Genomic DNA, 57,671 nt, shown 5'->3' on the forward strand with positions numbered 1-57,671 from the left:
CGGAAACGCGATGAAGCACGCGGTCGCGTACGGCACCGTGAACAGCACGAAATAGATCATCAGCAGCAGAGAACGAATGAAGCGCATCGGCGTGGTCTGTGAGGGTTAAGGACGCGCTCGACGCGCATCACTCGTGATCGTCGGAAAGAAAATCGAGCGCGAACGCGCGCAGGTCATCATGCACCTGGGTGCCTTCGGGCAGGCCGCCAGCTTCGAGGGTCTTGCGGCCCTTGCCGGTCAATACCAGATGCGTCGGAAAGCCGAGTGCCGCGCCCGCTTGCAGATCACGCATCGCGTCGCCGACCACCGGCGTATGCTCCGGATCGACTTCGAAACGCTCGGTGATCATCTTCAGCATGCCGGGCTTCGGCTTGCGGCATTCGCATTGATCCTGCGCCGTATGCGGGCAGAAGAACACCGCGTCGATACGTCCGCCGACCGCCGCCGCCATGCGATGCATTTTCAGATGCATTGCATTGAGCGCGTTCATGTCGAAGAGACCGCGGCCGATGCCCGACTGGTTCGTCGCGATCGCCACGCGATAACCCGCCTGGTTCAGCCGCGCGATCGCTTCGAGCGCGCCCGGCAGGGCAACCCATTCGTCCGGCGACTTGATGAACGCGTCGGAATCGACGTTGATCACGCCGTCGCGGTCGAGGATCACCACTTTTTTGGTCGGCATGGGGCGGCGCTCAGGTGGCGAGTCGGGAAATGTCGGCGACGCAATTCATCTGCTGATGCAGCGCGCCGAGCAAGGCCAGACGGTTGGCGCGCAACGCCGGATCTTCGGCGTTGACCATCACGTCGTTGAAAAACGTGTCGACCGGTTCGCGCAACGCGGCGAGCGCGGTCAGTGCGCCCGTGTAGTCGCGTGCAGCGAGTTGCGTTTGCACACGCGGCGCGACTTGTTCCAATTGCGCGTGCAGGGCCTTTTCCGCCGCTTCGGTCAGCAGCGTGACCTGCACGCCGCCGGTTGTCGCGCTTTCCGACTTCTTCAAGATGTTCGAGATGCGCTTGTTGGCCGCCGCGAGCGAGGCCGCTTCCGGCAGCGCCGCGAATTCGCGCACCGCATCCAGACGCGCGACGATGTCGTCGAGGCGCGACGGGTTCAGGGCCAGCACCGCGTCGATCTCGCCTGGCGCGTAGCCACGCTCGCGCAGCAAACCGCGCAGGCGGTCCATGCTGAAGTCGTAGATCGCTTGCGTGGAATCGGCGACGCCCGGCACGGCGGCGAAGGTCGCGTAAGCCGCGCGCAGCAGTTCGATCAGGTCGACCGGCAATTGCTTCTCGACCAGGATCCGCAGCACGCCAAGCGCATGACGGCGCAGCGCGAACGGGTCTTTCTCGCCGGTTGGTTGCAGGCCGATGCCCCAGATGCCGACCAGCGTTTCGAGCTTGTCGGCGAGTGCGACGACGGTGCCGGTTGCCGTGGTGGGCAGTGCATCGCCGGAGAAACGCGGCTGATAGTGTTCCGAGCACGCGAGCGCGACCTCTTCCGGCTCGCCGTCGTGGCGCGCGTAGTACGTGCCCATCGTGCCTTGCAGCTCGGGGAATTCGCCGACCATGTCGGTGATCAGATCGGCTTTCGCCAGACGTGCGGCGCGCCTGGCCAGCGCTACGTCCCCAGCCGACAGCGCGTGAATCCCGCCGGCCGCCTGATGACCCTGTTGACCCACTTCGATCAGCGACGCGATCGCGCCGGCCAGTGCTTCCAGCCGTTCGACGCGTTGCAGCGCCGAACCCAGCTTGTTGTGATACACGACGTTCGCGAGCAGCGGCACACGGTCGGCGAGCGGTTTCTTCTTGTCCTGCTCGAAGAAGAATTTCGCATCCGCCAGACGCGGACGCACCACGCGCTCGTTACCTTCGACGATATCGCCCGGCGTTCTGGTTTCGATATTCGACACGATCAGGAAGCGCGAACGCAGCTTGCCGTTCGCATCCGTCAACGCGAAGTATTTCTGGTTAGTCTGCATGGTCAGGATCAGGCATTCCTGCGGCACTTGCAGGAATTCGTCCTCGAAACGGCAGGCGTAGACCACCGGCCATTCGACCAGCGACGTCACTTCGTCCAGCAGCGATTCCGGCATCACCACCTGATCGGCTTCGGCTTGTGCGAGCAGATGCGTGCGGATGGTTTCCTTGCGGTCGGCGAAATTCGCGACCACGCGGCCCTTGTGCATCAGCGTGTCCGCATACGCATCCGCGTGCTGGATCTGCACGAAGCCTTCGGACAGGAAGCGGTGGCCGAGCGTGGTGTCGTCGGCATCGACGCCCAGCGCGCTGACCGGCACGACCTGTTCGCCGTGCAACGTGGTCAGGCGATGCACCGGACGCACGAACTGCACATTGGTGCCGTCCGGGCGCTGATACGTCATGACCTTCGGGATCGGCAGCCTGGCGAGCGTTTCGTCGAGCGCGGCTTGCAGGCCTTCGGCGAGCGTGGCGCCCGGTGCGGCGTAGCGCAGGAAGAACGCTTCCGCCTTACCGTCTTGCGCGCGTTCCAGATCGCTCACCGAGAAGTCGGGGAAGCCGAGCGCGGCCAGTTTCTTGGCGAGCGGCGCGGTGGGTTGACCGTCTTTGTCCAGCGCAACGGAAACCGGCAGCACTTTTTCGCGCACGTGTTTTTCCGGCGCGACCGAACGCACGTTCCTGATCGTGACGGCGAGGCGGCGCGGCGTCGCATAACGTTCGAACGACAGTTCGCCTTCGACCAGATCGCGCGCCGCGAGGCGCTGCGCAATGCCTTCGGCGAAAGCGTCGCCGAGGCGCGCGAGCGCTTTCGGCGGCAGTTCTTCGGTTAGCAGCTCGACGAGGAGGGTAGCTTGATGGGGTTGAGTCATTTCTTGATGTTCTCGTCAGTCCGGGTCGATCTTGCGTTCGATTTTGAGCGGCGGCACCCACGCGGGCATTGCGGCATCCTGCTCGTCGGTCGTGAGGCCGGGTACGCCGTGCACCGGATTGCCGAGCATCGGGAAGCCGAGCTTTTCGCGCGAGTCGTAGTAAGCCTGTGCGACGAGGCGCGACAGCGCACGAATCCGGCCGATATACGCCGCACGTTCCGTGACGGAGATTGCCCCGCGTGCGTCGAGCAGGTTGAACGTGTGGCCGGCCTTCAGCACCAGTTCGTAAGCGGGCAGCGCGATCTGTGCTTCGATCATGCGCCTGGCTTCCGCTTCGTAGCTGTTGAAGAACGTGAACAGCAGATCGACGTTCGCGTGCTCGAAGTTGTAGGTCGACTGTTCGACTTCGTTCTGGTGGTACACGTCGCCATATGTCAGGCGACGGATTTCCGGGCCGTTCGGACCTTGCTCTTCCCACTCGGTCCAGACCAGGTCGTAGACGTTCTCGACCTTCTGCAGATACATCGCGAGACGTTCGAGACCGTAGGTGATTTCGCCCAGCACCGGCTTGCAGTCCAGGCCGCCGACCTGCTGGAAGTAGGTGAACTGGGTCACTTCCATACCGTTCAGCCACACTTCCCAGCCAAGGCCCCAGGCGCCGAGCGTGGGGTTTTCCCAGTCGTCTTCGACAAAGCGCACGTCGTTCTGCTTCAGGTCGAAGCCGAGGGCTTCCAGCGAGCCGAGGTACAGGTCGAGGATGTTTTCCGGCGCCGGCTTCAGCACGACCTGGTACTGGTAGTAATGCTGCAGGCGGTTCGGGTTCTCGCCATAGCGCCCGTCTTTGGGACGGCGCGACGGCTGCACATACGCGGCGCGCCACGGTTCCGGACCGATGGCGCGCAGGAAGGTGTGGACGTGGGACGTGCCCGCGCCGACTTCCATGTCGATCGGCTGGAGCAACGCGCAACCCTGTTTGTCCCAGTAGGACTGCAGTGTCAGGATGATTTGCTGAAACGTGAGCATGAAGTGCCTTTCGGGCATGGGGCCGCGCCGTAAGCGCCGAAGCGCGCGGGCTGGCCGTGGAGCGAAGTGCTAAACCGGAGATTTTAACGGAAAGGGAGGGGGGTGTCCGTTTTGCGGGGGTGGAGGAGGAGTGAAGGGTCCCCGAACGACAAAAGGCCGCTGCGGGCGGCCGATGGTAGTTTGTCTTCTCGGGAAGCGCCGTGGCGGCTAACTACTCAAACTCATCAACGCATGCGTTGCCGAATCCGCATCCGTCACCTCCACAAACCCATCGATCTCCATCTCCAACTCCCCCGGCAGCGCGAGCATATTGCACGACAGCAACCTGCCGTAGATATTCTCCGTGCGTCCAAAGAAATTCCCCGGATTGAACAGCGGCGGCAAATGCCACCACATCCGATACTCCTTCGACCACAACCACTCGATCAACGCCTGCGACCGATCCAGCCGGTCGTTCTCCACGTAAATCACCGGCCGCGAGCGCGCGATGGTTTCCTCCGCGCCTTGCAGCGCGCTCAACTCGAACCCTTCCACGTCGAGCTTCAACAGCCCGACGGTATGCGAGCGCAGCACATCATCGAGCCGCACGCACGGTACCGCAAGCGTATTCGCCGCGGGCTCGGTTTGCATCGACACGCCGCCGAAGTTACCCGGCGCGTCATAGTCGGGCCGCGCAAAATGCAGCGTGCCCGCACCCGCTCCGCACGCATACGGCCACGCCAGCACATTACGCAACGCATTGGCCGCGAGATTCGCGCACAGGTTCTGAAAGATCACCGGCTGTGGCTCGAACGCGACCAGCACCTGGCGGCGCGCCTGCGCCTCACGTGCCAACGGGACGGTATGCACGCCGATATTCGCGCCGACTTCGACGACAATGCCCGGCCGCACCAGCAACTGTCGCAACACAGCAGATTCGAGTTCGCTGCATTCGCCGTATTCGATCAGCGCGCGGCCGAGATAGAAGTCGTTTGGATTGGCGAGCATCCAGCCATGACGTGTCTGAACGAGTTGAGTGTGCTCGCCGAGCGGCAGCAGAACAGAAGAGGGCGTGGCCATGAACTTTGAGCGGGAACAAGATCACGCAAATGTACGGTCCGCCGCTGCCCTTGTATATAAGACGGAGTCTTAAGGATTCTTATCTTTCTGCAAGAACTCGTCGTTAAAACCTAAGACTCCGCGACGACTTCATGATTTCCTAGCCAACGAACCAAACTTTTTCGATCTTCGTAGCACCCACTTGATAGATTGCAATCGCGTGGCGAACTGAATCGTCGTCTAGAAAGCCCGAAACACGCTCGCTGTCGATCACAATGTTGCCGTGAACAGCACGACTTACAAGCTCGGCCTTGAGCAATGGACTCGATTGGAACAGGCGGTGATACCGGGGGCGAAATGCCGGACCGGAGCGATCCGTCAGCTCTGCCCCTGACGGGAACGCGTAGACCCTCACCTCATCGACATAGAAACTCAAAAACGCCTCCAGATCGCGTCGATTGTACGCAGCCAGTTGTCCCGCGACGATTTCTTCAACTACCATTCGAGCACCTCTTCCATAACGTTTCAAAGATCCATTGGCTTTTTATCACCGCGCCTCCCGCGGGCGCCTTGATGAAGCCGAAGCGACCGTGTCAGGCTGATCGCTCCATAGGGCCGCGGCTATCAGCAATATCAATCCGACAAGCAGGCGAACCACGCCGAGTGATGCTGTTTTGGCCGCATCGGTCAGCGCAATTCCAGCTATCTGTTCACCGATGCCGAACACGACGCCCAAGTAAAGCAACATGCTGGCGCGTACTTGTCCTACCGCGTGCGACGGGGCACGCCGCAGGATCTGCGCGTTGGTGTAATGAAGCCAGAACGCATTGACGAGAGTCAGTACGACGTAGATCAACGCGTGGACCGTGACGTGCGAGAGGTCAACCAGTGAGCCCAACAAACCGCATGCGATAAGTGCTACGGAAAATAGGACCGCCGATGGCCTTGCGACGCTGGCACTGCGCAAAAGCGGAGCGGTGAGCCAGAAAGCCAACCCGTAATAAAACCACGATGCCGCGAAGCCCATTTGCACAGGAACGACGTCTTGCCTCTCGGCGATCGCGTAACCATAGACCATCATTCCAGAAAGGCCGATTAGAAAGCAGATCTGCACAAGGGACCATGGGCGCAACGCCGGCAGCCAAAAGCTTCTGACAGCGCTCAGGATAGCGCCACCCATATTTCGCCATCGAAACGCCATCGAACCGGATTGGTCCTCTTTTGTGCATGCGCTGCTAGAGAGGAACACCACCAGGCCGCCAGCGGTCAACGCGTCGATGATCAGGGCAGTGACCATGGAATGCGAAGTCCAAACCGGAATGAGCACGCAGATGATCGACGCGAAAACCATTGCGCCTTGGGGCGACGAGACCATGTGTGTAACAGCGCCGCGCGAACCCGAGCCGCTGAGGTCCGCGAGCAGTCTGTAAGCCAGTACCGTGGTAGCGCCCACGATGATGAATCGCAGGCCGGTCCAGACCAGAACGAACGCGGGGGCGACACTGGGAGAAGAAAGCATTTTCGCGAGAAGTACGAGCGCAAGCCCCAACTGCGCCGCCTCCAGAAGAGCAAATTTCTGGATGACCCGCCCTCTGTCGGCCCATGTCCCTGCCAGCAGCGATCCGGCGACCATGGCGATCTGCCGCTCCATTCCCAGCAACCCTACAAGGCGGCTGGACTGGGCAACCTGATCGAAATACGGCACCAGCAACAGCCACATGATCGTCGAGCCCAGCGAGGCAGCCAAAATCGATACGAACATTGAGCGCACGATCAACCCCTTGCTGCAGCGGCAGACAGCTGGTCGAGCAGGCGCAACGTGGCCCGAACCGGGTCGTCCCCAAGCAACACGTGCAACGGGATATTGACGCCGCATCGTGCGCGCAGGGCACTGACGATCCGCAGCGCCTCGAGCGAGTCCGGCTGGAAGTCCAGCAAGGCCGATCCGTCTGGCGCCGCGCCCGCCTTTTCCCGATATATTTCCACGAACACGTTCCAAACGGCCGTCAGATCCACCGCTGCCTTGGTGCGCGGAAGTCTGTAGGGGACCGCGCTGTCGCGATCATAGTTGTCCGGCATACGGTCTTCGACCTTGGGTAAGTCCGCGAGCAGGACTTCCAGCGGGCGGACTGCGCTACACGATTCGGCTGCATCGCCTTGCTGGTCCGTGTTCGCCAGGTCGCGCAACACGTTCCGATATATGTCGGCGATTGTCTCCAATGCATCCTGGCTCAGTACATGCGCGGCCGCGTTGAAGGACAAACGGAGTTGATCGGTAAATGGATCGACTTCGAAGGTTGTGAGCAGCGCGAAGTCCGCGTGTTCGAACCAACGGATGTCGCTGATCAATGCCGCACCGGCGGGGCCTAACCGGTCGCGATATGAACTGAATTCGACAAAGTTGAATCCCGTTTCGACTAGCCGCCGTCCGCCCTGGTCCCGTTGTATCGATGCATATGAATATCGACGGTGAGGAAGCTGCTCGTGGTCGAAGTGCTGAACATCCGCAATCAGTTCGTTCCAGTCGGAATTCACCGACATGCGCACCGACCCGCGCACCGGCACGCGCATCGGCAGGATGTTCAGAAACAACCCGATCATGCGGTCCGCGTCGACATGCTCGGGTCGACCATGTGCGAAGACCCCTGTGGTGACATCCTTCTGCTGCGTGATTAGAGCCAGCACTCGCAGATGCGCGGCCAGACACAATTGGCGAACCGTTACGTTGCGTTGAGTCGCGGATCGCGACAGGCGAGCGTGCAGTCCTTCATCGAGACACAACGAAAGCTCCGACCAGCGGTGATAGGGGTCCTTCTCAGGAACCCGTGGTAGCTTGGTGTAGGGCGCGCCTTGCAGCCTGTGCATCCAGTAGCTTCGCGCCTGCTCATCGTGCTGCGCATCAAGTTCGAGACGAACGTAATCCCGATAGGCCAACGTGCTCTGTTCCGCCGATACCGGCGGCAGGCCAAGGGTGGCACGACGATAGTTATCGAGCAGTCCGGCCATCAGGCGTGAGAAGCTCCAGCCGTCGATGATGGCGTGATGGAAGCTCACCGAGAAGTTGAATCTCTCCTCGCTCAGGCGGTGCACGAAAAAGCGCATGAGAGGTGCCGCGTTCCACTGAAATGCACTCGCCTTCTCAGCTTCAAACCATTGGTCGATCAGCACCTCCTGATAGGCTTCGTTGAGGTGGGACATGTCGTGCACCGCAAGCGCAAGCGTTGCATTCTCGTGTACGAGTTGGAGTGGGCGCGAATAACCCGTCAGAGCGAACGACGTTCGCAGCACGTCGTGCTGGCGGACCATCTGCTCAAGCAAGCCCGCTAGCGCGAGTTGATCGAACGGTAGTTCGATCCTGTAGCTGATCAAGTCGTGAAAAGTGGCCTGCGCAGGGTCTAGCTTGGTATGAAACACCATGCCGAGCTGGAGTTGTGTAGCCGGATAAGCATCGACAACGCCGGCAGGAATGCGTTGCCGGTCCGCGGTGGAGAGCAGCCCGAAGCGCTCGATACCCTGAAGGGACCCGTCCGCCTGCCGCGCTGCGCCGCTCCCAAGCGCGACGTTGTGCTCGAAAAGCTTGCGGATGGTCTGCAGTTGGAACAGATCGGCGAGTGCCACGTCGAACCCGTGCCGACGCAGTGCACCGACCAGACGAATTCCCTGGATGGAGTCGCCGCCCAGCGCGTAGTACGTATCGTCAATGCCGACCTCCTGCGTGCCGAGAACCTGTTGCCACGTCCGAGCCATTTCTGCTTCGGCCGCTGTGCGAGGTGTGGCATGACTACGCGGTGAGCCGGCAGCTTCGGTTTCGGGATTGGGTAGCGCATTAAGGTCCGTCTTGCCATTGATGGTCAGAGGCCAGCTTTCCATCGGCAGAAAGAACGACGGCACCATGTAGCTGGGAAGCATGGCCTGCACATGTTCGCGTAGCGCTTGCACCGCCACGGAATGCGCTTGTTTGACCACGTAGTAGCTTGCCAGGGCCATATCGCCGTTACTGCGTTTGAATGCAATCACCAGCGCGGAAGCGACCGCGGGGTGGTTCACCAAGGCGGCCTCGATGTCGCCGGTTTCAATCCGATAGCCATGGATCTTCACCTGAGCGTCCGCGCGCCCGATATATTCGATATCGCCGCCTGGAAGCCGTCGAGCCATGTCTCCCGACCTGTAAAGGCGCGCGCGCCGCCCACTTCCGCTCAAGTCGCGTTCGACGAAACGTTGCCGGGACTGATCGGGGGCGTTGACGTAACCACGTGCGACGCCTGCGCCAGCGACCACCAGCTCACCCACGGTGCCGATAGGCAGCGGTTGAAGATGTTCGTCCAGAACGTAAAGCGCCAGGTCAGGAATCGGCGTGCCAATCAGGCTGCGTGAAGACAGAACGTCCTCACGACGCACGGGCCGGTACGTCACGTGGACCGTGGTCTCCGTGATGCCGTACATGTTCACCAGGCACGGCTTCTCGTCGCCGAAGTGGCCGATCCAGTCAGCAAGCGCGGCGAAATCCAGCGCCTCGCCCCCGAAGATTACATAGCGCAGCGGGAGTTGGGCAGTGTTTGGACCGCAACGTCGGATCAATTCTCGCTGGTTATTGCGGAAGGCCGATGGCGTCTGGTTGAGGACCGTGACCTCTTTGGTCAACATCAGATCGACGAAGTCTTCCACGGAGCGGCTTGCCCAATAAGGCACTACGACAAGCTCGCCACCGTGGAGCAATGCGCCCCACATTTCCCAGACGGAAAAGTCGAAAGCGAAGGAGTGGAATAAGGTCCAACGGTCATACTCATTGAATTTGAACCACTGATCCGTCGCGCCGAACAAGCGCAATACGTTGCTGTGATTGACCAGCACGCCCTTGGGCCGCCCAGTCGAGCCCGAGGTGAAGATCACATAGGCGCTGCTTTGTGCGCCAAGCTCCGTGGCGGGGCGCGCATCGGCGCCGATCCCGGCGATTGCCTCCAGTGCCGCTCGCGTGCCGAGAATGCAGGGACGCTGCGGCAGCTCGGAAAGCACGGACTCGGTGCCGATCAACAACCGTGCGCCGGAGTCCGCAACGATTGTGGCGATCCGCTGACTCGGATTGGCCGGGTCGATTGGAACATAGGCTGCGCCTGCCTTGATGACAGCCACAATGGAAAGCACCATTTCCAGATCGCGCTCCAATGCAATTGCGACCAGATCGCCAGGCCGCACGCCACATTGGGCGATGTGGGTGGCCAAAGCATTGGCGCGCCGGTCGAGTTCACGATAGGTCCATTCACGCTCGCCGCACGAAACGGCAATCCGATCGCTATGGGCGACGGCCATCGCTTCGAAACGGCCCCTGATATTGTCGTGACCCCCGAGTCCCGGGGCGGTTTCCTGAGCCGGGCCGGCCAGGGCGGCGTCCCGCTCTTTCGCTGACAGCAGCATGTCATCGATCCATTTGCCGTCGCCATGGACGGCAAGGGCGGCGAGCGCGCGTCCGTAGTAGTCAAGATAGCGACTGATCTGTTCGGCACTGAACTGGTTGGGGTTGTAGCCCATGCGATATTCCCAGCCCGCCGAGAACGCGTTCCATCCCACATACACGACAAGCGGGACATTGGTCTGCTCGAAATAGTCGACGGACTCGATCCTTGGCTCGTTCACCGCGGCGTCACGGTTGTGCACATGGAAGTTGGTGAAGTTGAAAATGACGTCAGAGATTGCGGCGCTTCCCGCGACGCGTTGAATGGCGGCCAACGGATACCAGCGATGCGACTGCAACCGTTGTTCGAGCGCAAAACATCTTTCGGCCAGTGCTTTCCAATTGTCAGTGACATTCAACTCGACACGGAAAGGCAGCGTATTGAGGAACATCCCGAGCGCCCGTTCGGCGCCGTCGGTTTCCGGACGTCCATTCGTCACGAGCCCGGTCACGACGTCGCGCCGGTTCGCGACAAAGCCTAGCAGTCGAATGTGGGCAGCCAGGAACACGCTTTTGAGCGGCACGGCCCAGTCGCATGCGCGTTGCCGCAGCGCGTCGATCAACCGCGGATCGAGCGGGCGGCCCATGACAGCGACTTCCATCGACGTGCCCGGCTTACCGGATACGTCCGCCAGGCGAGGCAGTTCGAACGTCTCGGCCGGACCCAACAGGCCGCGCCAGAATTCAGCTTGTTCAGCGTCGCCGATGGCGCGTTGCTCCAACTCCGCATAACGTTTCTGAGCCATCTGGGTCGCGTCAGTTGTGCTTCGCACGATATCGCGGCCGGCGAGTATGTCGCTATAGCAATTGACCCATTCCTCGAGTACGGATGCAACGCTCCACCCATCCAGAATGGCATGGTGAAATGCGAAGCCGACCACGACCTGGTTGGGCCCGGTGACAAAAAAACGCAGCCGGTAGGCGGGACTTCTTGCAGGGTCGATCGGCGTGCGTTTTTCGTGTTCTACCCATTGACCGATGAGATCCTGTCCGGATGGACATTCGACGACCTCCACCGGCAATGCGGGAGCGCTCTCGATCACCATGCGCGGCTCGTCCCAGGTCTCTGTATCGAAGCGTGCGCGCAGGGTGGGATGTTGCTCAGCAAGTATTCTCCAGGCGCTCACCAGCGCAGCCTTGTCGACTCGGGGCACCTCGACCCGGTAGCGGAAAATATCGTGGTAGACAGGTATCTCCGGGTTGAGCCGGCTGTGATAGATCATGCCAATCTGGAGTTGGGAGGCCGGCCACGAATCCAGATCGCGATTGTCAGCGGCCGCTGTCCCGGCCGCCTCATGGTGTTCGTTTGGACGACGCGCAACGGAGGCCAGGTCGGCCAATCGGTGATGTGAGAACAAATCGGCAATCGTGATCTCGTACCCGGCGTCGCGCATGACTGCGATCAAGCGGATACCGAGGATGGAGTCGCCACCCAGCGAGAAGAAGCTGCTATTTCGACCCACGTCGCGGACATTGAGAATGTTCTGCCAGCAGCGAGCAATGCATTGCTCGTGCAGCCCCTTTGGCGGTTCCAGCAAACTGGTGTCCGCGTCGGCATGCTCATGAATCGGCGGATTGGGAAGTGCTTTGCGGTTTAGCTTTCCATTGGGAGTCAACGGCATGTGGTCCACCCGCATGAACGCCGATGGGACCATGTACTCCGGCAACTTTCGGGCGAGTCTGGACGTCAGCTCCGTCGCTTCGCATTCCGTCCCGGAGCGGTAATAGCCAACGAGTAGGGTGGCTCCGCTTGGTGCGATGAAAGGACGCACGGCGGCTTCTCCGCATTCAGCCGCTTCACGTAAACAGGCTTCGATTTCGCCTAACTCGATACGGAGTCCGCGCAGCTTGATCTGGTCGTCGATACGTCCGAGATATTCAATTGCACCGTCGGCCCGAAAACGCGCCAGATCTCCGGTCTTGTAAAGCCGTGCATTTTTCTCGCCGCTGAATGGATCGCTCACGAACCGTTCAGCAGTCAGCTCGGGGCGGCCGTGGTAACCACGTGCGAGACAAATGCCGCCGATGTGGAGCTCGCCGGGCAAGCCTGCCGGTTGCGGATTACCTGCCTCGTCGAGTACATAGAGCCGAACATTGGAGATCGGCTTGCCGATCGGCACAGCACCGTGGACGTCGTCCCGCGTGCAGTGCCAATGCGATACATCGATAGCGGCTTCGGTCGGCCCGTAAAGGTTGTGCAGCTGCGCCGTGAACTGTTCGTGGAAAGTGCCGACGGTGGTTGCCGATAGCGCTTCGCCGCTGCTGAAAACAAAGCGGAGCGTGGGTAGCGGGCCAACTTCGCTGTCCAGGAACAGTTCGAGCATGGACGGCACGAAGTGCGCAACCGTCACATCGTATCTGCGAATCGTGTTTGCCAGCGCCGCGGGGTTTCTGTGCACGCCCGGTTCAGCCATGACAATTCCCGCGCCGTACATCAGTGGCCAAAAGAATTCCCACACGGAGACGTCGAAGCTGAACGGTGTCTTTTGAATGACACGGTCAGTCGAATCGAGTGGGAATGCTCCCTGCATCCATGCCAACCGATTGGCTAGCGGACCATGTTCGAGCAATACGCCTTTCGGCCGCCCGGTGGAGCCCGAGGTATAGATCATGTAGGCCAGCGAGTCTGCTTCGATCGGCAAGTCCAATGGCGTAACCGGCAAGTCGGCGTTTGCCAGTACGCTGGCCACGTCGACGATCATGGTGCGGGTATTGAGCGCATTCACCCATTGAGTTTGCGTCAGGATCACGGCCATTCCGGCGTCTTCGATCATGTAGTCGACGCGGTCCGGCGGGTAGTCCGGGTCTAGCGGAACATAAGCTGCCTGTGCCTTGTGTATGGCCAGCAACGACACCACCATTTCCACGGAGCGATGCATGAAGACACCTACGAGGTCTTGCTGTCCAACGCCTGTACGCCGCAGATGGTGCGCGAGTCTATTCGCGCGAGACATCAATTCCTCGTAGGTCAGCTTTTCATCCCCGAACTGCAGTGCGATCGCATCAGGCGTCGCTCTCGCCTGACGGTCGATCTCAGCCGTTACGGTTCGCTCCGAATAATCCCGGTGGGTTGCGTTCCAATCGTTATCGAGTTGCGCGCGTTCGGTCTCAGTGAGTATCGGAAGTGTATGGATTGGCAGATCAGCGTGTTTCGGCAACTGGCCGCACAGCTGTTTGAAGTGTCCGATCATGCGGCTGATGGTTGTGGCGTTCAGCAGATCGGTGTCGTATTCGAGTTCGAAGAAAAGGCCGCCGTCTTTGGATTCCAGAGTGAGCTGCAGATCGACGCGCGCACCGGAAACCGCAAACGGGACAGTTCGCGCGATCAGTTCCGGACCGAAATCCGAGGAGACGGGCTCTCGGGCGACTACGATTGAGCGAAGCCAATCGTCGCGATTCCGGTGCTCAGCGCCATCGGTCCTGGCGGAGACTGATTCAATGATATGGTTGAAATCGAGTCGCTGGTTCTCCAATCCACCAACGACCGAATGTCGAACTCGCTCCAACACCATTGGAAAGTTGGGATTTCCACGCAGGTCGATGTGCATCGGCAGCGTATTGGCGAAGAAGCCGATGGCCGCCTGTTCGTTCTCGTGAATGCGCCGGGAGAAAGGTGGGCCGACAACAACTTCGGACTGGCCGGAGTATCGACCGAGCAATACACCCCAAACGGAAAGGATGGCGACGAACTGCTGGCCGCCTGCAAGCCGGAACAACGGGGCAAGCTCATGCTGCGACAATTCGAAGAAGGCAGTTTCGCCGTGGAAATTCCGCTTTGCCTGTACGTCGCCATCGTAAGGAAATGGAAATTCCTTTGATATACCGGTCAACCGTTCTTTCCAGTACGAGCTCTCTTTTCGACCCGGCGTGGTGTCGGCGTACTCTCGATCACGCTCTGCGAATTGACGAATCGCTACGGCGCCGGCAGATGCAAGCGGTACCGACTCACCACGGTGAACAAGTGAAACGTATCGCGCTGCCAACTCGCGGACGAGGACCAATTGAGAGCGACCGTCCGAGATGATGTGGTGGCAGACAATCAGTAGCTTCCATTGGGCATCGGCGACTTGAGCTAGTACCGTGCGCATAAGCGACGGCCTGGCCAGATCAAAGGGCTCGTCAGCCAATGCTCGCAAGCGCTGATCGACAGCACTGCAACCGTCAGTCTTCTGCAATTCGCGTAGATCCAGGCGATGCAGCCGTGCGGATACCCCGGCATACACTTGCCGAACGAGCCCCGAGGGCACGGACGTAAAGCCGGTACGCAATACTTCGTGTTGCACGACGAGTTCGCTCAGCGCGCGTTCCAATGCCGCCTCGTCAAGCCGACCTTCAAGGGAGAGCAGCGTGACAACCTTATAGGGCGCCCGGCCGCACGACAACTGCTCGATAAAGTGCAAACGTTCTTCCGCATGCGAAGCCACACCGGTCAGCAACATTTCACCTGTTAAATTCGACGCGCTCATAAATGAAATCAACTCCAAGACAGTTAACGTAGATTCCCGCGTATTCAAGCGAGCATAAAAGGACTGTCTAACAGCCTTTTATTTAAAGTAGGAATACTAAAATCTATTTGTTCGACTTGAAAATGCGTCGGATTGAATTGGTATCGCGTATCAGCGATTTTCCTGATTCAGGTCAGGACATTTCGGATGAGTTCTTGATCAAGCGGTCGGGCACATTCGGGTTGCAAGATATCAAGACTCTGGAATATTTCATTCAGTGTCCAACGTGATAGCGGTTGCAGGCAGCTATCCCGTAGTGCGTATTCGCGCCGACGTTTGACGGTCCCCGACTGCGCCTGCAATTGCCGCAACACAGGGGATTCCAGTTAGCTTCGCCATATTCGGCCAGAGCGTGGCCGAGATAAAGTCTTGAATTGGTGAGCACCCAGCCGCAGCGGATCCGGACGAGTTGCGCATAAGCGCTGAGCGACTGCAAAGCGAGGTGGGCCATAACCATGAACATTAAGCGGGGGAGAAGACTCCGCTAATGTACGGTCCGGGACCGTGCTTTGTATATAAGACGAGTTCTCAAGGATTCTTATCTTTCTACCGGAACTCGTAATCCACGTCTAAAACGTTGCGACGATCGGCACGTCAGCCGATCGCCACCATAACCGGGTTAAGTCGCCGCCAGCTCAACCTTCGGCGCAAACGAATCGCTCTGCGCCATAGGCCAATATTTTTCGTACAGCGTATAGCGATAGTTGCCGTTCAGAAGATCATTCGGATCGAGATACTTCAACAGTTCGGACATCAGCTGCACCTCATGCGACGACACGCGCCGCACGATGTGATGCGCGCGCAGTTCCGCCGGATGCTTGAGTCCCGCGGCCTGAATGATTTCCTTTAGCGCATGCAACGTGTTGTGATGGAAGTTGAATACGCGGTCGGCTTTATCCGGCACCACCAACGCACGCTGACGTACCGGGTCCTGGGTGGCGACGCCGGTCGGGCAGCGGCCGGTGTGGCAAGTCTGCGCCTGAATGCAGCCCACCGCGAACATGAAGCCGCGCGCCGCGTTGACCCAGTCGGCGCCGATCGCCAGCGTCTTCGTGATGTCGAACGCGGTAATCATCTTGCCGCTCGCGCCGATCCGGATGCGCTGACGCAAGCCGATACCCACCAGCGTGTTGTGCACCAGCAGCAGGCCTTCCTGCAACGGCACGCCGACGTGATCGGTGAACTCCAATGGCGCTGCGCCCGTGCCGCCTTCCGCACCGTCGACCACGATGAAGTCCGGCAGAATCCCCGTCTCCAGCATCGCCTTTGCAATGCCGAAGAATTCCCACGGATGCCCGATGCACAGCTTGAACCCGGTCGGCTTGCCGCCGGACAATGTGCGTAAACGGTCGACGAATTCGAGCAGGCCGCGCGGCGACGAGAATTCGGAGTGAGTGGCGGGCGAGATGCAGTCGCGGCCCATTGGCACGCCGCGCGTCTCGGCAATCTCGGGTGTGATCTTCGCGGCCGGCAGCACGCCGCCGTGACCGGGCTTCGCACCTTGCGAGAGCTTCACCTCGATCATCTTCACTTGCGGTTCGGCGGCCTGCTTCGCGAACTTCTCGGCGCTGAAGGTGCCGTCGTCGTTACGGCAGCCGAAGTAGCCCGAGGCGATTTCCCAGATGATGTCGCCGCCATGCTCGCGGTGGTATTTCGACATCGAGCCTTCGCCCGTGTCGTGCGCGAAGTTGCCTTTCTTCGCGCCGAGGTTCAGCGCCATGATCGCGTTCGCCGACAACGAGCCGAAGCTCATTGCGGAGACATTGAAGATCGACATCGAATAGGGCTGCTTGCGCTCGGGCCCGACGACGATGCGGAAGTCGTGGTTATCGAGCGTGGTCGGCGCGAGCGAGTGGCTGATCCATTCGTGCGCGACGGCTTTGACGTCGAGCTCGGTGCCATACGGGCGACTGTCCACGTCGTTCTTCGCGCGCTGATAGACGATGCTGCGTTGCGCGCGCGAGAACGGTTTCTCGTCGGTATCGTTCTCGACGAAATACTGGCGGATTTCCGGGCGGATGAACTCGAACAGGAAGCGGAAGTGGCCCCACAGCGGATAGTTGCGCAGAATCGCGTGGCGTTCCTGCGTCAGGTCGAACAGGCCGAGCGCGACCAGCACCACCGGCACGATGATCCAGAACCACGAAAGATGATGCGTCGCGGCGAGCGCCGCACAGATGGCGAGCAGAACGGTTGCGCACCACATCGCCAGATAACGTCGAGAAAACATGGGGACTCCAGTGCAGTGAAGGTCGTCACGCAGGGATCGTCGGCGCTGTGAGCGCAGACGGAATCCGTCGCGAAGGGAAACGAACAACTGCTTGTTATGGTGAGGCTAGCTGCGGCTCGAAGGTGAAGCGCGTGGGTGAAGCGTGATGATGAGCCAGGAAGGTGAAGCGCGTGAGGCGGCGTCGAGCGATGCCCAACGTTGCCGCACGATAAAACGCATGGCTCAACGGGCGGTTAGCAACGCGGCCGTTTGCGCCTGGCGCGCCGTGGGCTGCCCGGTCACCGCGTGTTCGATGATGCCGCCGCCGAGACACACGTCGCCATCGTAGAGCACCGCAGATTGCCCTGGTGTGACAGCCCATTGAGCGGCGTCGAAATTCAGTTCGAACAGACCGGCGCCGGCCCCCGTCGCGCTTGCATCCGCGCTTGCAGCCGCGCTTGCATCCGCATTTGCACCCGCACTGAACGTGCACGGCGCGTCCGCTTGCCGGTAACGCGTTTTCGCGCCGCACGCGAAACCGTCGGCCGGCGGCTCGCCTGCAACCCAGCTCGTATTGCCCGCGCTCAACGTATGGCTTAGCAGCCACGGATGCTCGTGGCCTTGCGCGACATACAGCGTGTTCGAGGCAATCTCCTTGCCGGCGACGAACCACGGTTCGCCGCTGCCGTCCTTGCTGCCGCCGAGGCCAATGCCCTTGCGCTGCCCGAACGTGTAGAACGCGAGGCCGATATGTTCGCCGACCACTTTGCCGTCGGTGGTTTTCATCGGACCGGGTTTGGTCGGCAGATAGCGGTTCAGGAAGTCGCGGAACGGCCGTTCGCCGATGAAGCAGATGCCGGTCGAATCTTTCTTCTTCGCGTTCGGCAGCGCGATCTGTTCGGCGATCTCGCGAACTCTGGTTTTCGGAATCTCGCCCAAGGGAAACAGCGTCTTCGACAACTGCGCCTGATTCAGCCGATGCAGGAAGTACGACTGATCTTTCGTATGATCGAAGGCCTTCAGCAGTTCGAAGCGGCCGTTGTTCTCACGCACACGCGCATAGTGGCCGGTCGCGATGGTTTCCGCGCCGAGCGACATCGCGTGGTCGAGGAAGGCCTTGAACTTGATCTCGGCATTGCACAGCACGTCAGGGTTCGGCGTGCGGCCGGCCGAGTATTCGCGCAGGAATTCGGCGAACACGCGGTCTTTGTATTCGGCGGCGAAGTTGACCGCTTCGACGTCGATGCCGATCAGGTCCGCCACCGAGACGACGTCGATCCAGTCCTGCCGCGTCGAGCAGTACTCGCTATCGTCGTCGTCTTCCCAGTTTTTCATGAACAGGCCGACTACGTCGTAGCCCTGTTCCTTAAGCAGCCACGCGGTAACCGACGAATCGACGCCGCCCGACATGCCTACTACGACTTTCTGCTTGCTCATAAGGTGCTCACTGGGTGCTGCGTGACTTCATTGATCGTGGGTTGACCGGGGTTCGGTCGCCTGGTGGGCCGCTCGTGACGGCTCAGGCCCGTTTGTGACGGCTTAGGCCGGACTATGTCTGGCTATGCCGTGGCTGCGGCCGCTTATGTGTGTCGCTTACGTCTGCTTATGTCCGACCGAATGCGTGTGCACAAAGTCGAGCGGGATGCGCCGCCCCGCGAGGTAATCGTCGAGACATTGCATGACGAGCGGCGTGCGATGCCGTTCGGGGCAGGCGCGCAATTCGTCGGCGCTCATCCACAGCGTGCGGACGATGTCGGGATCGAGCGCGCGTGCCGCGTCCGGTTCGCCGCTCGTGCCGCAATAGGTGAAGCGCAGATAGGTCACGCCCTCACTGCCGGGCCGCTCGAAATGCGTCATATACGTGCCGACCAATGCCTCGGGCGCGAACGGATGCGCGGTTTCCTCGAGCGTTTCGCGGATGACCGCTTGCAGAAGCGTCTCGCCCGCTTCCAGATGGCCGGCGGGCTGATTCAGGCGCAGGCCGTCGGCGGTATGTTCCTCGACGACGAGAAAGCGTCCGTCACGCTCGACGATGGCCGCAACGGTGACGTGCGGTGCCCAGATTTCTGGTTTCATGGGTGCGCATTTTACCGTTTATGGGCTTGGGCTGCCGGGAAGTGGGCGAGCGGCGCTGGACGGCCTGCGGCCGGCCTCCTGCCAGACGCCAGCTGGGCCAGGAACCCCGGATTGTCCCCGATTTCTGCGCGCCCCCCTGTTTCGGTTAAAGTGACGCGTTAGCCGTTGCAATTGCAAGCCGGCGTGCCTCGTCGGCGCATCTGTCGTAAAACAGGAAGTCGAGGAGGAGCAAAGATGCACATCGGAGTGCCAGCCGAGACGCGCGCGCACGAAACCCGCGTCGCCGCGACGCCCGAAACGGTCAAGAAGTATGTGACCCAGGGCCACCGGGTCACGATCCAGAGCGGCGCCGGCACCGGCGCGAGCTTTCCCGACGACGCCTTTACGGCCGCCGGCGCGGAAATCGTCGATGCGGCTACCGCATTCGGCGCGGATCTCGTCCTTAAAGTCCAGTCCCCGACTGATGCCGAATTGCCGCTGCTCAAGCGCGGCGCGACGCTGGCCGGCATGCTCGATCCTTTTAATACCGAAAACTCATCAAAGCTGGCGGCAGCGGGCGTCACCGCATTCGCTTTGGAGGCCGCGCCACGCACCACGCGTGCGCAGAGTCTGGATGTGTTGAGCTCGCAGGCGAACATCGCCGGCTACAAGGCGGTGCTGCTGGCGGCCACGCTCTATCCGCGTTTTATGCCGATGCTGATGACGGCGGCCGGCACCGTGAAAGCGGCCCGCGTGCTGATTCTCGGCGCGGGCGTGGCGGGTTTGCAGGCGATTGCGACCGCCAAGCGGCTGGGCGCTGTCATTGAAGCGTCCGACGTGCGTCCGGCGGTGAAGGAGCAGATCGAATCGCTTGGCGCCAAGTTTCTCGACGTGCCGTACGAAACTGACGAAGAGCGTGAAGCCGCGCAGGGCGTAGGTGGCTACGCGCGGCCGATGCCACCTTCGTGGCTTACGCGTCAGTCCGCCCTGGTCCATGAACGGGCCAAACAGGCCGACATCGTGATCTCGACGGCACTGATTCCGGGCCGTGCCGCGCCAACGCTGATTTCGGTGGAAACCGTGCAGGCGATGAAACCCGGCTCCGTGCTGGTGGACCTCGCGGCAGGCCGGGGCGCGGAGTACGAAGGCCGGCGCGGCGGCAACTGTCCGTTGACCGAAGCGGATCAGGTCGTCATCAAACACGGCGTGACGATCGTCGGCTATACGAATCTGGCCTCGATGGTGCCCGCCGACGCGTCGTCGCTCTACGCACGCAACCTGCTCGACTTCCTCAAGCTGATCATCACGAAGGAAGGCGCCCTGAACATCGATCTCGCAGACGACATCGTCGCGGCCACGCTGCTGGCCCGTGACGGTGAAGTCACGCGCAAGGCATAAGTGGAGAGTGCGGCAATGGAAGTCATCAACCACACCGTCATCAATCTGATCATTTTCGTGCTGGCGATTTATGTCGGCTACCACGTCGTCTGGAACGTCACGCCCGCGCTGCATACGCCGCTGATGGCGGTGACCAATGCCATCTCGGCGATCGTGATCGTCGGCGCGATGCTTGCCGCCGGCCTCACGCTGGGCACGCCCGGCAAGTTCTTCGGCACGCTCGCCGTCGCGCTTGCCGCGGTGAACGTGTTCGGCGGCTTTCTCGTCACGAGGCGAATGCTGGAGATGTTCAGGAAGAAGGAGCCGAAGAAGCTCATCGCAGATAAGACGGCCAAGGAGAACGCGTAATGAGTCTGAACGTCGTCACGCTGCTTTATCTGGTCGCGTCGGTCTGCTTCATCCAGGCGCTCAAGGGACTGTCGAATCCGAAGACGGCCCGCATCGGCAATACCTTCGGCATGGCCGGGATGGCGATTGCGATCCTCACCACCATTGCGTTGATCATCAAGCAGGCTAACGGGCTTGGCTCGAATCTCGGTTTGGGGCTCGGCCTGCTGCTGGTCGCGCTGGTGATCGGCGGCGCGATCGGTGCCTTTGTCGCCGCGCGCGTCGAGATGACCAAGATGCCGGAACTGGTCGCGGCGATGCACTCGCTGATCGGTCTCGCTGCCGTATGTATCGCGTATGCGGTGGTGTCGGAGCCGTCCGCGTTCGGTCTGGTCGATCCGGAGAACACGACACCTGGTTTCCTGCCTTATGGCAATCGCGTCGAGTTATTCATCGGTACGTTTGTCGGCGCGATTACGTTCTCCGGTTCGGTGATCGCGTTCGGCAAGCTGTCGGGCAAGTACAAGTTCCGGTTGTTTCAGGGCGCGCCAGTTGTTTATGCAGGGCAGCACCTGATCAACCTGCTGCTCGCGCTCGGGATGCTCGGCTTCGGCGTGATCTTCTTCCTCACGCAGGCGTGGCTGCCGTTCATCATCATGACGATCATCGCGTTCGTGCTCGGCGTGCTGATCATCATTCCGATCGGCGGCGCGGATATGCCGGTGGTCGTGTCGATGCTGAACTCGTACTCGGGTTGGGCGGCGGCAGGGATCGGCTTCTCGCTGAACAATCCGATGCTGATCATCGCGGGCTCGCTGGTGGGTTCGTCGGGTGCGATCCTGTCGTACATCATGTGCCGGGCGATGAATCGCTCGTTCTTCAACGTGATTCTCGGTGGCTTCGGTAACGAAGCGGGTGCGGCGGCAGCGGGTGGTTCGGCGGAACAGCGTCCGGTGAAATCGGGTTCGGCCGACGATGCGTCGTTCATGCTCGGCAATGCTGAAACCGTGGTGATCGTGCCGGGTTACGGGCTTGCCGTGGCGCGTGCGCAGCACGCGTTGAAGGAGTTGACCGACAAGCTGGTCGAGAAGGGCATCGAGGTGAAGTACGCAATTCACCCGGTGGCCGGCCGCATGCCGGGCCACATGAACGTGCTGCTCGCCGAAGCTGACGTGCCCTACGACATGGTCTATGAAATGGACGACATCAACGGTGAGTTTGGCCAGGTCGACGTGGTGCTGGTGCTCGGTGCGAACGACGTGGTGAACCCGGCGGCGAAGAACGATCCGAAGTCGCCGATCGCGGGCATGCCGATCATCGAGGCGTACAAGGCGCGCACGGTGATCGTGAACAAACGTTCGATGGCCGCTGGTTACGCGGGTCTCGACAATGACCTGTTCTACATGGACAAGACGATGATGGTGTTCGGCGATGCCAAGAAGGTGATTGAGGATATGGTGAAGGCGGTGGAATAGCGGGCCTGGGTTGTTCAGGGCCTGGTTGTTCAGCGTGTTGGTGGTTCGCGGCTGGGCTCGCGGCGGACCGTAAGTCACTGAGCATGCAGCTCGGATGCGCGCGCGAAATTTTGCTGACGGAGCGGCTTCCTGATTTGCCGCCTGGACCATGGGCACTTATGGTCCGGGCGGGTCGTCGGTCCGCGGCACGTCCAGTTGGACTACTCGATTCATTGCCACGTGCACGCGCATCAATTCGTCGATGCCGCCGTGACCGTGTCTGGAACACCCCTTCCACATTGAACTTGGCCGAACGCGTCGCGTTGTCCGTGCCTCTGGTCGTACGCGACATAGCCGTCAATCGCCGCCGAGTGTCGAACGTCCGGACACACTGCCGAATCTCACCGCGAAGATGGGCGCTCGCGTCTCACACAGCCGCGGCCTCATCCGTATTGTCATCTCGCCTTCGCATTCACATGCCGCAGCAAGTCTGCCAGGCGCCTGCCTTCCTGATCCGGATACTGTTCGTGCACTTGGAGAGTCTGAATCTTCTCCAGCCCGAAATTGCGAAAGTCGCCGCGCAATTCACACCACGCGCCGAGCGTCCAGCGCGCGCCCCAATACGCTAGCGCCAGCGGCCATACGCGCCGTTCGGTCGCCGCGCCGTTTGCATCGGTGTAGGCAAAGCTCACTACATGCCGTGCGTCGATCGCCCGATGCAGGACGTCCACCTTCGTCGAGAAATCCGCTTTGATGTGAAACGACGGCGCGAAGATCGCCAGACGTTCGAGCGTCGCCCGCTTGTCGGCGGGCATCGCCGACGCGATCTTTGCCAACGCGCCGCGCGCGCCGCTCGCGAAGCCGGCGCCGCCCCACGATTCGAGCATCCGCGCGCCTGCGGCGAGCGCGGCCAGTTCATCGGCGGTGAAGGTGAGCGGCGGCAGGCTCGCTGCGCGGCTCAACCGATAGCCGATGCCCGCTTCGCCTTCGATCGGTACGCCTGACAATTGCAGATCGCGCACGTCGCGATAGACGGTGCGCAGCGAGATGTTCAGCCAGTCGGCGAGTTGTTGCGCGGTGGTCAGACGCCGTCCGCGCAGCAGATCGGCGATCTGGAACAGGCGGTCGGCACGGCGCGTCATCGTGGGCGTCTTGTAGAAAAGGACGGGGACAGTCCCGCGATGATAGCGCCGCATGCCGCGCTCCGGTCGGCGTTCCGCGCGGTGCCTGCTGGCCGCCGCGCTTGTGCGCCGCGTCGCGTGTTAGCCGTTGGTCCGCGAATGCAGGCCAAGGCGGTTGCCTTCCATGTCGGTGAAGAACGCGATGTAGCCGATGTCCTGCGGCAGTTTTGATCACCGGACCATCGGTCTTGCCGCCGGCCTGTTCGACGCGGGCGAGGGTGGCGTCGACCGTCGGCTGCGCGTTCAGGTAGACGAGCACGCCGTCGTCGGTCGGTGTCATCGACGGGCTATGAACGATCGCGCCGCCGGTAGCCGGTTCCTCGTAGCCGAAGATGGCGATCGGCTGGCCGCCGACTTCCTGACGATCCAGTTTGAGGTCGAGCGCGGCTTCGTAAAAGCGAACAGCGCGATCGAAATCGACGGACGGAATCTCGAACCATGCAACAACTTTGGATGATGCGGACATGACACTCTCCTGTGAATGGCGGTAAGCCGTGCAAAGCGCCGGATGGCGTGAGAAGGAGTGTGCGGGGGTGCTACTGACAGCGTAGTGTCAGTAGGGCTTGGCGGAGGAGCAAAAGGACGTGGCGAAAAAAAACCGCGAACCTGAAATCCGCGGTTTTTTTCGATGCTGCTTTGCTTTGCTTTGCTTTGCTTTGCTTTGCTTTGCTTTGCTTTGCTTTGCTTTGCTTTGCTTTGGCTTAGGCCGCTGGCGTGTCGTTATTCTGCGGGCGCTGGCGCACACTGCCGGCGATCAGATCGAAGCGGAACAGCCGGCATTCGAGCGCGCCATTGAAGAGTGGTGTCTTGGTCGATTCACGCAGACGCAACTGACCGGGCAACTTGCGATCCGACGTCAGGATGAATGCGTGCCAGCCGGTGAAGCGCTGCTTCAGCGCATCGCCGAGCGATTGGAAAAATTCGCTATCCGGCGTTTCTTCCTGGGCGCGGCGGAAGCCGTCGTCTTCGCGGCCTTCACGCGTGGCGCGTCCTTCGCGGATTTCGCCGCGGGCGTTGCGGCCGCGCACTTCGATCCGTTCGCCATACGGCGGATTTGCGACGAGGATGCCAGGCTCAGCCGACGGCGCCGCCATGCCGCGCGCATCGACTTGCTTGAGTGGAATCGACGGCAGGCCGGCGCGCTGGAAGTTCGCGCGCGCCTTGTCCAGCATGTCGCCGGAGATATCGCTGCCGAAGATCTGCAGATCGGCGCGCGAGTTGCGGGCAGCGTGCTTGGCGTCGAGCGCGGCGGCCTTCAGCGTTTGCCAGGTCTTGGCGTCGAATTGCTTGAGCTTTTCGAAGCCGAAGCGGCGTTCCGCGCCCGGCGCGATATTCAGCGCCACTTGCGCGGCTTCCGCGAGGAAGGTGCCGCTGCCGCACATCGGGTCGTACAGCGGCGTGCCGGCGGTCCAGCCGGTCAGACGCAGGATGCCTGCCGCGAGATTCTCGCGCAGCGGCGCCGCGCCTTTGTCCAGGCGCCAGCCGCGCTTGAAGAGCGGATCGCCGGAGGTGTCGAGATAGAGCGTGCAATCGGTGGCGGTGAGGAACGCGAACACGCGCACGTCGGGCATGGCGGTGTCGATGTTTGGACGCGCGCCGCTCACTTCACGCAGACGGTCGCAGATCGCGTCCTTGACGCGCAGCGTCGTGAATTCGAGGCTGCGCAGCGGCGACTTGATCGCGGTGACGTCGACCCGCAGCGTTTCGTTCGCCGAGAACCACTGCTCCCAACGCTGTTCGACCGCGAGCGCGTAGACGTCCTGTTCGCTGCGGTACGGCCGATGCGCGATTTTCAGCAGCACGCGGCTTGCGAGGCGCGAGTGCAGGTTGGCGGCCATGCCGGCGGCCCAGCCGCCGCGGAAATGCACGCCGCCGGGCACTTGCGTGCCGGCTGTGAACGGCGCGCCGTTCAGGTGCTTCGCGGCAATTTCGGCGAGCTCGGTGGCGAGCGAGGCTTCAAGGCCGCGCGGACAGGGAAGGAAGAAATCGAAGGACATTGAGGTTGCCGGAAGGCGTTAGATAAGGGGGTATTGTACGCGGTCGGGGTGGGGGCGTTCCTGGCGTCACGGTGGGGGTGGGATTGCTCCAGGGGAGCCGGTTTTGTTTTTTGCCTGCTCGGCGCTTTATGTCTGTGTTTTTATGGGGTTGGGCTTTGCTTGAAGTGTTTGCCTGCTCGGCGCTTTGTTGGGTTGCCTATGGCGTTGGCCTTTCCTTGAATTGATATTGGTTTATTAGCGTCGCCCCTGTGCGGGGCGGACACCTACTTCTCTTTGCCGCCGCAAAGAGAAGTAGGCAAGAGAAAGCGGCTCAAACCGCCAATTCTTAAGCGGGTCCCCCGCGCAGTGACGGTAGTGGTGCATCTGGAATCTGAGTTCTCGCACATTCGACGTAAGTGACAAGGGCGTCATACTTCCCGCCTCGCACTGCGTGCTCGCCGGAAGGGTCGAGCATACAAACCAGTGGTCTTGTTTGGGCTGGTGGGGGTCATCGGTTTCACCTCGGCGTGTGCTGGTCTGCCTAGGAAAGCGCGTATCGGCTGCGAGGCAGCACAGCACGCGGAGATAAAAGCGTGTATAGGTCGCGAGGCAGCACGCGGAGATAAAAAATCAACGGCTTTATCAGGGCAGCAGGCCATGGGCTTGTCTCAACACGGACGGCCTTGCAAAGGGACACCCTCATCCACCGGCGGGCCGCGGCGCCGAGTGAAGCTTAAGCGCGAAACCGCGCAGATGGCTTTTTGAAGTGCGCATCGGCGCGCGCAGCGCCGCCGGAAGAATGACGCCCTTGTCACCAGGACTGAATGTGCGAGAACACAGATTCCAGATGCACCACTACCGCAACTGTGCGGGGGACCCGCTTAGGAGCTAGCGGTTTGAGCCGCTTTCTTTTGCCTATCTTTTCTTTGCGGCCGGCAAAGAAAAGTAGGTGCCGCCCCGCACAGGGGCAACGCTAATAATCCAATAACAATAGCAAAGGCCAACGCCGTAGGCACACAACCCAAAAGCGCTGCGCAGGCAACCCGTTCAAGGAAGGCCAACGCCGTAGGCGAACAACTAAAGTCGCCGAACAGGCAAACACTTCAAGCAAAGCCCAACGCCGTAGGCAAACAGACCAACAAGCGCGAGCAGGCAACCACTTCAAGGAAAAGCCAACACCATAAAAGCACAACCAAACAAGCGCCCCGCAGGCAAAACCCCCGATCAACTACCAGCAGAAGTAGCCCCTCCAACTCCACCAGAAGGACACGCCGGCACAGCAAAACTACCCCCGGCGGAGCCACTCCTAGGCGGAATCGCCGCCATCGCTTTCACAGCAACAGCAACCTGCATAGCAACCTGCTGCAACGCAGCCCGATGCCCATCGACAAGCGCGTCATAGCCGCCGCTAACCGGCTCGCTCACCACACTCCGACAGGTCATCACAGCAGTACTACGTACAGCCCTAACACTCCAAACCGCATCGATCAACGCATGTGACCCCGGCCATGACTCGAACCGCTGCACATTCATGCTGACCCGATACACCGGCGTCGTATCCGGATAAGCGGTGCCATACACATCGATCGTGCCAAGCTGCTGCGTCAGGCTAGTCGACAAAGCCCGCCGGATCTCGTCGCCCGGCAACGAAGCCCAACGCTCCTGCTCGAGCACCTGAACCTGAGTCGGCCCCGTCTGCACCACAAGCTGATTCTTCGCCACCTGCGGCGGCACATCGATCGGAGCGACTTCGATCAGCCACGCCGGCGCAGCCGCAGTGCGCGCACTGACCGGGGCCGCAGACCCAGCAGCACCGGAGCCACCGCTATCGGCGCCGAGCGTATAAAACCGGCTCGACGGCGACGAACACGCCGCCATCGCCACCAATCCGGCCAGAGCGCCGACATACACAGCGCCGCGCACAAGCCCGCGCGGCGGGCGGGGGAGCCGGGCAAACATCATGGTTTATCTCCTGATTTACCGCGCAACAGCGATTCCGGATGACGCTCCAGATAATCCGACAGCGCATTCAGCGACTGCAACGTGCGCGTCAATTCCTGCAACGCCTGATGAACATCCGACTGCAACGGCGAATCCTGCTGCAACGTCGCCTCGGCCGATCCGAAGGTCTGCTTCGCCGCTGCCAGGGTGTCGCGCGCCTCCGGCACCACTTCCTTGTCGAGTCGCGTGAACAGCTGGTCAGCATTCTTCAACGCACTGTTCAGGTTCGAACCGATCTGGTCGAACGGCACCTTGTCGAGCTTCTTCGCAATGTCCGCTACCTGCACCTGCAGTTCGTCGAGCGAGTTCGGAATGGTCGGCAACTCGATCGGATCGCCCGATACGTCGACCGTGGCCGGCGGCGCTTTCGGGAAAATATCGAGCGCCACGTACAACTGACTCGTAATCAGATTGCCGGTGCGCAACTGGCCGCGCAGGCCATGCTTGACGAGCTGTTGCAGCATGGTTTGACCCGCGATGCTGCCCGGTACCGGCGCGGTTTCGCGGAAGCGCTTGCCGAGACGATCCGGGTAGATGTTCATCGTCACCGGCATCGTGAAGCTACGCGTCTTCGGGTCGTAGTCAATGCCGATGTTGGTCACCTGGCCCAGCACGATGCCGCGGAAATCGACCGTCGCGCCCACCGACAGCCCACGCAGCGACTGGTTGAAGTTCATCACCACGCGCTGCGGCACGCCGTCCGGTTCGCGCATCGCGTCCGCTTCATCCGAACCGAGGCGGAACGTCATATTGTTCGGCGCCTGCGCGCCCACGCCCTGGCCCGGTGGCGACTGGAACGACAGGCCGCCGACGATCACCGTCGCGAGCGATTGCGTATTCAGCTTGAAGCCGCTCGAGTCGAGCCGCAGATCGACGCCGCTCGCATGCCACCAGCGCGAATTGGTGCCGACGTACTGGTCGAATGGCGCCGATACGAAGACCTGCATCGTCACACCGGTGCCGTCCTTGTCGAGCGAGAAGCCGACCACCTGGCCGACCTGCACGCGCCGGTAGAAAATCGGCGAGCCGATGTCGATCGAGCCGAGCGAATCGCCGTGCAGGATGAACTGGTGGCCCTTCTGGTCGCCGGTAATGGGCGGTGGCGTTTCAAGGCCCACGAAGTTTTTCTCGGTGTCCGGCGAATGTCCGGCATCCGCGCCGATGTACGCACCCGACAGAAGCGTGGTCAGTCCGGATACGCCGCTCGCGCCGACGCGCGGGCGCACCACCCAGAAGCGCGAATCCTTGACCGCGAAACTTTCGCCTTCCTTGGTGAGCTGCACCTGAACCAGCACGTGCGACAGATCCTTCGACAGCGTGATGGTCTTCACCGAGCCGACGTCGACGTCCTTGTACTTGACCTTGGTCTTGCCGGGCTCGAGGCCTTCGGCGCTGGTGAAGGTGATCGTGATGGTCGGCCCTTTTTCGGTCACCGACTTGATCACGAGCGCAAGGCCGATCAGCGCGGCGATCAGCGGAATCACCCAGACCAGCGAGGGCAGCCAGCGCCTGCGCGGTTCGATGTCCGGGTCCGGCAGTTCGGGTGGCAGCTTCGGTCCGTTCGAATCGTTGCGCGGCGCATCGGAGGCGGGCGTCGGTCCTGGCGGGCTAGTCATGGTCGAGGTCCTGAGGTTTTGGAGTAGTGCCTTCCACGTTGTCCCAGATGAGCCGTGGATCGAATTGCATGGATGCCATCATCGTCAGAATCACCACCGAGCCGAAGGCGATCGCACCCGGTCCGGCCGTGATCACAGCAAGCGACTTGAAGCGGACCAGCGCGACGGTCAGCGTGACGACGAACACGTCGAGCATCGACCAGCGCCCGATCCGTTCGACCATCCGGTAGAGCGTGGTGCGCTGTTCCGGCTGCCAGCGCGAGCGCCGCTGGCAGGTGGCGGCGAGCAGCACCAGCACACTGAGCTTGAGCATCGGCACCATGATGCTGGCGATGAACACGATCACGGCCAACGGCCAGTCGCCCGAGGTCCAGAAGTACACGACGCCGCTCATGATGGTGTCGTCTTCCGAGCCGAGCAGCGACGCCGTATGCATCACCGGCAACAGATTCGCGGGAATATACAGTAAGGCCGCGGCGATCAGCAGCGCCCAGGTGCGCATCAGGCTATCGGGGTTGCGCGAATGGAGGTGCGCGCCGCAGCGTCCGCAGTGCTGCGGCGTGACGGAGCGGATACGTGGCTCGACGCGTCCGCACGCGTGACAAGCAACCAGACCCGCGCGTTTCGCGGTCATGTATTTCATCGTGTGCTCATCCCTGATGCGGTGCCGGCGGGAAGGCGGATTGCGCCGCGCCGGATTGCGCCGCGCCATGCACGTCAGGCGGCGCGGGCGGCGCGGGCGGCCCGGCAAGCGAGCTGATAGCCGCCGCCGCACTGTCCGCCGAGGTGCGCGGCAGCGGTCGCTGACCGCGTTCGCCCATTTCGTCGGCAAGATCCCACAGCACCCGCGGATCGAATGTGACGACCACCGCGATCATCAGCGTCAGCACGCCGAACGCGAATAGCGCGGCTTCGGGAATCACGCGCGCGAGACTCACCATCTTCACAATGGTGATCAGCACGCCGAGCATGAACACCTCGATCATGCCCCACGGCCGCACGAATTGAATCGCGCGCAACACGCGGTTGAAGGCAGGCGGTACGTAGCCGGCGCGCAGCGGGATCAGCACGTAGAGTAGCGCGACCAGCTCGGTCAGCGGAAACAGGATGGTCGAACAGAACACCATGACCGCGACGATCTGCATCTCCTCGCCCCACAGCGCGACGAGCGCGCCGAACAGCGTGGTCTGCGAGGTAATGCCGTTGGTCTCGAGTTCGACGATCGGGAAGGCCTGCGCGATGATGAAGGTGATCAGCGCGGCCAGCGTCATCGCACAGATGCTGTCGAGCTTGCGCGAGACGCCGCGATAGAGCGTCGCGCCGCACCGCGAACAGCGCGCGGATGCCCGCCCGACAAGCCGGGGCTTGCGGAACAGCGTATCGCATTCATGGCACGCGATCAGGTTGTCTTGTTCCATACGGCAACGGGCTAACGACGTGAGAGTGGCGTGCAATGCCGGTTTCAGGGCAAGGCTGGAGAAAGCGTGGAGCAATAGTACCAAACGCGCTTTGACATCAGGCCGCCATTGCACCTGTTGCCGCCGAGGCTTGGGTGCAGTCAGCATTCAGACTAGTCTTACACAAAATCGCTGTGGGTCTGACAGCCTCCGTCCCCAATTGTTCAATATCGTTGGGGCGGGACAACTTTGCGTCTGACACATGTCGGGCGCCAGCTTTTTCCGCTTGCGGTAGCATGGCGGCCTTGGCGTGTGCCGCAGCCGCCATGCTTTCTTTCGAGTCGCACCATGCAGCACGCATGGGCAGTGTGGAATAGCAGGACCGGCTGCGCCGTTAACCTCTCTTAGCTTGCGTTCACCTGTCATGGCACTCAATCCTTCTTTCGGCGGCCGGGAGTCGTATACGCGGACTGCCATCGCCTTTCACTGGCTGATCGCGCTGTTGATCGTATGTGGCTTCTCGCTCGGTTGGGTGATGACCGACATCCCCGGCTTCACGCCCACCAAACTGCGCTACTTCTCCTGGCATAAATGGATCGGCGTGACGGTGTTCGCGCTAGCCGTGCTGCGTATTCTGTGGCGTGCCACTCACGCGGCCCCACCGCTGCCGCGCCGCATGCCGGCCTGGCAGCGCGGCGCCGCGCATCTCATGCATCTGCTGCTCTACGTGCTGATGATCGTGATTCCCGCCTCCGGCTATCTGTATAGCTCGGCGGCCAATGTGCCGGTGGTGTACCTCGGTCTGATTCCGCTGCCGCGCCTGATCGCACCGGACCCGCACCTCAAGGAGCTGCTGAAGAACGTGCACATCACGCTGAATTACACCTTGCTCGTGCTGGTCGCGCTGCATGTCGGGGCGGCGCTCAAGCATCAATGGCTCGACCGCGACGGGCTGCTATCGCGCATGCTCCCTTTCATCAAATAAGGACAACCATGAAAGTTTCGTTTTATCGCTACATGCTCGCCGCGTTCGCGGCGGCTTCGCTGACTGCGGCGGGCAGCGCGCTCGCGCAGGTCGACGTCGCCAAAAGTTCGGTGACGGCAACCTCGAAGCAGATGAACGTGCCGGTGGAAGGCAAATTCGGTAAATTCACCGCACAAGTGAAATTCGATCCGGCAAAACCGGCCGAGGGCAGTGCGCAGTTCAGCATCGACGTCGGCAGCTACGATCTTGGCGACGAAAGCTACAACGACCAGGTGCGCGGCAAGGACTGGTTCGACGCGAAGACCTTTCCGACCGCAACCTTCGTATCGAGCGCGATTGCGCCAGCCGGCGGCAATCAGTTCAAGGTCACCGGCAAGCTGACCATCAAGGGTAAATCGCAGACTGTGACGGTGCCGGTCACGGTCGCCCAGCAGGGTGCGACACAAACGTTCGACGGCTCGTTGCCAATCAAGCGTTCGCAATTCGACATCGGCACGGGCGAATGGAAAGACACCTCGGTGGTCGCCGATGACGTGGTGATCAAATTTCATATCGTCGCAGCACGCAAGTGACGTTCGCGGCGCTCTTCGGGCGCAACCGCTATTCTTCAAGCATTCCGGAACACAAGGAGCATGAATTGAAAACATCCCTGTTGATCGCCGTCGGCGCACTGGCTTCTTCTTTCTCGCTCGGCGCGTTTGCTGCTGCCGACACCTATCAGCTCGACCCGACTCACACGTATCCGAGCTTCGAGGCGGATCACTTCGGCGGCCTCTCGGTGTGGCGCGGCAAGTTCACCAAGAGCTCGGGCACGGTCACGCTCGACCGCGCCGCAAAAACCGGCACGGTGGACGTCACGGTCGACCCGGCTTCGATCGATACCGGCAACGGTAAGCTCGACGAACATCTGAAGTCGGACGCATTCTTCGACGTCGCCAAGTATCCGTCGGTGACCTACAAAGGCACCGATATCAAATTCGACGGCGACAAGCCGGTCGAAGTGATCGGCAATCTGACGATGCGTGGCATAACCAAACCGCTGAATCTGAAGATCGAATCGTTCAAGTGCATGCAGCACCCGGTGCTTAAGCGCGAAGTGTGCGGTGTGGAAGCGAGCGCTCATTTCAGCCGCGCTGATTACGGCATGGATTTCGGCGCCAAGTACGGCTTCAGCATGGATACCAAGCTGCACATTCAGTCCGAAGGCATCAAGCAATAAGGGTATTAGGATGCCTTCGCGTATTCGCGTTTAACGGCCCCTCGTGAACGCGGCGCGTTGCGCCGCAACAAAAAAACCGCTTCGTTCGCTTTTGCGACGAAGCGGTTTTTTTATAGCCCACTTGAAACGCCGGCAGCCTTGCGCGGCGGCCGCTGCGCATTTGCCGCTCGCGTCGTTTTAATTTTTCAGGTACATAGAGCGCTGGCATCGTATTGGTTGTGCGCGCATCCAGTTCGGGCAATATTCAGGGTAGAACCTACGTAAATAATATTCACGCGCATTGGAGATCTGTATGAATGCAACGACAGCGGCAAGCCTGGCGAGGAACCGGCAGAATTCGTGGCGCGCGGTGGTCGCCGCCTCGATCGGCAACGCGCTGGAATGGTTCGATCTGGTGGTGTACGGTTTTTTCGCGGTCATCATCGCGAAGCTGTTTTTCCCGGCGGGTAATGACACTGTCTCTCTGCTGCTGACACTCGGCACCTTCGGCGTGTCGTTTTTCATGCGGCCGCTCGGGGCGATCGTGATCGGCGCTTACGCCGACCGCGCCGGACGCAAGGCGGCGCTCACGCTGTCGATCCTGCTGATGATGTGCGGCACGCTAATCATCGCGGTGCTGCCGACGTATCAGAGCATCGGCCTCGCCGCGCCCGTGATCCTCGTGCTGGCGCGCCTGATGCAAGGCTTTTCGGCGGGCGGCGAGTTCGGCAGTGCCACGGCTTTTCTCGCGGAGCACGTGCCGGGGCGGCGTGGTTTCTTCGCGAGCTGGCAGGTCGCGAGCCAAGGGCTTACCACGCTGCTCGCAGCCGGCTTTGGCGTGCTGCTGACCGGCAAACTGTCGCCGGAGCAGATGGGCTCATGGGGCTGGCGAGTGCCGTTCTTCTTCGGCCTGCTGATCGGGCCGGTTGCCTGGTACATCCGCACCAAACTCGACGAAACGCCCGAGTTCCTCGCGGCGGAAACCACCACGACGCCGTTGCGCGATACCTTCGCCAGCCAGAAGCTGCGCCTCGTGATTGCGATCGGCGTGGTGGTGCTCGGTACGGTGTCGACCTATCTGGTGCTGTTCATGCCGACGTACGGCGTGAAGCAGTTGGGGCTGGCGCCGTCGGTCGCGTTCGCGGCGATTGCGCTGACCGGTCTGATCCAGATGGTGTTCTCGCCGCTGATCGGCCATCTGTCGGACCGCCACGGGCGCACCACGATCATGCTGATCTCGGCGCTGCTGCTTCTCGTGCTGATCAACCCGGCCTTCGTGTATCTGGTCGCGCATCCGACCTTCGGCACGCTGATCGCGCTGCAGATCGTGTTCGGCTTTCTGATGACAGGTTACTTCGCGGCACTGCCGGGTTTGCTCTCGGAGATGTTTCCGGTGCAGACACGTACCACCGGCATGTCGCTCGCCTATAACATCGCCGTGACGATCTTCGGCGGCTTCGGGCCGTTCATCATCGCGTGGCTGATCAGCTTCACGGGTTCGAAGGCCGCGCCGAGCTACTACATGATTTTTGCCGCGGCGATCAGTCTGGTGGCGCTGATGGCGGCGCGCCGTAAGCTTGGGTTCAAATAAAGTCCGCCAGAGGCTAAAGTCCGGCAGAGGCGGTAAACGTAAAAGGCCGGTTCGAGAGAGCCGGCCTTTCTTTATTGCGTTCGAGTCAGATGACTGCCTACGGCACGATCAGACTTGCGCGCCTGCGTTTGGATCGTCCGGATCGACACGTTCCTTCTTGTCCTTTATCAGATCTTCACGCTTTACGCCGAACCACATGGCGAGCGCCGCGGCGACGAACACCGACGAGTAGATGCCGAACAGGATACCCACCGTCAGCGCCAGGGCGAAGTAGTGCAGCGTGGGGCCGCCGAACAGGAACATCGACAGCACCATCATCTGCGTACAGCCGTGGGTGATGATCGTGCGCGACATCGTGCTGGTGATCGCGTGGTTGATCACCTCGATCACGGTCATCTTGCGTTCGCGGCGGAAGGTTTCACGAATCCGGTCGAAGATAACGACCGATTCGTTCACCGAGTAGCCGAGCACCGCCAGCACCGCGGCCAGCACCGACAGCGAGAACTCCCACTGAAAGAACGCGAAGAAGCCGAGAATGATGATCACGTCGTGCAAGTTCGCGATCACGCCGGCCACGGCGTACTTCCATTCGAAGCGGAACGACAGGTAGATCACGATGCCGACCACCACACAGGCCAGCGCAAGCAGGCCGTCGGTAGCGAGTTCCTTGCCAACCTGCGGGCCGACGAACTCGACACGCTGCAACTGCACCTGGGCATCTTCGCCCTTCAGTGCGCTCATCACCTGATCGCTCTGTTGCGCCGAGGTGTAACCCTGCTTGAGCGGCAGACGGATCAGCACGTCGCGCGAGGTGCCGAAGTTCTGCACCTGCGCGTCGGGATAGCCGAGCTTGTTGAGCGTGCCGCGCACCGGTTCGAGCGGCGCGGCGCCAGGATACTGCACTTCGATAACCGTACCGCCGGTGAATTCCACCGACAGATGCAGTCCGCGATGTACCAGGAAAAACACAGCGGCAAGGAACGTCAGGAGCGAGATTGCGTTGAAAATCAACGCACGCTGCATGAACGGAATGTCTTTGCGAAAACGGAAAAATTCCATGGTCTTGTTCTCCGGGGTTCAGCGGGATGAACCCGGTTTCTGCGGCGTGTTCGACGCATTGGACGCGTCGCGGCGGCGCACGGTCGGCTTGGCGCGCGCCTGGGCCCCAGCTTTGGCCTTGGCCTTGGGCTTGGCGCTTGCCGCGGCGACGGCACGGGCTGTGTCGGTCGCAGCATCTTCGCTGCCGAGGTAGGCGGCGGCGCCGTCGATACCTTCCGGTTGCGGACGCCACACCTGGCCGATCGCCAGCGACTTGAGCTTCTTCTTGCCGCCGTACCACAGATTGACGATGCCGCGCGAGAAGAACACAGCCGAGAACATCGACGTCAGGATGCCGATACAGTGGACCATGGCGAAGCCGCGCACCGGGCCGGAGCCGAAGGCAAGCAGCGCGAGACCGGCGATCAGCGTGGTGACGTTCGAGTCGAGAATCGTCGCCCATGCATGCGCGTAGCCGTTCTGGATCGCCAGTTGCGGCGGGGCGCCATGGCGCAGTTCTTCGCGCACGCGCTCATTGATCAGCACGTTCGCGTCGATTGCCATACCGAGCGCGAGCGCGATAGCCGCGATACCCGGCAAGGTGAGCGTGGCTTGCAACATGGACAGCACGGCGATCAGCAGCAACAGGTTGACCGACAGGCCGATCATCGAGATCACGCCGAACAGCATGTAGTACGCGATCATGAAGACGGCGATTGCCACGAAGCCCCACACCACCGAGTGGAAGCCCTTCTTGATGTTATCCGCGCCGAGGCTCGGGCCGATCGTGCGTTCTTCGATGATGTCCATTGGCGCTGCCAGCGAACCGGCGCGCAACAGCAGCGCGAGGTCGGCGGCGCCTTGCGGCGAGGCCTGGCCGGTGATCTGGAAGCGGTCACCCAGTTCCGACTGGATGGTCGCCACCGTCAGCACTTCGCCCTTGCCCTTTTCGAACAGCACCATGGCCATCGGCTTGCCGATGTTGTCGCGCGAAACGCTGCGCACCGCGCGGCCACCCGCCGAGTCGAGGCGGATGTTGACCGACGGACGCTGATGTTCGTCGAAGCCTGCCGACGCGTCGATGATGCGGTCACCTGTGAAGATGATCTGCTTGCGCAGCAGCACCGGGGTCTGGTTGCCCTGGGTGAACAGCTCGTCGCCCGGCGGCACCGGATCGGACGGATTCGGATGCGTGTTGACCGGGTCGGCGAGGCGCGCTTCGAGCGTTGCCGTACGGCCGATGATGTCTTTCGCCTTCGCCGTGTCCTGCACACCCGGCAGTTCGACGACGATACGGTCGGAGCCTTGCTGCTGGATCACCGGCTCGGCCACGCCGAGTTCGTTCACGCGGTTATGCAGCGTGGTGATGTTCTGCTTGAGCGCGGCGTCCTGCACGGCTTTCTGCACCGCCGGCGTGAACGTGCCGACCAGTTGCACGCCGCCGTCCGGGCCTGCCTGCGAGGCCCACTGGAGTTCGCTGATGCCGCGGCCCAGTTGTTTGAGCGCCGCGTCCGCCGTGGCCTGGTCGGCGAAATTGATCACCACCGTCTGGTTGACGCGATTCACGCCGCCGTCGCGGATGTTGTTGTCACGCAGCATGGTGCGCGCGTCCGAGGCATCGGAGTCGAGCTTCTTGTTCAGCGCGCCGGCCATGTCGACCTGCAGCAGGAAGTGCACACCGCCGCGCAGATCCAGACCGAGGTACATCGGCAGCGCATGCAGGGCGGTCAGCCAGCGCGGCGACGCGCTTTGCAGGTTCAGCGCCACGATGTACTGCGGGTCGCTCGGGTCGCTGTTCAGCGACTTCTGCAGCAGGTCCTTCACGCGCAGCTGCGTGTCGGTGTCGAGCAGCCGCACGCGAATGTTCGCGTTGGTCGACGAGTTGTCGAACGTGACTTCGTCAGGCTTGATCTGATTGGCCGCGAGCGCTGTTTCGACCGCCGACAGCGTGGTCGAGTCGAGCTTGACCGTTGCCTTGCCGCTCGACACCTGCACCGCCGGCGCTTCGCCGAACAGATTGGGCAGCGTGTACACGAGGCCGATGACCAGAGCCACCAGCATCACGGCATATTTCCAGAGGGGGTAGCGATTCATGAGTGGTCCAACGGGAAGGTTGGCTTGGAAGCGATGCGTCCGGCGATGAGCGCGGGCAGTTCAGCGTTGTTCCGCGAGAACCGCCGGCGAGGCCGCGCCGGACGCGAGAGAGCAGGCCTTACAGCGACTTGATCGTGCCCTTCGGGAGAATCGTCGTGACCGACGCTTTTTGCACGGTGATTTCCGTGCCTTCCGAGATTTCGACGCCGACGTAAGCTTCACCCACCTTGGTCACCTTGCCGACGATGCCGCCGTTCGTCACCACTTCATCGCCCTTGGCCATGGCCGAGAGCATGTTGCGATGTTCCTTCTGGCGCTTCATTTGCGGGCGAATCATGATGAAGTACAGCACGCCGAACATCAGAATCAGCGGCAGGAAGCTCATCAGGTTCGATTCAATGCCACCTGTTGCTGTGCCTTGGGCGAAGGCATTGGAAATGAACGACACGTTGGTCTCTCCGTTATAAGTCAAAACGATCAAAAAAATCAGCCGGTTATTCTACCACCGGCCTGACAGGCCTCGGCGAGGCGAATCGGCTTTGCGATCAACCGTTTAAAGCCTTTTTCGCCATTCGCGAAAGTTAATTGTAAGGTTTTCCGCGCCAAGCCGACGGATTCTTCCGGCAAATTCGTCAGCTGATTGCCGATCGCCGGCTAGTCGATGCCGCGCGCGCGGTTCTCGTGGAAGCGCTTGCGGAAAGGCTCGAACAGTTTTGCGTCGATCGCGTCGCGCATTTCCTGCATCAATTCGAGGTAGTAATGCAGGTTGTGAATCGTGTTCAACTGCGCGCCGAGGATTTCCCCTACACGATGCAAGTGATGCAGGTAGCCGCGGGTGAAATTTCGGCAGGTATAGCAGCCGCATTGCTCGTCGAGCGGTCGCAGCGAGTTCTTGTGCGCGGCGTTGCGGATCTTGATGTCGCCGAAACGGGTGAAAAGCCAGCCGTTGCGCGCGTTGCGGGTCGGCATTACGCAATCGAACATGTCGACGCCGGCGGCCACGCCCGCCACGAGGTCTTCGGGTGTGCCGACGCCCATCAGGTAGTGCGGCTTGTCGGCCGGCAGCTTCGGGCCGATATGGCTCAGCACGCGCATCATGTCTTCTTTCGGCTCGCCGACCGACAGGCCGCCAATCGCGAGACCGTGGAAATCCATCTCCGCGAGGCCCGCCAGCGACTCGTCGCGCAGGTCTTCGAACATGCCGCCCTGAACGATGCCGAAGAGCGCATTCGGGTTGCCGAGACGATTGAATTCGTCGATCGAGCGCGTGGCCCAGCGCATTGACATGCGCATCGAATCGGCCGCTTCCTGATGTGAAGTCGGCACGTTGTTGGTGGCGTACGGCGTGCATTCGTCGAACTGCATGACGATGTCCGAGTTCAGCACCTTCTGGATCTGCATCGACACTTCCGGCGACAGGAAGAGTTTGTCACCGTTGATCGGTGACGCGAACGTGACGCCATCCTCGGTGATTTTTCGTAGATCACCCAGCGAAAAGACCTGAAAACCGCCGGAGTCCGTCAGAATCGGTTTTTTCCATCCCATGAAGCCGTGCAGGCCGCCATGCGCTTCGATCGTTTCCAGACCCGGGCGCAGCCACAGGTGAAAGGTGTTGCCGAGGATGATCTGGGCGTGCATTTCCTCGAGTTCGCGCGGCTGAACCGCTTTCACGGTGCCGTACGTGCCGACCGGCATGAAGATCGGTGTTTCGACCACGCCGTGGTTGAGCGTGACGCGACCGCGCCGGGCTTGACCGTCGGTGCCGAGCAGTTCGAATTTGAGGCCGTTGTCGGGCCGCGACGGGGTACTGTCGCCGTGGCTCGCGCAGGTGGTGCTGGTACCGCTGGTATCGTGGGTATGACCGTCGGTCATGAAATAACTCCTGTGCTACCGGAAAACAGTCCGGCGCAACGTTGAAACGGCGCCGGGCAGGCCACGGCGGCCGGGTAAAAAAACTCAGGACGCAGCATGGATCTGCCGCGGCGCGCGGGCGCAGGAACGCAGCAACGGCTGCCGCTACATCGACGCAGCAAGGCGCGGCAGACTACCGCGCGCGCTGCCCGCACGCAACGCTATCGCGCGGAACATTGCCGCACGACATGGAACGGATCAGGCATCGCGCCGCGTCAGCAGCATCGCGTCGCCATAACTGAAGAACCGGTAACGCTGTTCGATCGCGTGCCGGTACGTTTCACGAATCGTCTCGACGCCCGCGAACGCCGACACCAGCATCAGCAACGTCGACTTCGGCAAATGGAAATTGGTCACCAGCCGGTCGACCACGCGGAACCGATAGCCCGGCGTGATGAAAATGTCGGTTTCCGTACTGGCCGCAGCGAGCGGGCGTCCGGCGGCCTCGGCATCGCGCGCGGCGGCTTCGAGCGCGCGCATCGACGTCGTGCCCACCGCGATCACGCGGTTGCCGCGCGCGTGCGTTGCCGCGACCTTGTCGGCGAGCGCTTGCGGCAGGTGATACCACTCGCTGTGCATCTTGTGCTCGGCGAGGTTTTCGACCCGCACCGGCTGGAACGTGCCCGCGCCGACGTGCAGCGTCAGCGTCGCGCGTTCTACGCCGCGGGCGTCGAGTCGGGCGAGCAGCGCGTCGTCGAAGTGCAGGCCGGCGGTGGGCGCGGCCACCGCGCCCGGGTTCTGCGCGAACACGGTCTGGTAGCGGGTTTCGTCGGTCGTGTCGGGATCGTGCTCGATGTACGGCGGCAGCGGCAGGCGGCCGAATTGCTCGATCAGCGTCAGGCAGTCGTCGGGGAAATGCAGCGTGTAGAACGGCTCGACGCGCTCGCCGACCATCACGTCGAACGCGTCGGCGAGACGGATCGCGGTGCCCGGCTGCGGGCTCTTGCTGGCGCGAATCTGCGCGAGCGCGGTGCGTTCGCCGGTCAGACGCTCTACCAGCACTTCGACCTTGCCGCCACTGGCCTTCTGGCCGAGGAAGCGTGCCTTCAGGACTTTGGTATCGTTGAAGACCAGCAGATCGCCGGGCGCGATGCACTCGGGCAACTCAGCAAAGCGGCGATCGATCAGGCGCGCGGTGCCGCTGGCATCAGCTGGGTTGGCCACTTCGAGCAAACGGCTGGCGCTGCGCTCTGGCAGCGCGACTTGCGCGATCAGTTCGGGTGGCAGATCGAAATCGAAATCGGAAAGCGTAAACATGCGGACGACTGGAAGCGAATTGGGACTGAATTGAGCCGAAGCCGGAGCCGGGCGGCTATGATTGCGGGACGCCAGAGCGGCCCGCGAGCCCGCGCGCTGTATGGCGGCGACACCTTTGACAGCCGATATTGTACTTGCGAAGCAACTCATGCCTTTGTCCGACCGCCGATTGCCCTCCGCTACCGATGAAGTGAGCACCGAGCCGAAGCGCCGCGTCTCGCGGGGCACAGCAGCGGCGGCGGGCGTGAACGACCTCGGCGCGGGTGTCGCGCCGCAGAGCGACAAAGCCGCGCGTGAAGATGAAATGGTTGACCCATTCGGTGACAAGCCCGCCGGCAAATCCGCGGGCAAGGCCACTGGGAAGCCTGCTGCCAAGGCCGCCTCAAAACTCGCCGCCAAGCCCGCCGCCAAGCCCGTCGACAAGCTCGCCAAACTCGGCCTCACGCGCGATATCGATCTGGTCCTGCATCTGCCGATGCGCTACGAAGACGAGACCTCGCTGACGCCGATCGGGCATCTGCTGCCGGGCGGCATCGCGCAGACCGAGGGCGTGGTGTTCGACAACGAGATCGCCTATCGTCCGCGCCGTCAGTTGCTGGTGAAACTGCACGACGACGCCGGCGACGAACTCGTCCTCCGATTTCTGAATTTCTACGGTTCCCAGGTCAAGCAGATGGCGATCGGCGCGCGGCTGAGAGTGCGTGGCGACGTGCGCGGCGGCTTCTTCGGCATGGAGATGGTGCACCCGGCGGTGCGGGTGGTCGACGAAGACACGCCGCTGCCGCAGGCCCTGACGCCGGTGTATCCGAGCACCGCCGGCGTGACCCAGGCGTATCTGCGAAAATCGATCGATAGCGCATTGTCGCGCACGTCGTTGCCGGAGTTGCTGCCCGAGCCGATCGCGCAGGCTTATATGCAGCCGCTCGGCGTGCCGACGCTGATGGACGCCGTGCGCACGCTGCATCATCCGGGCGTGCAATCCGACGAGACCGCGCTGATCGACGGCACGCATCCGGCGTGGGTGCGGATCAAGTTCGAGGAATTGCTGGCGCAGCAGATGTCGCTCAAGCGCGCGCACGAAGAGCGTCGCACGCGTGCTGCGCCGGCCATGCCGCGCCGCAAGCTGGGCGATGAATCCGCGCTGGTGGCGCGTTTGCTGAAGGCGTTGCCGTTTTCGCTGACGGCGGCGCAAGAGCGCGTGGGCGGCGAGATCGCGCTCGATCTGACGCAGCCTCATCCGATGCAGCGGCTGCTGCAGGGCGACGTCGGCAGCGGCAAGACGATCGTCGCCGCGCTGGCCGCCGCACAAGCGATCGACGCCGGCTACCAGGCCGCGCTGATGGCGCCCACCGAAATCCTCGCCGAACAGCACGCGCGCAAGTTGCGCGGCTGGCTGGAGCCACTGGGCGTGAGCGTCGCGTGGCTCGCCGGCAGTCTGAAGACGAAGGACAAGCGCGCCGCGATCGAAGCGGCGGCGCTCGGTACGGCGCAACTCGTGATCGGCACGCACGCGATCATTCAGGACGCTGTCGAGTTCGCGCGGCTGGGGTTGGTGATCGTCGACGAACAGCATCGCTTCGGGGTGGCGCAGCGTCTCGCTTTGCGCGCCAAGGCGCACAACGCCGCCGACGGCGCGCGCGATTTCCAGCCGCATCAATTGATGATGTCGGCGACGCCGATTCCGCGCACGCTGGCGATGACCTATTACGCGGACCTCGATGTCTCGACCATCGACGAATTGCCGCCGGGACGCACGCCGATTCTGACCAAGCTGGTCTCGGACGCGCGGCGCGAAGAGGTGATCGGCCGCGTGCGTGAGGCCGCGTTGACGGGGCGGCAGGTGTATTGGGTGTGTCCGCTGATCGAGGAAAGCGAGACCTTGCAGTTGCAGACCGCGGTGGAAACCTACGAGACGCTGGTGGCCGCATTGCCCGAATTGAATGTCGGGCTGGTGCACGGGCGGCTCGCGCCGGCGGAGAAGGCGGCGGTCATGGATGCGTTCACGCGCAACGAAGTGCAGTTGCTGGTGGCGACGACGGTGATCGAAGTGGGTGTCGACGTGCCGAACGCGTCGCTGATGGTGATCGAGCATGCCGAGCGGTTTGGTCTCGCGCAGTTGCACCAGTTACGCGGACGGGTGGGGCGTGGCAGTGCGGCTTCGGTTTGCGTGTTGCTGTATACGGGACCGCTGTCGATGACGGCCCGGGCGCGCTTGCAGACCATGCGGGAAACGACCGACGGATTCGAAATCGCCCGGCGTGACCTCGAGATTCGCGGTCCGGGAGAATTTCTCGGTGCCCGGCAGTCGGGCGCCGCCATGTTGAGATTTGCCGATCTCGAGAATGATCAATGGCTCATCGAGCCCGCCAGAGAGGCCGCAGCGGCTTTACTCGAGAAGTATCCCGAGGTGGTGATGCAGCACCTCGCCCGCTGGCTCGGGGCTCGGGAGCAATATCTGAAGGCTTGAGGATCTGTGCTTGACAGCAGACGCGACTATCCACCCAGCATGCAAAAGACCAAAAGGTTGGCGAACCGACCCTATAGGTGTATAACTAGAACCTATCGAACTCATTGCACTGATTGGTCCCCTAATGACGCTCACCGAATTGAAATATATCGTCGCGGTCGCCCGGGAACGGCACTTCGGCCGGGCCGCCGAAGCGTGTTTCGTCAGCCAGCCGACCTTGTCGGTGGCCATCAAAAAGCTCGAAGACGAACTCAACGTCCAGATTTTCGAACGCGGCACCAGCGAAGTCAGCGTCACGCCGATCGGCGAACAGATCGTCACGCAAGCTCAGCGCGTGCTCGAACAAACGCTCGCGATCAAGGAGATCGCGAAACAGGGCAAAGACCCGCTGGTCGGGCCGTTGCGCCTCGGCGTGATCTATACGATCGGGCCTTATCTGCTGCCTACGCTCGTCAAACAGATGATCAAGCGCGTCCCGCAGATGCCGTTGATGCTGCAGGAAAATTACACGATCAAGCTGATCGAACTGCTCAAACAAGGCGAAATCGACGTCGCCATCATGGCGCTGCCGTTCCCGGAGACCGGCCTGATGCTGCGCCCGCTCTACGACGAACCGTTTGTCGTCGCGCTGCCGTCCGGTCACGCGTGGGAGAACCGCGCGAAGATCGACGCCGAGGACCTCAAGCAGGAAACCATGCTGCTGCTCGGCAGCGGTCACTGCTTCCGCGACCATGTGCTGGGCGTTTGCCCTGAATTGATGCGTTTCTCGCAGAATGCGGACGGTATCCAGAAGACTTTCGAAGGTTCGTCGCTGGAAACCATTCGTCATATGGTGGCGAGTGGCGTCGGGATTACCGTGCTGCCGCGCATGTCGGTGAGTGAGGTCAGGCCGCACGCCGGCGGTGTCGACGCGGGCCTGCTCAGCTACGTCGCCTTTGGCGAACCGGCGCCCGATCGCCGCGTCGTGCTCGCCTGGCGCAAGAGCTTCACGCGCATGCCGGCTATCGAAGCAATCAGCGATGCCATCAGCGCCTGCGATCTGACAGGCGTCAAAAAGCTCGATCTGCCGGTCGCCGTCAACTGATCAGGCACTCCGCGCGGCCCTCACGGCCGTTGCGGCTATTCCTCACACAATTCCGCCAAGTCGCTGTCATGCAGCGGCCTGGCGGGACAATCTCCTCAGGGTCGAAAGACACGACCCCTATCGAATAGATTAGATTAATCAAATACTATTATTCAATAGTTTTGTTATAGTCGCCTCCATGGATTGCCCGATCCGTTCAGCCCCGGAGGAAATCATGACGCAAACGAACTCCCAGCCAGTCCAAGCCGTCGCTGTTCAAGCCGCACGCGCTGCCACCGGTAGCTTTGCCGCCTCGGTGCGCGTCCTGCGCACGGCCGCACTGTCTCTGCTGGTCGATCGGGCTTTGTCCGCATAAGCCGTAAGCATCAGCGCGCCGCACCTATCCCCGCATTCGGTTTTCGATAAAAGCCTCACTGGAGTCATGCATGTCCGAAAATAAACTCACCAATGCAGCCGGCGCACCCGTCGCCGACAATCAGAATTCGATGACCGCCGGCGCGCGCGGTCCGGTCGTTCTGCAAGACGTCTGGCTGCTCGAAAAACTCGCACACTTCGACCGCGAAGTGATTCCGGAACGCCGCGTTCACGCCAAGGGTTCGGGCGCATTCGGCACACTGAAGGTCACGCACGACATCTCGCGCTACACCAAGGCGAAAGTATTCGCGCAGGTCGGCAAGGACACGCCGCTCTTCATGCGCTTTTCGACGGTAGCCGGCGAACGCGGCGCTGCCGACGCGGAACGCGACGTGCGCGGTTTCTCGATCAAGTTCTACACGGAAGAAGGCAACTGGGACGTGGTCGGCAACAACACGCCGGTGTTCTTCATTCGCGATCCGCTGAAGTTTCCTGACTTCATCCACACGCAAAAGCGTGACCCGTACACCAACATGCGCAGCAATATCGCAGCATGGGATTTCTGGTCGCGTCATCCGGAGTCGTTGCATCAGGTCACCATTCTGATGAGCGATCGCGGGATTCCGCAGAACTACCGCCAGATGCACGGCTTCGGTTCGCACACGTATTCGTTCATCAACGCGAACAACGAACGCTTCTGGGTGAAGTTCCACTTCAAGTCGATGCAAGGCATTGAGAACTTTACCGATGCCGAAGCGGCGCAAGTGGTGGCCCAGAACCGTGAAAGCGCGCAGCATGATCTGCTCACGAATATCGACGCAGGCAACTTCCCGAAATGGCGTTTTGCGATTCAGGTGATGCCGGAAGCGGAAGCCGCGGCCTATCGCTTCAATCCGTTCGATGTCACGAAGGTGTGGTCGCAGAAGGATTACCCGTTGATCGACGTCGGCACGATTGAGTTGAATCGCAACGCGGCGAACTACTTCGCGGACGTGGAGCAGGCAGCGTTCTCGCCGGCCAATGCCGTGCCCGGGATTGGCTTTTCGCCGGACCGTCTGTTGCAAGGCCGTTTGTTCTCGTATGGCGACACGCAGCGCTACCGCCTCGGCATCAATCACCATCAGATTCCGGTGAATGCGCCGCGTGTGCCGAGCCCGCATTCGTTCCATCGCGACGGTGCGATGCGCACGGACGGCAATCTGGGTCGCAACGTGAACTACGAGCCGAACCGTTTCAGCGACTTCGCGCAGGACAGCAACGCGTCGGAGCCGCCGCTCGCAGCGGGGACGGTCGATCGTTACGACCATCGCCAGGACGGGGACTACTACACGCAGCCGGGCATGTTGTTTGCGCTCTTCGATGCGGCGCAACGTCAGCGTCTGTTCGGCAACATCGCGCGCCATATCAACGGTGTGCCGCAAGAAATCGTCGCGCGTCAGATCGAACATTTCCGCCGTGCCGATCCGGCCTATGCGGAAGGTGTGATCGCCGCGCTGGCCGACCTTGCTGAAGGCGGCAAGAAGTAAGCAGCTGAAGTGTTCAGGAAGTCATGCGGCAGGGCGGGGCGCATCAGTGTCCCGCCGGAAATGATACGAATCGAGGAAGCACGATCATGATCCAGATGATGAAGTCCACCATTGGCGGCTCGCTTGCCGCACGCGGCGCGCGACAGCAGCAAGCATGGATGTTGCGCAAGGCAGCGGGATTCGTGGTCGTCTCGAGCGGGTTCGTGGTGATCGTTGCGCAAGCCCTGCAACACGCGCTCGGCGCGTGATCGAGCCGGGCTCCCGAGTGCGGCAGGCGGTCACGCGTCACACGAACGCAGCGGCGTTCTAGGCTAAACTGTCGAGCGTTCGATATGCCGGGTTTGCTACCGCACATCGTCACTCTGCCGACCGGTTCGTATCACTCTTCAAAGGGTTCATCATGGCCAAGAAAGAAGCCGTACAGCACGTCAATATCGGTATCAGCGACAAGGATCGCAAGAAGATTGCAGAAGGTCTGTCGCGACTACTCGCCGACACCTACACGCTGTACCTGAAGACTCACAACTTCCACTGGAACGTGACGGGTCCGATGTTCAACACACTGCATTTGATGTTCGAGACACAGTACAACGAGCTGGCACTCGCGGTCGATTCGATCGCCGAACGTATCCGCGCGCTGGGCGTGCATGCGCCGGGCAGCTACAGGGATTTCGCGAAGCTGTCGTCGATTCCGGAAGCGGACGGTGTGCCGGCTGCGGAAGAAATGATTCGCCAGCTGGTGGAAGGTCAGGAAGCCGTGGTGCGTACCGCACGCGCGATTTTCCCGTCGACGGAAGCCGCCAATGACGAGCCGACCGCCGACCTGCTGACGCAACGCATGCAAACGCACGAAAAGACCGCGTGGATGCTGCGCTCGATGCTGGCGTAATGCCGGATCGATGCGGGCTCGATGTCCGCATAGGCTCGCCCAAGCGTATTCCCGCTCAGGCATGAAGCAAAAGGCCCCGGTTTTTCCGGGGCCTTTTGCTTATCTATGCGCCACGCCTTCTTGTGAGCGGCATGGCGCACATCGGGCTGGCTAAGGCCCGGGTATCACCGCGCCTCAGTACGAATAGCTCACGTTCATCAGTTGAGCCATCGTCTTTTGTTGCAACGCGTAGTTGACCAACTGGTCGGCATTGCCTTGCGCCTTCGCCTGGGCTTGTTGCTGCGCTTCGTATTCGGCGCCTGCCGCGGCATTCGCCTTCACGCGCGCCTCGAGCTCGGCTTGCGCCTGGGCTTCGGCTTGCGCGCGGGCTTCATCGTGTGCCTTTGCCTCCGCCTGTGCGCTTGCGTACTGCGCCGCGATCCGGTCGTCCAGGTCTTTCTGGCGCAGCGCTTCGGCTGCGACCTGGTCGGCGGCGCGGGCGTTCGCCTCGGCTTGTTGCTGCGCTTCGTATTCGGCACGTGCCGCGGCATCCGCCTTCATGCGCGCCTCGACGTCGGCGCGTACCTGGGCTTCGGCCTGTGCACGGGCTTCATCGCGTGCCTTTGCGTCCTCCTGTGCGCGTGCTTCCTGCGCCGCGTTCCAGTCGTCCAGGTATTTCTGGCGCTCCGCGTCGGTTACGGCCTGTTCAGCCAGGTCCTTCTGGTGCTGCGCGTCGGCTGCGGCCTGGTCGGCGGCGCGTTGAGCGTCGTTTTGTTGCTGGACCCGGAAGTTGGCCAGATCCTGCTGGATGTGTGCGACTTCCGCGATCTTGTCCGCGTCGCTCAAGTCGTTCATCTTGTCGAAGCCGTATTGCGCGACCATTGCCGCAGTTCTGTCCCGGGCGCTCTGGCGGTCCATCTCGAACACCTGCTCTTCGGTTTTGCCGCGGTATGCTTCGGGCCGCTGATCTTCCGGCACATTCGCCCAATCTATTGCGCTGACGCGGGTGCCGAGCGCGCCGCCGGTCATCGAGTCCTTGCCGTAGCTGATATCGCCACCGAACAATTCAATCGCGAGACCGCCCTTGCCGGCCGCGATCACGCCCGCGTTGTTCACGCCGAGGCCATGTTCCGAACCTTCCAGCAGGATCTTGTTTGCATACATGCCGCCCAGTTCGGACACGTCGAGCGCTACAGCCGGCGCATTGTCGATGTCGCGCGTCAGCTTGCCCTTGAAGTTGCCATGCTCGTCGCCTTCGAAGGTGGTGCCTGTCTGCGAGTTGACCGTCCAGCCCTTGACGATGCCGTTGATCTTCGTCGCACGTGAGAGCAGGTTCAACTGGCCGGCGCCGACGTCCATGCCGTCGCCGTTGATCTCGAGCAATGCAGGGGTGGCACGGTCGGTATCGACTTCGAGCGCAAGCGGGCTATCCGCGCGCGGCGCGAAGCGCGCAGCAGCGAGCGTCACAACGGGAGCATTGATGGTATTGCAGCCGTTGCACGAAATGCCGGCGGCATTGGCGATCAGCAGATGGGCCGGACCGCCGGCGACTTCCATCGCGCCATTCAGCTTCGACGCCTGGGCCGAGTTGATGTCGGCCACGATCACGCTGGCCGGGATGCCCTTCAGGTTGCCGTTCTGTTGCAGCTTGCCGGCCAGCTGGCTTGCACCGTCGGCGACGAGGTTATTGAAGACCACGCCGTTCTTGTCCACGTCGAACTGGCTGAAGGTGTTGCGCGACACGCCTTGTGCGTTCGCGCCGTTAATGTTGACGACCGGCGTCGCCCCGGCGTTGCTCACCTGCGTACCGCCGCTACCGACCACGCCTGCCGCTACCGCACTGTTAGTCGACATGGCCAGCAGGGACATGGCGGCGACAGCGATGGCATTGCCTTGAAACAGTTTCATTGATGAACCTCAGTTTTAAAAAGAAGTAGTCAAACGGATGTTGACTACGAGGGGGTCGGCCTTCAGTTGCGCCGGAGAGCGCAACGGAGTGCCGACGGAAATCGATCCAGCGATATTCTTGAAAGCGGTCGAGGCGGCGAGCGCCGCGCCGATCACATTGCCGCCTGACGCCGGTTCGCCTGCAACGGGGATGACGCGCCCCGCGTCGATCGCGGCGGTGAGCGTGACGCGGCCCGCCCACGAAGGCGCCGCCACTTTCCAGATAAGTTCGTTGCGCCAATAGGCGCCGCTGTTGCCATACAGATAGCGGTCGCGAAAGCCGCGTACGGATGAATCGCTTCCGACGGTGATGCGCTCACTGCCGTACAGCGTGTCGGGCGTCCATTGCCCATATGCGGACGACAGATAGGCCACGCGCTGCGTGAGCGCCTTATAAAAGCTCGCGCTGAGTGCTGCCTTGCGAAAGTGCGTGTTCGGGCCGGCGCTCGCGCGCATGTCCGTGCTGCCTGGCGCGAGTCCTTGTGTGATGCTCGGGCTCAACGTGAGGTAGCTGTCGCCGGCCACCCGCGTCGCGAAGTTCACGCCGATCTGCGCGGCGCTCTGCCGCTCGCCGCTGTTCTGGAGTTCGAAGTCGTCGAGGTAGACGTGACCGGTGTAATGCGTCAGCGATGCGAACACATCCGTTTTGCTGCGTGCGTTGCGCTCGACGGTGCGCGATGCGGTGAGCCGATGCTGGATGCTGCGGCCGTGATAACGCAGATCGACGCCATAGATGTTCAGCGGGATCGCGTAGTTGCCGCCCGCCGCGGCGTAGCTGAACGTCCAGTACCCAACCGGCAATGCCGCCGAGAAGCCATAGTTGCGGCGAAAGCGGTCGCTATGCACCGGCACCGTGGCGTCGCCGGAAAACATGATCTGTTCGCCGAGACCGAGCGCATTGTTTAGCGTCAGTGCGGCGCCGGCTTCGTCGCGACCGGTGTTTTCCGTGCCGTTGTTGTCGGCGCTCAGATTGAGCGCGACACTCGGCGCGGCGCTGCCCGTGAGTACCACGTCCGAATAGCCTTCAGCCGGCGCGGGCCGGATTGCGACCCGCACGCCCCCGGGTACGACTCGCTCGATCTGGTCGACGCCCTGCTCGATATCGCGCAGATTCAGGGGCTCGCCGGGTGTACCGGGGAATGCCATCCGTGCGGCGCGGTCGCCCGAGTTGTCACTCCCGGAGAAATAGACACGGCTCAGTTTGCCTTCAACCGCCTCGACGATCAGCACGCCGTCCGCGAGGTCCTGACGCGGCAGCCAGGCGTGGCTGGTGACGTAGCCGTGCGCGACGTACCAGTCGTTGACTTCGTCGAGGAGGCGGTCGAGATCGGCCTGGCGCAGGCAGTGATCCGGATAGTCCGCGCGAAGCCGGTGCTTGAGCCGTTCAGGTAGCGTATCCGTGCCGCGAAAGTCGATGGCTTTGACTTCGACGCAACGCTGTTCGGCGATTGCCATGCCGGTTGCAGACGATTCCGCGCGGCGCGGTGGCGGCACGATGGCAGAGCGCCGCGTGCTCAGGTCTTCGCGCTGTGTGCGGGCCTCGTCGAGCATGCGTTGCTGTTGCTGATCGTGCAGTGTGCGGTCTACCGGATTAGCGACGACTGGTTCGAAAGCCAGCGCAGGCGTTGCGACAGTGGCGAGAAATGCGCCGGCATACACTAGCGATGGCAGCGCCGGCGTTGCCGCCGGGCGTGCGTTGCCGTGCGTCAATGTGCCGCGTGCATGGTGGGTTTGATACTTAGCGTGTTCGTGGAGCGTGTTGGCAGTCATATTCGTCGCGGGAGGCACATATCCCTTCGTGTTTATTTACAAAATGCCTTCGTGAAGGGTGCAGCCGGGACGTGAATGTAAGCTATTAAAAATTAATTTGAATAGGAATACTCCTAAATTCTTGGGCCGCTGACGAGACTCTTGGACAGGCCTTGCGCCTGATTCCGAATTGCAACCATTCAGCAAAGAAAATGGCAGATCCGCGGCGTAGGGGCATCCGCTCAGCCGCCCCACTAGTGTCTGGCGGCCGTTGCCGTCCCGGCGCCTCGGCGACCTCTGTCGCGCATACCTTAAAATAGCGATAACGCTCGCCATCCATCCGAATCCGCCCATGTTCGCCCGACTTCCTCTGTATCTACGCCTCGTCCGCATGGACAAGCCGATCGGCAGCCTGCTGCTGCTGTGGCCGACGCTCAACGCGCTGTGGATTGCGTCCGACGGCCATCCTTCGTGGCCGCTGCTGGTGATCTTCACGGTGGGTACGGTGCTGATGCGCTCGGCGGGCTGCGCGATCAACGACTACGCGGATCGCGACTTCGATCGCTACGTGAAGCGCACGGAAAACCGTCCGATCACGTCGGGCAAGATCAAGGCATGGGAAGCGGTGGCGCTGGCGACCGGTTTGTCGCTGCTGGCGTTTCTGCTGATCCTGCCGCTGAATACGCTGACCAAGGAGCTATCGGTGGCGGCGCTGTTCGTCGCTGGTTCGTATCCGTTCACGAAGCGTTTCTTTGCGATTCCGCAGGCGTACCTCGGCATTGCGTTCGGCTTCGGCATTCCGATGGCGTTTGCCGCGATTCAGGATCACGTGCCGATGCTCGCCTGGGTCATGCTGCTGGCCAATGTGTTCTGGTCGGTTGCGTACGACACGGAATACGCGATGGTCGATCGCGACGACGACATCAAGATCGGCATCCGTACCTCGGCGCTGACCTTCGGCCGCTTCGACGTGGCGGCGATCATGCTTTGCTATGCAGTGACGCTGGGGATTTACGTCGGCATCGGCGTGATGCTCGGCTTTGGCGTGTTGTATTGGCTTGGATGGGTGGCGGCAGTGGGCTGCGCGATCTATCACTACACGCTGATCCGCAATCGCGAGCGGATGGCTTGCTTCGCGGCGTTCCGTCATAACAACTGGCTTGGCGGCGCGTTGTTTGTCGGCATTGCGGCGCATTACGCGGCGGCTTCGTTTTAATTCTGCAGGGCTTCTTCGTGGCTCGCGCCACAGAAGCTGGCTGGTTTTAGTTCTTCCGTGCTTCTTCGTACCGCGGCCATATAAAGCGCTTCGGTTTGAACTGCGCCGCGCTGTCTCTCTTGGGCCGCGGACGCCGCCCCCGTTCGATCCGAGGCGCAGCGTCGTTCTACGTACATCTCTTCCAGGAGGCTAATCGCTAACCGCGCTTACAGCTTGCCGAACTCGTCGCCCATTTCTCTCGCGCGCGCGTCGGCGGCGAGGGCGCCGCGCACGATCGCGTCCTTGATCCCGCTTGCCTCGAACGACGCCAGCGCGGCTGCCGTGGTGCCGCCCTTCGACGTCACACGTTCGCGCAACAGGCTCGGCGGTTCATCCGAATTCGCGGCCAATTGTGCCGCGCCGGTGAAGGTCGCGACCGCCAGCGCGCGGCCCTGCGCTTCATCCATGCCGAGTTGGCGCGCGGCTTCCTGCAACGCCTCGATGAAATAAAACACGTAAGCGGGGCCGCTGCCCGAGATCGCGGTGACGGCGTCGATCTTCGCTTCGTCGTCGAACCAGACGGTTTCGCCGACTGCGCCCAACACCTGAGACGCGAGCGCGCGGCCGGTTTCGTCAACGCTGCGGGTCGCGACGAGGCCCGTTACGCCCATGCCGATCAGCGCCGGCGTATTTGGCATCACGCGCACGATGCGAGCATGGCCGTTCAGCCAGCGCGACATGTCATCCATGCGAATGCCCGCGACGATGCTGATCGCCAGCTGCGAGGCCTGCAGATGCGGCGCCAGCGTTTCGGCGACGCTCTTCAGGATCTGTGGCTTCACCGCCAGCACGACGGCGTCGTACGACGCGAGCGCGGCGTCCGCGGCGGCGCCGGTCTTGATGCCGAATTGCTGCTCATTGCGCTTGCGCGCGTCTTCGTTGGGGTCGATTGCGTACAGGTCAGCAGGCGCGACGCCGCGTTTGATGAGGCCGCCGATCAACGCCGCGGCCATATTGCCACCGCCGATAAAAGCAATTTTCATGATGTTCCGAAAGAGGGTCCGAAAGGGGGGCGTGAGGCGCCAGGAAGGAAAGCCTGAACAGTCAGTTAGAGTAATCTCGCGCGCCGAAGATCGCGGTGCCGACGCGTACGATCGTCGCGCCTTCCAGCACGGCGGCTTCGAGGTCGCTCGACATGCCCATCGAGAGCGTATCGAGTTCGAGGCCGTCATTGCGCAAACGCTCGAACAGTTCACGCAGATGCCGATGCGGCACGCGCTGCTTTTCGATGCCGCCGGCCGGTTCTGGAATCGCCATCAGGCCGCGCAGATTCAGCCTCGGCAGCGCGGCGATTTCCTGCGCGACCTCCACGGCCTCGGGAATGCTCACGCCGCTTTTCGACGCTTCGCCGCTAATGTTGACCTGCAGGCAAACGTTCAATGGCGGCAGATTGTCCGGGCGCTGCTCCGACAGCCGTTGCGCGATCTTGAGGCGGTCGACCGAATGCACCCAGTCGAAGCTCTCGGCGACCGGCCGTGTCTTGTTCGATTGCAATGGTCCGATGAAATGCCATTCGAGCGCTGTCCGCAGATCGGCCAGCGCTTCGATTTTGGTGATGGCTTCCTGCACGTAGTTCTCACCGAACGCGCGTTGACCGGCAGCATGAGCGGCGCGCACGTCTTCGGCGGGAAATGTCTTCGAGACCGCGAGCAGGGTGATCGCGCGCGGGTCGCGTCCGGCCACCTGCGCGGCGAGGGCGATGCGCTGCTGCACCGCTTCGAGGTTATGAATCAGATCGGGCATGGAACGGAACCGGAAGTCCAGCGAAAGACGATGGTGGAATTATACGGACGCGCCGCTTCGTGCCGCTTCATGTGTCCACCGCACGGCGAAGCTGCTTGCGGCGAGGTACCGCAAGTCACATGCCGCGCTTGCGCCGAAATCGATCGCTTCAATTGGACAGCATGTGCTCGACAAGTTCGATCCAGTGCGCGACCGGTGTAGACGTGCCGCTTTGCAAATGCGCTATGCAACCGACGTTCGCCGACACGATCACCTGAGGCTCCTGCGCCTTCAGCCGCTCGAGTTTCTGATCGCGCAGCGCGTATGAGAGTTTGGGTTGCGTCAGCGAATAAGTGCCGGCCGAGCCGCAGCAGAGATGATTGTCGGCCGGCAGACGCACTTCCACGCCGAGCGCCGCCAGCAGATGTTCGACCTTGCCGCGCACCTGCTGACCGTGCTGCAACGTGCACGGTGGATGGAACGCCACCGTATGGATCGCGCGGCGGCGCGTCGCGGCGACGAGCGCCTCTTCGAACTCCGGCAGGATCTCCGCGACATCGCGCGTCAACTCGGTCACGCGACGAGCCTTCTCCGCATAGGCGGGATCGTTGCGCAGCAGATGCGCGTACTCCTTGACCGTCGCGCCGCAGCCGGACGCGTTCATCACGATCGCTTCCACACCTTTATCGATATAGGGCCACCACGCGTCGATGTTGGCGCGCAGGTCGTCGAGTGCTTCGTCGTTGTAGCCCAGATGCAGACGGATTGCTCCGCAACAGCCTGCTTCGGGCGCGATCAACGTTTCCACCCCGAGCGCGTTGAGCACCCGCGCCGTCGCGACGTTGACGTTCGGCATCATCGACGGTTGCACGCAACCAGCGAGCATCAGCATCTTGCGTGGATGTTTCGCGGTTGGCCATTCGAGCGGCCGCTGCCGCGCGGGTACCTTGTCGCGCAGTTTCTTGGGCAGAAGCGGGCGGACGTGCTGACCGATGCGCATGGCCGGCGTGAACAGCGCGCTGTTCGGCAGGAAGCTCGCGAGCAGCCGGCGCAGCATCCGCTGACCGAGCGGACGCGTGACCTGTTCCTCGGTGATCTTGCGGCCGATCTCGACCAGCCTGCCGTATTGCACGCCGGACGGGCAGGTCGTTTCGCAACTGCGGCAGGTGAGGCAGCGGTCCAGATGCAGCTGCGTGCTACGCGTGACGGCGGCGCCTTCCACCATCTGCTTGATCAGATAAATGCGACCGCGCGGACCATCGAGTTCGTCGCCCAGTATCTGATAAGTCGGGCAGGTGGCCGTGCAAAAACCGCAGTGCACGCAATTGCGCAGAATGGCGTCGGCTTCGTCGCCTTCTGGCGTGTTGCGAATGAAGTCCGCGAGGTTGGTTTGCATCGCGTCGCTCAGAAGTCGGGGTAGAGGCGGCCGCGATTGAAGATGCGGGCCGGGTCGAAGGCGGTTTTCAGGCCGCGATGGATTTTCATCAGCGGTGCGGGCAGCGGCGTGAAGACGCCGGCGCTGCGGTCGTAGCCGAGGCCGGTGCGAAAGATGGTGGCGTGGCCGCCGGCCTGTTTGGCGCTGATACGCACGGTTTGCGCGTCGGTGTCGGTGATCCACCAGCGTTGGCCGCCGCCCCATTCCATCAGTTGCGCGCCGGGCAATTGCAGCGGCTCGGTGATCGACGGCAGCGCGAGGCGCCAGAGCGCGGCCCTTGGCGGGATGCCGGCAAAGAACGAGTCGGTCTGTTCGCGCAGGCCGGCCCAGAAGCGCTCCGCCTCCACGGCATCGACGACTTCGCCGCCGAGCGCTGTGCGCGCCGCTTTGACCGCGGCTTCCGCGCCGGCCATCCGCACGGCCAGCGTGCCGTGACGCCACGCGCTCGCGGTGATCGGCAGCGGCCGGCCGCCCCATTCGTTGAGCTTGCGGACCGCATCGGTGCCATTCATGTCGAATTTGAGCGTGGCTTCGGCCTGCGGCAGCGGCAGCACTTTGACCGACAGTTCGAGGATTAGCCCAAGGGTGCCGAGTGAACCGGCCATCAAACGGGAGACGTCGTAACCGGCGACGTTCTTCACCACCTGACCGCCGAAATGCAGTTTCTGGCCCTGGCCATTCATGATGACGGCGCCCAGCACGAAGTCGCGCGCCGCGCCGGCGGCCGGGCGGCGCGGACCGGCGATGCCCGCCGCGATGCAGCCGCCGAAGGTAGCCTGCGGCCCGAAGTGGGGTGGCTCGAAGGCGAGCATCTGGTGGTGTTCGGCGAGGGCGGCCTCGATCTCCAGCAGCGGTGTGCCCGCGCGCGCCGTGATCACCAGTTCGGCTGGATCGTAGGCGATGATGCCGCGATAAGCGCGCGTGTCGAGGATGTCACCGTCCAGCGTCTGACCGTACCAGTCTTTGGTGCCGCCGCCACGGATGCGCAATATGCGCCCTTCGGCGCTGGCCGAACGCACGCGTTCGGACCAAACGGCGACGATGTCGTCCTCTTCCATGGTGTCCTGCTTCGTTGTGTTTCGATCGATTGTACCGGGCGGGGGCGCGCTGGCAACCCGGAGCGGACCCGCATCGGGTATTCAGGGTGGAAGCCGGGAAACTGCGTCGGCGCGGGCTATGCGCGACGCGTTGGAGGGGTGGGTCATCCGGAGAAGAAGAGTGCGGGCGGCGCGGAGCGTGGGATGGTGGAGAGAACGGAATTGCCAAGGGGCCGTAGGCGCGGCGCGCGCCTACGGCCGCGGTGTCGAACCCATAATCGGGGCGCCCGCGGGCGCCTTAAAACCGCGGCAGGTCCGGATGCGGCAGCAGGCCGCCGCGCACATGCATCTTGCCGTACTCGGCGCAGCGGGCGCGGGTGGGAATGCCCTTGTCGGGATTGAGCAGACCCGGCGCGTCAAAGGCGCGTTTGACTGCATGGAACGCGTCGCGCTCTTCGGGTGAGAACTGCACACACATCGAATTGATCTTCTCGATGCCCACGCCGTGCTCGCCGGTCACCGTGCCGCCCAGTTCGACGCACGCTTCGAGAATGTCGCAACCGAACGCCTCAGCGCGATGCCACTCGTCCACATCGTTGCCGTTGAACAGAATCAGCGGATGCATGTTGCCGTCGCCGGCGTGGAACACGTTGATGCAACGCAGCCCGTATTTCTTCTCCATCACTTCGATGCGCGCCAGCAGCGGTCCGATACTGCGGCGCGGCACAGTGCCGTCCATGCAGTAATAGTCGGGGGAAATGCGGCCGGCGGCCGGAAATGCGTTCTTGCGCCCGGACCAGAAGCGCAGCCGTTCATTTTCCGAGCGCGAAATCTGGATGCGGGTTGCGCCCTGTTCGCGCAGCACGGCGGTCATGCGCACGATTTCGTCGGCGACTTCTTCAGTCGTGCCGTCCGATTCGCACAGCAGGATCGCCGCCGCGTCGAGGTCGTAGCCCGCATTGACGAACTCCTCGACGGCGCGCGTGGCCGGTTTGTCCATCATCTCCAGACCGGCCGGAATGATGCCCGCGGCAATGATGCCGGCGACCGCGTCGCCGCCTTTCACGACGTCGTCGAAACTGGCCATGATGACCTGCGCCATTTGTGGCTTCGGGATCAGCCTGACGGTGACTTCCGTGACGATCGCGAACATGCCTTCGCTGCCAATCAACACAGCGAGCAGATCGAGCCCCGGTGCGTCGGGCGCGAGCGAACCGAATTCGACGATTTCGCCTTCCATGGTCACGGCGCGCACACGCAGCACGTTGTGGACGGTAAGGCCATATTTGAGGCAGTGCACGCCGCCCGAATTTTCGGAGACATTGCCGCCGATCGTGCAAGCGATCTGCGACGAGGGATCGGGTGCGTAGTAAAGACCGTACGGCGCGGCGGCTTCGGAAATCGACAGATTGCGCACGCCCGGTTGCACAGTCGCGGTACGTGCATACGAGTCGACTTCGACGATCTTGCGAAAGCGCGCGAGCGACACCACCACGCCGTGACGAATCGGCATCGCCCCGCCGGACAAACCGGTGCCCGCGCCGCGTGGCACGATCGGCACGTCGAGCCGGTGACAGATCTGCACGATGCGCTGCACCTGCGATTCCGTTTCCGGTAGAGCGACCGCGAGCGGCAGACGCCGGTAGGCGGCGAGGCCGTCGCATTCGTAGGCGACGGTGTC

General features: G+C 62.1%; 42 protein-coding genes and 1 pseudogene (2 of these 43 cut by a window edge). 13 read left to right on the forward strand and 30 right to left on the reverse strand.

Features of this window, described 5'->3' with window-relative positions:
- From PQR53_RS24580 to PQR53_RS24630, 11 genes are all read right to left on the reverse strand, one after another.
- On the reverse strand, positions 1-87 hold the beginning of the coding sequence (locus PQR53_RS24580; protein WP_408459659.1) for a lysophospholipid acyltransferase family protein. 672 nt of this gene lie to the left of the window's left edge; the window shows 87 of its 759 coding nt (coding positions 1-87); it begins with the start codon at positions 85-87; its stop codon lies beyond the left edge, outside the window.
- A gap of 40 nt (positions 88-127) precedes the next feature.
- Positions 128-682, reverse strand: coding sequence for a D-glycero-beta-D-manno-heptose 1,7-bisphosphate 7-phosphatase (gene gmhB, locus PQR53_RS24585; RefSeq protein WP_408459662.1), 555 nt, complete (start codon positions 680-682; stop codon positions 128-130).
- Between the two features lie 10 nt (positions 683-692).
- Positions 693-2,843 (reverse strand): glycine--tRNA ligase subunit beta, encoded by a 2,151-nt coding sequence (glyS, locus tag PQR53_RS24590; RefSeq protein ID WP_408459665.1) that lies wholly within the window; start codon positions 2,841-2,843, stop codon positions 693-695.
- Between the two features lie 15 nt (positions 2,844-2,858).
- Positions 2,859-3,866, reverse strand: coding sequence for a glycine--tRNA ligase subunit alpha (gene glyQ / locus PQR53_RS24595; RefSeq protein ID WP_179736159.1), 1,008 nt, complete (start codon positions 3,864-3,866; stop codon positions 2,859-2,861).
- Positions 3,867-4,073: 207 nt separating this feature from the next.
- Positions 4,074-4,925 (reverse strand): FkbM family methyltransferase, encoded by an 852-nt coding sequence (locus PQR53_RS24600; RefSeq protein WP_408459668.1) that lies wholly within the window; start codon positions 4,923-4,925, stop codon positions 4,074-4,076.
- Positions 4,926-5,064: 139 nt separating this feature from the next.
- Positions 5,065-5,406 carry a nuclear transport factor 2 family protein gene (locus tag PQR53_RS24605; RefSeq protein WP_408459671.1) on the reverse strand — a complete coding sequence of 114 codons (342 nt, stop codon included), beginning with the start codon at positions 5,404-5,406 and terminating at the stop codon, positions 5,065-5,067.
- 45 nt (positions 5,407-5,451) lie between these two features.
- Positions 5,452-6,666, reverse strand: coding sequence for a hypothetical protein (locus PQR53_RS24610; RefSeq protein WP_408459674.1), 1,215 nt, complete (start codon positions 6,664-6,666; stop codon positions 5,452-5,454).
- 11 nt (positions 6,667-6,677) lie between these two features.
- A complete protein-coding gene (locus PQR53_RS24615; protein ID WP_408459677.1) occupies positions 6,678-14,819 on the reverse strand; it encodes a non-ribosomal peptide synthetase in 8,142 nt (2,713 codons plus the stop codon).
- A gap of 658 nt (positions 14,820-15,477) precedes the next feature.
- A complete protein-coding gene (locus tag PQR53_RS24620; protein WP_408459680.1) occupies positions 15,478-17,088 on the reverse strand; it encodes an FMN-binding glutamate synthase family protein in 1,611 nt (536 codons plus the stop codon).
- 222 nt (positions 17,089-17,310) lie between these two features.
- Positions 17,311-18,504, reverse strand: coding sequence for a tRNA 2-thiouridine(34) synthase MnmA (gene mnmA, locus PQR53_RS24625; RefSeq protein WP_408459683.1), 1,194 nt, complete (start codon positions 18,502-18,504; stop codon positions 17,311-17,313).
- Positions 18,505-18,660: 156 nt separating this feature from the next.
- Complete coding sequence (locus PQR53_RS24630) at positions 18,661-19,143, reverse strand: NUDIX hydrolase (protein ID WP_408459686.1); 483 nt, start codon at positions 19,141-19,143, stop codon at positions 18,661-18,663.
- 234 nt (positions 19,144-19,377) lie between these two features.
- On the opposite strand from PQR53_RS24630, the gene PQR53_RS24635 reads away from it, so the two are divergent.
- The 3 genes from PQR53_RS24635 to PQR53_RS24645 are packed head-to-tail and all read left to right on the forward strand — an operon-like array spanning position 19,378 to position 22,322.
- On the forward strand, positions 19,378-20,520 hold the full coding sequence (locus PQR53_RS24635; RefSeq protein WP_179736173.1) for a Re/Si-specific NAD(P)(+) transhydrogenase subunit alpha: 1,143 nt from the start codon (positions 19,378-19,380) through the stop codon (positions 20,518-20,520).
- A gap of 15 nt (positions 20,521-20,535) precedes the next feature.
- Complete coding sequence (locus PQR53_RS24640; RefSeq protein ID WP_074763055.1) at positions 20,536-20,868, forward strand: NAD(P) transhydrogenase subunit alpha part 2; 333 nt, start codon at positions 20,536-20,538, stop codon at positions 20,866-20,868.
- On the forward strand, positions 20,868-22,322 hold the full coding sequence (locus PQR53_RS24645) for an NAD(P)(+) transhydrogenase (Re/Si-specific) subunit beta (protein ID WP_408459689.1): 1,455 nt from the start codon (positions 20,868-20,870) through the stop codon (positions 22,320-22,322). Before PQR53_RS24640 ends, PQR53_RS24645 begins: the two co-directional genes overlap by 1 nt.
- Positions 22,323-22,756: 434 nt before the next feature.
- Here the strand turns inward: PQR53_RS24645 and PQR53_RS24650 are convergent, their stop codons facing one another.
- The 7 genes and pseudogenes from PQR53_RS24650 to PQR53_RS24680 all read right to left on the reverse strand — a co-directional run bounded on the left by PQR53_RS24650 (position 22,757) and on the right by PQR53_RS24680 (position 30,493).
- Positions 22,757-23,497: a helix-turn-helix transcriptional regulator gene (locus PQR53_RS24650; RefSeq protein ID WP_408459692.1), complete on the reverse strand. Its 741-nt coding sequence runs from the start codon at positions 23,495-23,497 to the stop codon at positions 22,757-22,759.
- 66 nt (positions 23,498-23,563) lie between these two features.
- Positions 23,564-23,948, reverse strand: a pseudogene (locus tag PQR53_RS24655) (VOC family protein).
- A gap of 235 nt (positions 23,949-24,183) precedes the next feature.
- Positions 24,184-25,479: a THUMP domain-containing class I SAM-dependent RNA methyltransferase gene (locus PQR53_RS24660; protein ID WP_408459694.1), complete on the reverse strand. Its 1,296-nt coding sequence runs from the start codon at positions 25,477-25,479 to the stop codon at positions 24,184-24,186.
- Positions 25,480-26,682: 1,203 nt separating this feature from the next.
- Complete coding sequence (locus PQR53_RS24665) at positions 26,683-27,420, reverse strand: PqiC family protein (RefSeq protein WP_408459697.1); 738 nt, start codon at positions 27,418-27,420, stop codon at positions 26,683-26,685.
- Positions 27,417-29,075 carry a PqiB family protein gene (locus PQR53_RS24670; protein WP_408459700.1) on the reverse strand — a complete coding sequence of 553 codons (1,659 nt, stop codon included), beginning with the start codon at positions 29,073-29,075 and terminating at the stop codon, positions 27,417-27,419. Before PQR53_RS24670 ends, PQR53_RS24665 begins: the two co-directional genes overlap by 4 nt.
- The gene (locus PQR53_RS24675; protein ID WP_408459703.1) at positions 29,068-29,718 is read right to left on the reverse strand and encodes a paraquat-inducible protein A; all 651 of its coding nucleotides are present in this window, start codon (positions 29,716-29,718) and stop codon (positions 29,068-29,070) included. Before PQR53_RS24675 ends, PQR53_RS24670 begins: the two co-directional genes overlap by 8 nt.
- 7 nt (positions 29,719-29,725) lie before the next feature.
- The gene (locus tag PQR53_RS24680; protein WP_408459705.1) at positions 29,726-30,493 is read right to left on the reverse strand and encodes a paraquat-inducible protein A; all 768 of its coding nucleotides are present in this window, start codon (positions 30,491-30,493) and stop codon (positions 29,726-29,728) included.
- 403 nt (positions 30,494-30,896) lie between these two features.
- Here PQR53_RS24680 and PQR53_RS24685 point away from each other — a divergent pair, with 403 nt between their 5' ends.
- The 4 genes from PQR53_RS24685 (at position 30,897) to PQR53_RS24700 (ending at position 34,246) form a co-directional block, all read left to right on the forward strand.
- On the forward strand, positions 30,897-31,457 hold the full coding sequence (locus PQR53_RS24685; RefSeq protein ID WP_408459708.1) for a cytochrome b: 561 nt from the start codon (positions 30,897-30,899) through the stop codon (positions 31,455-31,457).
- 8 nt (positions 31,458-31,465) lie between these two features.
- Positions 31,466-32,029, forward strand: a complete 564-nt coding sequence (locus tag PQR53_RS24690; protein ID WP_179736196.1) for a YceI family protein — start codon at positions 31,466-31,468, stop codon at positions 32,027-32,029.
- A gap of 77 nt (positions 32,030-32,106) precedes the next feature.
- Positions 32,107-32,676, forward strand: coding sequence for a YceI family protein (locus PQR53_RS24695; RefSeq protein WP_408459926.1), 570 nt, complete (start codon positions 32,107-32,109; stop codon positions 32,674-32,676).
- Positions 32,677-32,968: 292 nt separating this feature from the next.
- A complete protein-coding gene (locus tag PQR53_RS24700; RefSeq protein ID WP_408459712.1) occupies positions 32,969-34,246 on the forward strand; it encodes an MFS transporter in 1,278 nt (425 codons plus the stop codon).
- Between the two features lie 108 nt (positions 34,247-34,354).
- On the opposite strand, the gene secF is transcribed toward PQR53_RS24700, so the two are convergent.
- The 5 genes from secF to queA all read right to left on the reverse strand — a co-directional run bounded on the left by secF (position 34,355) and on the right by queA (position 40,546).
- Positions 34,355-35,305, reverse strand: a complete 951-nt coding sequence (secF, locus tag PQR53_RS24705; protein WP_179736202.1) for a protein translocase subunit SecF — start codon at positions 35,303-35,305, stop codon at positions 34,355-34,357.
- 18 nt (positions 35,306-35,323) lie between these two features.
- Positions 35,324-37,378: a protein translocase subunit SecD gene (gene secD / locus PQR53_RS24710; protein WP_408459714.1), complete on the reverse strand. Its 2,055-nt coding sequence runs from the start codon at positions 37,376-37,378 to the stop codon at positions 35,324-35,326.
- A gap of 118 nt (positions 37,379-37,496) precedes the next feature.
- Entirely contained in the window at positions 37,497-37,826 is a 330-nt protein-coding gene (gene yajC, locus PQR53_RS24715; protein WP_035562406.1) for a preprotein translocase subunit YajC, read from the reverse strand.
- Positions 37,827-38,032: 206 nt separating this feature from the next.
- Positions 38,033-39,250, reverse strand: a complete 1,218-nt coding sequence (gene tgt / locus PQR53_RS24720) for a tRNA guanosine(34) transglycosylase Tgt (RefSeq protein ID WP_408459717.1) — start codon at positions 39,248-39,250, stop codon at positions 38,033-38,035.
- Positions 39,251-39,487: 237 nt separating this feature from the next.
- On the reverse strand, positions 39,488-40,546 hold the full coding sequence (gene queA, locus PQR53_RS24725; protein ID WP_408459719.1) for a tRNA preQ1(34) S-adenosylmethionine ribosyltransferase-isomerase QueA: 1,059 nt from the start codon (positions 40,544-40,546) through the stop codon (positions 39,488-39,490).
- A 148-nt stretch (positions 40,547-40,694) separates the two neighbouring features.
- Here queA and recG point away from each other — a divergent pair, with 148 nt between their 5' ends.
- From recG to PQR53_RS24750, 5 genes are all read left to right on the forward strand, one after another.
- Positions 40,695-43,013, forward strand: coding sequence for an ATP-dependent DNA helicase RecG (gene recG, locus PQR53_RS24730; RefSeq protein WP_408459722.1), 2,319 nt, complete (start codon positions 40,695-40,697; stop codon positions 43,011-43,013).
- A gap of 124 nt (positions 43,014-43,137) precedes the next feature.
- A complete protein-coding gene (locus tag PQR53_RS24735) occupies positions 43,138-44,097 on the forward strand; it encodes a hydrogen peroxide-inducible genes activator (protein ID WP_408459724.1) in 960 nt (319 codons plus the stop codon).
- Between the two features lie 425 nt (positions 44,098-44,522).
- A complete protein-coding gene (locus PQR53_RS24740) occupies positions 44,523-45,977 on the forward strand; it encodes a catalase (RefSeq protein WP_408459727.1) in 1,455 nt (484 codons plus the stop codon).
- An 86-nt stretch (positions 45,978-46,063) separates the two neighbouring features.
- Positions 46,064-46,225: a hypothetical protein gene (locus PQR53_RS24745; RefSeq protein WP_408459730.1), complete on the forward strand. Its 162-nt coding sequence runs from the start codon at positions 46,064-46,066 to the stop codon at positions 46,223-46,225.
- A gap of 152 nt (positions 46,226-46,377) precedes the next feature.
- On the forward strand, positions 46,378-46,866 hold the full coding sequence (locus PQR53_RS24750) for a Dps family protein (protein WP_408459733.1): 489 nt from the start codon (positions 46,378-46,380) through the stop codon (positions 46,864-46,866).
- Between the two features lie 174 nt (positions 46,867-47,040).
- On the opposite strand, the gene PQR53_RS24755 is transcribed toward PQR53_RS24750, so the two are convergent.
- A complete protein-coding gene (locus PQR53_RS24755) occupies positions 47,041-48,753 on the reverse strand; it encodes a two-partner secretion domain-containing protein (protein WP_408459736.1) in 1,713 nt (570 codons plus the stop codon).
- A gap of 15 nt (positions 48,754-48,768) precedes the next feature.
- A complete protein-coding gene (locus PQR53_RS24760) occupies positions 48,769-50,562 on the reverse strand; it encodes a ShlB/FhaC/HecB family hemolysin secretion/activation protein (protein ID WP_408459739.1) in 1,794 nt (597 codons plus the stop codon).
- A 331-nt stretch (positions 50,563-50,893) separates the two neighbouring features.
- Here PQR53_RS24760 and ubiA point away from each other — a divergent pair, with 331 nt between their 5' ends.
- Positions 50,894-51,757, forward strand: a complete 864-nt coding sequence (gene ubiA / locus PQR53_RS24765; RefSeq protein ID WP_408459742.1) for a 4-hydroxybenzoate octaprenyltransferase — start codon at positions 50,894-50,896, stop codon at positions 51,755-51,757.
- 206 nt (positions 51,758-51,963) lie between these two features.
- Here ubiA and proC read toward each other — a convergent pair whose 3' ends face one another.
- The 5 genes from proC to PQR53_RS24790 form a co-directional block, all read right to left on the reverse strand.
- Entirely contained in the window at positions 51,964-52,779 is an 816-nt protein-coding gene (gene proC / locus PQR53_RS24770) for a pyrroline-5-carboxylate reductase (protein ID WP_408459745.1), read from the reverse strand.
- A 61-nt stretch (positions 52,780-52,840) separates the two neighbouring features.
- Entirely contained in the window at positions 52,841-53,539 is a 699-nt protein-coding gene (locus PQR53_RS24775) for a YggS family pyridoxal phosphate-dependent enzyme (protein WP_408459748.1), read from the reverse strand.
- Positions 53,540-53,687: 148 nt separating this feature from the next.
- Positions 53,688-54,914, reverse strand: a complete 1,227-nt coding sequence (gene glcF / locus PQR53_RS24780) for a glycolate oxidase subunit GlcF (protein WP_408459751.1) — start codon at positions 54,912-54,914, stop codon at positions 53,688-53,690.
- Positions 54,915-54,922: 8 nt separating this feature from the next.
- Positions 54,923-56,011: a glycolate oxidase subunit GlcE gene (glcE, locus tag PQR53_RS24785; protein ID WP_408459754.1), complete on the reverse strand. Its 1,089-nt coding sequence runs from the start codon at positions 56,009-56,011 to the stop codon at positions 54,923-54,925.
- Positions 56,012-56,288: 277 nt separating this feature from the next.
- On the reverse strand, positions 56,289-57,671 hold the 3' portion of the coding sequence (locus PQR53_RS24790) for an FAD-linked oxidase C-terminal domain-containing protein (RefSeq protein WP_408459757.1). Its footprint extends 111 nt past the window's final position; the window shows 1,383 of its 1,494 coding nt (coding positions 112-1,494); its start codon lies off the right edge, out of view; it ends in the stop codon at positions 56,289-56,291.

This window comes from Paraburkholderia fungorum (assembly GCF_046027605.1).
In the GTDB taxonomy this organism is placed as follows: domain Bacteria; phylum Pseudomonadota; class Gammaproteobacteria; order Burkholderiales; family Burkholderiaceae; genus Paraburkholderia; species Paraburkholderia fungorum_F.

Coding starts and splice junctions, on each gene's coding strand:
- PQR53_RS24775 (WP_408459748.1), bottom strand. CDS start 53,539: ATGCCCGATCTGATTCATAACCTCGAAGCGGTGCAGCAGCGCATCGCC.
- queA (WP_408459719.1), bottom strand. CDS start 40,546: ATGTTTACGCTTTCCGATTTCGATTTCGATCTGCCACCCGAACTGATC.
- tgt (WP_408459717.1), bottom strand. CDS start 39,250: ATGACCGACGGTCATACCCACGATACCAGCGGTACCAGCACCACCTGC.
- PQR53_RS24750 (WP_408459733.1), top strand. CDS start 46,378: ATGGCCAAGAAAGAAGCCGTACAGCACGTCAATATCGGTATCAGCGAC.
- PQR53_RS24650 (WP_408459692.1), bottom strand. CDS start 23,497: ATGCGGCGCTATCATCGCGGGACTGTCCCCGTCCTTTTCTACAAGACG.
- PQR53_RS24660 (WP_408459694.1), bottom strand. CDS start 25,479: ATGTCCTTCGATTTCTTCCTTCCCTGTCCGCGCGGCCTTGAAGCCTCG.
- PQR53_RS24610 (WP_408459674.1), bottom strand. CDS start 6,666: ATGTTCGTATCGATTTTGGCTGCCTCGCTGGGCTCGACGATCATGTGG.
- glyQ (WP_179736159.1), bottom strand. CDS start 3,866: ATGCTCACGTTTCAGCAAATCATCCTGACACTGCAGTCCTACTGGGAC.
- PQR53_RS24665 (WP_408459697.1), bottom strand. CDS start 27,420: ATGATGTTTGCCCGGCTCCCCCGCCCGCCGCGCGGGCTTGTGCGCGGC.
- PQR53_RS24745 (WP_408459730.1), top strand. CDS start 46,064: ATGATCCAGATGATGAAGTCCACCATTGGCGGCTCGCTTGCCGCACGC.
- PQR53_RS24735 (WP_408459724.1), top strand. CDS start 43,138: ATGACGCTCACCGAATTGAAATATATCGTCGCGGTCGCCCGGGAACGG.
- PQR53_RS24620 (WP_408459680.1), bottom strand. CDS start 17,088: ATGTTTTCTCGACGTTATCTGGCGATGTGGTGCGCAACCGTTCTGCTC.
- PQR53_RS24635 (WP_179736173.1), top strand. CDS start 19,378: ATGCACATCGGAGTGCCAGCCGAGACGCGCGCGCACGAAACCCGCGTC.
- PQR53_RS24670 (WP_408459700.1), bottom strand. CDS start 29,075: ATGACTAGCCCGCCAGGACCGACGCCCGCCTCCGATGCGCCGCGCAAC.
- PQR53_RS24740 (WP_408459727.1), top strand. CDS start 44,523: ATGTCCGAAAATAAACTCACCAATGCAGCCGGCGCACCCGTCGCCGAC.
- PQR53_RS24645 (WP_408459689.1), top strand. CDS start 20,868: ATGAGTCTGAACGTCGTCACGCTGCTTTATCTGGTCGCGTCGGTCTGC.
- proC (WP_408459745.1), bottom strand. CDS start 52,779: ATGAAAATTGCTTTTATCGGCGGTGGCAATATGGCCGCGGCGTTGATC.
- secD (WP_408459714.1), bottom strand. CDS start 37,378: ATGAATCGCTACCCCCTCTGGAAATATGCCGTGATGCTGGTGGCTCTG.
- PQR53_RS24680 (WP_408459705.1), bottom strand. CDS start 30,493: ATGGAACAAGACAACCTGATCGCGTGCCATGAATGCGATACGCTGTTC.
- glyS (WP_408459665.1), bottom strand. CDS start 2,843: ATGACTCAACCCCATCAAGCTACCCTCCTCGTCGAGCTGCTAACCGAA.
- PQR53_RS24630 (WP_408459686.1), bottom strand. CDS start 19,143: ATGAAACCAGAAATCTGGGCACCGCACGTCACCGTTGCGGCCATCGTC.
- PQR53_RS24640 (WP_074763055.1), top strand. CDS start 20,536: ATGGAAGTCATCAACCACACCGTCATCAATCTGATCATTTTCGTGCTG.
- recG (WP_408459722.1), top strand. CDS start 40,695: ATGCCTTTGTCCGACCGCCGATTGCCCTCCGCTACCGATGAAGTGAGC.
- PQR53_RS24690 (WP_179736196.1), top strand. CDS start 31,466: ATGAAAGTTTCGTTTTATCGCTACATGCTCGCCGCGTTCGCGGCGGCT.
- PQR53_RS24600 (WP_408459668.1), bottom strand. CDS start 4,925: ATGGCCACGCCCTCTTCTGTTCTGCTGCCGCTCGGCGAGCACACTCAA.
- PQR53_RS24685 (WP_408459708.1), top strand. CDS start 30,897: ATGGCACTCAATCCTTCTTTCGGCGGCCGGGAGTCGTATACGCGGACT.
- mnmA (WP_408459683.1), bottom strand. CDS start 18,504: ATGAGCAAGCAGAAAGTCGTAGTAGGCATGTCGGGCGGCGTCGATTCG.
- secF (WP_179736202.1), bottom strand. CDS start 35,305: ATGGAATTTTTCCGTTTTCGCAAAGACATTCCGTTCATGCAGCGTGCG.
- glcF (WP_408459751.1), bottom strand. CDS start 54,914: ATGCAAACCAACCTCGCGGACTTCATTCGCAACACGCCAGAAGGCGAC.
- PQR53_RS24700 (WP_408459712.1), top strand. CDS start 32,969: ATGAATGCAACGACAGCGGCAAGCCTGGCGAGGAACCGGCAGAATTCG.
- ubiA (WP_408459742.1), top strand. CDS start 50,894: ATGTTCGCCCGACTTCCTCTGTATCTACGCCTCGTCCGCATGGACAAG.
- PQR53_RS24605 (WP_408459671.1), bottom strand. CDS start 5,406: ATGGTAGTTGAAGAAATCGTCGCGGGACAACTGGCTGCGTACAATCGA.
- PQR53_RS24675 (WP_408459703.1), bottom strand. CDS start 29,718: ATGAAATACATGACCGCGAAACGCGCGGGTCTGGTTGCTTGTCACGCG.
- glcE (WP_408459754.1), bottom strand. CDS start 56,011: ATGGAAGAGGACGACATCGTCGCCGTTTGGTCCGAACGCGTGCGTTCG.
- gmhB (WP_408459662.1), bottom strand. CDS start 682: ATGCCGACCAAAAAAGTGGTGATCCTCGACCGCGACGGCGTGATCAAC.
- PQR53_RS24755 (WP_408459736.1), bottom strand. CDS start 48,753: ATGAAACTGTTTCAAGGCAATGCCATCGCTGTCGCCGCCATGTCCCTG.
- PQR53_RS24760 (WP_408459739.1), bottom strand. CDS start 50,562: ATGACTGCCAACACGCTCCACGAACACGCTAAGTATCAAACCCACCAT.
- PQR53_RS24615 (WP_408459677.1), bottom strand. CDS start 14,819: ATGAGCGCGTCGAATTTAACAGGTGAAATGTTGCTGACCGGTGTGGCT.